The organism is Streptomyces sp. NPDC012827 (assembly GCF_042900905.1).
In the GTDB taxonomy this organism is placed as follows: domain Bacteria; phylum Actinomycetota; class Actinomycetes; order Streptomycetales; family Streptomycetaceae; genus Streptomyces; species Streptomyces gulbargensis.
The window spans coordinates 119348-177018 of sequence record NZ_JBIBBY010000009.1 but is presented as its reverse complement, the minus strand read 5'-3'; the positions used below and the strand labels follow the sequence as shown (position 1 = coordinate 177018).

General features: G+C 72.6%; 46 protein-coding genes and 1 pseudogene (2 of these 47 running past the window's edge). 12 read left to right on the top strand and 35 right to left on the bottom strand.

From position 1 onward, the window contains the following. Positions 1–925: the 3' portion of a phytase gene (locus ACFY60_RS20945; RefSeq protein WP_388612322.1), read on the top strand. Its footprint begins 386 nt before the window's first position; 925 of the gene's 1311 nt are visible here — the last part of the coding sequence; the start codon falls outside the window, past its left edge; it ends in the stop codon at positions 923–925. Between the two features lie 126 nt (positions 926–1051). Here the strand turns inward: ACFY60_RS20945 and ACFY60_RS20940 are convergent, their stop codons facing one another. Beyond that, complete coding sequence (locus ACFY60_RS20940; RefSeq protein ID WP_388612320.1) at positions 1052–2332, bottom strand: glycoside hydrolase family 6 protein; 1281 nt, start codon at positions 2330–2332, stop codon at positions 1052–1054. 91 nt (positions 2333–2423) lie between these two features. Further along, on the bottom strand, positions 2424–3389 hold the full coding sequence (locus ACFY60_RS20935) for a glycoside hydrolase family 6 protein (RefSeq protein ID WP_388612318.1): 966 nt from the start codon (positions 3387–3389) through the stop codon (positions 2424–2426). A gap of 298 nt (positions 3390–3687) precedes the next feature. Between ACFY60_RS20935 and ACFY60_RS20930 the strand changes: the two genes are divergently transcribed. Continuing rightward, a complete protein-coding gene (locus ACFY60_RS20930) occupies positions 3688–4701 on the top strand; it encodes a LacI family DNA-binding transcriptional regulator (protein WP_388612316.1) in 1014 nt (337 codons plus the stop codon). 203 nt (positions 4702–4904) lie between these two features. Here ACFY60_RS20930 and ACFY60_RS20925 read toward each other — a convergent pair whose 3' ends face one another. The 5 genes from ACFY60_RS20925 to ACFY60_RS20905 all read right to left on the bottom strand — a co-directional run bounded on the left by ACFY60_RS20925 (position 4905) and on the right by ACFY60_RS20905 (position 14548). Continuing rightward, complete coding sequence (locus ACFY60_RS20925) at positions 4905–7532, bottom strand: RICIN domain-containing protein (RefSeq protein WP_388612314.1); 2628 nt, start codon at positions 7530–7532, stop codon at positions 4905–4907. A gap of 39 nt (positions 7533–7571) precedes the next feature. Continuing rightward, positions 7572–9938 carry a non-reducing end alpha-L-arabinofuranosidase family hydrolase gene (locus tag ACFY60_RS20920; RefSeq protein WP_388612312.1) on the bottom strand — a complete coding sequence of 789 codons (2367 nt, stop codon included), beginning with the start codon at positions 9936–9938 and terminating at the stop codon, positions 7572–7574. A 350-nt stretch (positions 9939–10288) separates the two neighbouring features. Then, positions 10289–11863, bottom strand: coding sequence for a sigma-70 family RNA polymerase sigma factor (locus ACFY60_RS20915; RefSeq protein WP_388612311.1), 1575 nt, complete (start codon positions 11861–11863; stop codon positions 10289–10291). An 824-nt stretch (positions 11864–12687) separates the two neighbouring features. After that, positions 12688–13029, bottom strand: coding sequence for a beta/gamma crystallin domain-containing protein (locus tag ACFY60_RS20910; RefSeq protein WP_388612309.1), 342 nt, complete (start codon positions 13027–13029; stop codon positions 12688–12690). Between the two features lie 367 nt (positions 13030–13396). Then, positions 13397–14548 carry a serine hydrolase domain-containing protein gene (locus ACFY60_RS20905; protein WP_388612307.1) on the bottom strand — a complete coding sequence of 384 codons (1152 nt, stop codon included), beginning with the start codon at positions 14546–14548 and terminating at the stop codon, positions 13397–13399. Between the two features lie 576 nt (positions 14549–15124). On the opposite strand from ACFY60_RS20905, the gene ACFY60_RS20900 reads away from it, so the two are divergent. Next, positions 15125–18247 carry a BTAD domain-containing putative transcriptional regulator gene (locus ACFY60_RS20900; RefSeq protein ID WP_388612306.1) on the top strand — a complete coding sequence of 1041 codons (3123 nt, stop codon included), beginning with the start codon at positions 15125–15127 and terminating at the stop codon, positions 18245–18247. 333 nt (positions 18248–18580) lie between these two features. Here the strand turns inward: ACFY60_RS20900 and ACFY60_RS20895 are convergent, their stop codons facing one another. After that, on the bottom strand, positions 18581–19414 hold the full coding sequence (locus ACFY60_RS20895; protein WP_388612304.1) for an alpha/beta fold hydrolase: 834 nt from the start codon (positions 19412–19414) through the stop codon (positions 18581–18583). A 294-nt stretch (positions 19415–19708) separates the two neighbouring features. After that, a complete protein-coding gene (locus ACFY60_RS20890; protein ID WP_388612302.1) occupies positions 19709–20545 on the bottom strand; it encodes an alpha/beta fold hydrolase in 837 nt (278 codons plus the stop codon). 876 nt (positions 20546–21421) lie between these two features. Between ACFY60_RS20890 and ACFY60_RS20885 the strand changes: the two genes are divergently transcribed. Next, on the top strand, positions 21422–22003 hold the full coding sequence (locus tag ACFY60_RS20885; RefSeq protein ID WP_388612300.1) for a sigma-70 family RNA polymerase sigma factor: 582 nt from the start codon (positions 21422–21424) through the stop codon (positions 22001–22003). Between the two features lie 239 nt (positions 22004–22242). Here the strand turns inward: ACFY60_RS20885 and ACFY60_RS20880 are convergent, their stop codons facing one another. From ACFY60_RS20880 to ACFY60_RS20865, 4 genes and pseudogenes are all read right to left on the bottom strand, one after another. Beyond that, the gene (locus tag ACFY60_RS20880) at positions 22243–22716 is read right to left on the bottom strand and encodes a Dps family protein (RefSeq protein WP_388612298.1); all 474 of its coding nucleotides are present in this window, start codon (positions 22714–22716) and stop codon (positions 22243–22245) included. Positions 22717–23057: 341 nt separating this feature from the next. Further along, positions 23058–23276, bottom strand: a pseudogene (locus ACFY60_RS20875) (ATP-binding protein); the annotation flags it as partial. A 91-nt stretch (positions 23277–23367) separates the two neighbouring features. Further along, positions 23368–24696, bottom strand: a complete 1329-nt coding sequence (locus tag ACFY60_RS20870) for a class I SAM-dependent RNA methyltransferase (protein ID WP_388612296.1) — start codon at positions 24694–24696, stop codon at positions 23368–23370. A 59-nt stretch (positions 24697–24755) separates the two neighbouring features. Then, positions 24756–26807, bottom strand: a complete 2052-nt coding sequence (locus tag ACFY60_RS20865; protein WP_388612295.1) for an APC family permease — start codon at positions 26805–26807, stop codon at positions 24756–24758. Positions 26808–27041: 234 nt separating this feature from the next. Between ACFY60_RS20865 and ACFY60_RS20860 the strand changes: the two genes are divergently transcribed. Both ACFY60_RS20860 and ACFY60_RS20855 read left to right on the top strand, forming a co-directional pair. After that, on the top strand, positions 27042–27710 hold the full coding sequence (locus ACFY60_RS20860; RefSeq protein WP_309054590.1) for a TrkA family potassium uptake protein: 669 nt from the start codon (positions 27042–27044) through the stop codon (positions 27708–27710). Continuing rightward, a complete protein-coding gene (locus ACFY60_RS20855) occupies positions 27710–28387 on the top strand; it encodes a potassium channel family protein (RefSeq protein ID WP_388612293.1) in 678 nt (225 codons plus the stop codon). Before ACFY60_RS20860 ends, ACFY60_RS20855 begins: the two co-directional genes overlap by 1 nt. 168 nt (positions 28388–28555) lie before the next feature. On the opposite strand, the gene ACFY60_RS20850 is transcribed toward ACFY60_RS20855, so the two are convergent. The 7 genes from ACFY60_RS20850 to ACFY60_RS20820 all read right to left on the bottom strand — a co-directional run bounded on the left by ACFY60_RS20850 (position 28556) and on the right by ACFY60_RS20820 (position 35423). Next, positions 28556–29377 carry a DUF3159 domain-containing protein gene (locus ACFY60_RS20850; RefSeq protein WP_388612291.1) on the bottom strand — a complete coding sequence of 274 codons (822 nt, stop codon included), beginning with the start codon at positions 29375–29377 and terminating at the stop codon, positions 28556–28558. A gap of 3 nt (positions 29378–29380) precedes the next feature. Further along, positions 29381–29779, bottom strand: a complete 399-nt coding sequence (locus ACFY60_RS20845) for an OB-fold nucleic acid binding domain-containing protein (protein ID WP_388612290.1) — start codon at positions 29777–29779, stop codon at positions 29381–29383. A gap of 58 nt (positions 29780–29837) precedes the next feature. Continuing rightward, positions 29838–30524: a response regulator gene (locus ACFY60_RS20840; RefSeq protein ID WP_388612288.1), complete on the bottom strand. Its 687-nt coding sequence runs from the start codon at positions 30522–30524 to the stop codon at positions 29838–29840. Between the two features lie 130 nt (positions 30525–30654). Continuing rightward, on the bottom strand, positions 30655–33201 hold the full coding sequence (locus tag ACFY60_RS20835; RefSeq protein WP_388612286.1) for a DUF4118 domain-containing protein: 2547 nt from the start codon (positions 33199–33201) through the stop codon (positions 30655–30657). A gap of 356 nt (positions 33202–33557) precedes the next feature. Then, complete coding sequence (locus tag ACFY60_RS20830; RefSeq protein WP_388612284.1) at positions 33558–34325, bottom strand: DUF3710 domain-containing protein; 768 nt, start codon at positions 34323–34325, stop codon at positions 33558–33560. 1 nt (position 34326) lies between these two features. Then, positions 34327–34839: a dUTP diphosphatase gene (gene dut, locus ACFY60_RS20825; RefSeq protein ID WP_388612282.1), complete on the bottom strand. Its 513-nt coding sequence runs from the start codon at positions 34837–34839 to the stop codon at positions 34327–34329. Further along, positions 34839–35423, bottom strand: a complete 585-nt coding sequence (locus tag ACFY60_RS20820; RefSeq protein ID WP_309054681.1) for a PaaI family thioesterase — start codon at positions 35421–35423, stop codon at positions 34839–34841. Before ACFY60_RS20820 ends, dut begins: the two co-directional genes overlap by 1 nt. 58 nt (positions 35424–35481) lie before the next feature. Between ACFY60_RS20820 and ACFY60_RS20815 the strand changes: the two genes are divergently transcribed. Further along, positions 35482–36000, top strand: a complete 519-nt coding sequence (locus tag ACFY60_RS20815; RefSeq protein ID WP_388612280.1) for a DUF3093 domain-containing protein — start codon at positions 35482–35484, stop codon at positions 35998–36000. Between the two features lie 49 nt (positions 36001–36049). Here ACFY60_RS20815 and ACFY60_RS20810 read toward each other — a convergent pair whose 3' ends face one another. The 4 genes from ACFY60_RS20810 to ACFY60_RS20795 all read right to left on the bottom strand — a co-directional run bounded on the left by ACFY60_RS20810 (position 36050) and on the right by ACFY60_RS20795 (position 39702). Further along, entirely contained in the window at positions 36050–37102 is a 1053-nt protein-coding gene (locus ACFY60_RS20810) for a hypothetical protein (RefSeq protein WP_388612279.1), read from the bottom strand. Positions 37103–37114: 12 nt separating this feature from the next. Further along, positions 37115–37411 (bottom strand): DUF4193 domain-containing protein, encoded by a 297-nt coding sequence (locus tag ACFY60_RS20805; protein WP_003955561.1) that lies wholly within the window; start codon positions 37409–37411, stop codon positions 37115–37117. A 393-nt stretch (positions 37412–37804) separates the two neighbouring features. Then, entirely contained in the window at positions 37805–39043 is a 1239-nt protein-coding gene (locus ACFY60_RS20800) for a sensor histidine kinase (protein WP_388612277.1), read from the bottom strand. Positions 39044–39048: 5 nt separating this feature from the next. Beyond that, positions 39049–39702: a response regulator transcription factor gene (locus ACFY60_RS20795; RefSeq protein WP_030211224.1), complete on the bottom strand. Its 654-nt coding sequence runs from the start codon at positions 39700–39702 to the stop codon at positions 39049–39051. A 449-nt stretch (positions 39703–40151) separates the two neighbouring features. On the opposite strand from ACFY60_RS20795, the gene ACFY60_RS20790 reads away from it, so the two are divergent. Beyond that, entirely contained in the window at positions 40152–40322 is a 171-nt protein-coding gene (locus ACFY60_RS20790; RefSeq protein WP_309055153.1) for a hypothetical protein, read from the top strand. A gap of 96 nt (positions 40323–40418) precedes the next feature. Here ACFY60_RS20790 and ACFY60_RS20785 read toward each other — a convergent pair whose 3' ends face one another. Continuing rightward, positions 40419–41219, bottom strand: coding sequence for an inositol monophosphatase family protein (locus ACFY60_RS20785; protein WP_388612274.1), 801 nt, complete (start codon positions 41217–41219; stop codon positions 40419–40421). An 11-nt stretch (positions 41220–41230) separates the two neighbouring features. Continuing rightward, the gene (locus ACFY60_RS20780; RefSeq protein WP_388612272.1) at positions 41231–42358 is read right to left on the bottom strand and encodes a ferrochelatase; all 1128 of its coding nucleotides are present in this window, start codon (positions 42356–42358) and stop codon (positions 41231–41233) included. A gap of 228 nt (positions 42359–42586) precedes the next feature. On the opposite strand from ACFY60_RS20780, the gene ACFY60_RS20775 reads away from it, so the two are divergent. Next, on the top strand, positions 42587–43867 hold the full coding sequence (locus ACFY60_RS20775; RefSeq protein WP_388612270.1) for an MFS transporter: 1281 nt from the start codon (positions 42587–42589) through the stop codon (positions 43865–43867). Then, positions 43848–45146, top strand: a complete 1299-nt coding sequence (locus ACFY60_RS20770) for a D-arabinono-1,4-lactone oxidase (protein ID WP_388612269.1) — start codon at positions 43848–43850, stop codon at positions 45144–45146. Before ACFY60_RS20775 ends, ACFY60_RS20770 begins: the two co-directional genes overlap by 20 nt. A gap of 4 nt (positions 45147–45150) precedes the next feature. Here the strand turns inward: ACFY60_RS20770 and ACFY60_RS20765 are convergent, their stop codons facing one another. After that, positions 45151–46047, bottom strand: coding sequence for a hypothetical protein (locus ACFY60_RS20765; RefSeq protein ID WP_388612267.1), 897 nt, complete (start codon positions 46045–46047; stop codon positions 45151–45153). 641 nt (positions 46048–46688) lie between these two features. Between ACFY60_RS20765 and sepH the strand changes: the two genes are divergently transcribed. Then, entirely contained in the window at positions 46689–47711 is a 1023-nt protein-coding gene (gene sepH / locus ACFY60_RS20760; RefSeq protein ID WP_388612265.1) for a septation protein SepH, read from the top strand. Positions 47712–47771: 60 nt separating this feature from the next. On the opposite strand, the gene ACFY60_RS20755 is transcribed toward sepH, so the two are convergent. Beyond that, the gene (locus ACFY60_RS20755; protein ID WP_388612263.1) at positions 47772–48602 is read right to left on the bottom strand and encodes a sulfurtransferase; all 831 of its coding nucleotides are present in this window, start codon (positions 48600–48602) and stop codon (positions 47772–47774) included. Between the two features lie 170 nt (positions 48603–48772). Between ACFY60_RS20755 and ACFY60_RS20750 the strand changes: the two genes are divergently transcribed. Next, positions 48773–49549, top strand: a complete 777-nt coding sequence (locus ACFY60_RS20750) for a VOC family protein (RefSeq protein ID WP_388612261.1) — start codon at positions 48773–48775, stop codon at positions 49547–49549. Between the two features lie 36 nt (positions 49550–49585). On the opposite strand, the gene ACFY60_RS20745 is transcribed toward ACFY60_RS20750, so the two are convergent. The 7 genes from ACFY60_RS20745 to ACFY60_RS20715 all read right to left on the bottom strand — a co-directional run. Next, the gene (locus ACFY60_RS20745; RefSeq protein ID WP_388612259.1) at positions 49586–50953 is read right to left on the bottom strand and encodes a polysialyltransferase family glycosyltransferase; all 1368 of its coding nucleotides are present in this window, start codon (positions 50951–50953) and stop codon (positions 49586–49588) included. A 3-nt stretch (positions 50954–50956) separates the two neighbouring features. Further along, complete coding sequence (locus ACFY60_RS20740; RefSeq protein ID WP_309050897.1) at positions 50957–51922, bottom strand: glycosyltransferase family 2 protein; 966 nt, start codon at positions 51920–51922, stop codon at positions 50957–50959. Positions 51923–52060: 138 nt separating this feature from the next. Further along, positions 52061–54676 (bottom strand): YfhO family protein, encoded by a 2616-nt coding sequence (locus tag ACFY60_RS20735; protein ID WP_388612257.1) that lies wholly within the window; start codon positions 54674–54676, stop codon positions 52061–52063. Between the two features lie 195 nt (positions 54677–54871). Next, positions 54872–55522, bottom strand: coding sequence for a thymidine kinase (locus tag ACFY60_RS20730; RefSeq protein WP_388612256.1), 651 nt, complete (start codon positions 55520–55522; stop codon positions 54872–54874). A gap of 56 nt (positions 55523–55578) precedes the next feature. Continuing rightward, positions 55579–56787, bottom strand: coding sequence for an alkaline phosphatase family protein (locus ACFY60_RS20725; protein WP_388612254.1), 1209 nt, complete (start codon positions 56785–56787; stop codon positions 55579–55581). After that, the gene (locus ACFY60_RS20720; RefSeq protein ID WP_309050901.1) at positions 56787–57371 is read right to left on the bottom strand and encodes a DUF5998 family protein; all 585 of its coding nucleotides are present in this window, start codon (positions 57369–57371) and stop codon (positions 56787–56789) included. The genes ACFY60_RS20725 and ACFY60_RS20720 overlap by 1 nt, the downstream gene beginning before the upstream one ends. Before the next feature lie 133 nt (positions 57372–57504). Beyond that, on the bottom strand, positions 57505–57671 hold the 3' portion of the coding sequence (locus ACFY60_RS20715) for a GNAT family N-acetyltransferase (RefSeq protein ID WP_388612252.1). Its footprint extends 2866 nt past the window's final position; the window shows 167 of its 3033 coding nt (coding positions 2867–3033); its start codon lies beyond the right edge, outside the window — the gene reads right to left on this strand; it ends in the stop codon at positions 57505–57507.

Below are 57671 nucleotides of genomic sequence, written 5' to 3'. Positions count from 1 at the left end.
GCGGGCCGACCTGGCCGTGACCAGTGACCGCGGCCACGACCGGCTGCGCTTCTACCGCATCGACCGCGACCGCGCCGGCGGCCCGCTGACCGATGTCACCGACCCCGCCGCCCCGCCCGTGTTCTCCCAGGACCAGGCCGAGATCAACGACCAGCGGACCGCCTACGGCCTGGCGACCTGGACGGACCCGTCGACCGGCACGTCCTACGCCCTGGTCAGCCGCCGCGAGCGCACGAGCATCGCCCTCCTGGAACTGCTCCCGGCCGCGGACGGCAAGGTCACCTACCGCAAGATCCGCACCCTGGCCCTGCCGTCCTCCTTCCAGCTCCCCAACGGCACCTCGTGGTCCCCGTGCGGTGAGCCCGACGAGCTGCCGCAGGTCGAGGGCATGGTCGTCGACCCGGCCAACGGCATGCTCTACGCCGGCCAGGAGGACGTCGGCGTCTGGCGGATGCGCGCCGACCTCACCGGCACGCCGAAGCTGATCGACAAGGTCCGTGAGTACGGCGTCCCCGGCGTCTACGACGAGGAGACCGAGGAGTGCACGCCGGGCACCGACCCCGGCTACGGCGGCACGAAGATCTCCGCCGACGTCGAGGGCCTCACTCTGCTCACCGAGTCCGACGGTGACGGTTACATCCTCGCCTCCAGCCAGGGTGACGACACCTTCGCCGCCTACGACCGCGAGGTGGAGGACGCCAACGAGTACGAGGGCGGCTTCCGGGTCACCGCCGCGAACGACACCCTCGACGGCTCCGAGGAGTGCGACGGCGCCGCGGTGCTGAACGCCCCCCTCGGCTCCAAGTACCCCAACGGTCTCCTCGTCGTCCAGGACGGGCACGACGCCCCCGGCGACGGCGACCGCGACGCGACCAACTTCAAGTTCGTCGACCTCGGCAAGGTCATGGGCGCCCTCGACAACTGACCGCCCAGGTCCCCGGACGCCCCGTTCGCCGATCGCGCCGGGGCCGGATCCCGGCCCTTGTCGTCGAGCGTGGTGCGCGGCCGGCCGGGACGCGGCCGGCCGCCACCCGCGCAGCCGACCTGGAGGTCAGCGGTTGAAGGTCAGCCGCGGGGCCGCGTTGCGGGCGAGGGTGTGGGCCTGGTCCGGCCACCAGGTGCCCGCGGGCGGATCGACGATGCCGTACTCGGGGTCGATCGTGCCGCCGGTGTTGCGGGTGCAGCTGCCGTCGGACTCGCCGGGGATCTTGACCCACAGGTAGGCGTCGACGAGCGGGACGCCGGTGTTCGCGGTCGGGCGGGGGCCGAGGCCGCGACCGGGCGCGTTGCACCAGATCTCCGGGTCGCCGGTGTACTTGCCGGGCTCCGGGACCCAGGCTCCCAGACCGTTGCGGCTGGTGTCGATGACGAAGTGGTGCAGCGCGTCGTCCGGCGGGGTGCCCACGCTCCGGTCGAACCAGGCGTCGGTCCAGCGCCAGGTGGCGGGGTCGGCGGAGTCGACCGCGTTGCCGGGCGCGCCGTCGTTGGGCGCGGCGGGCGAATAGTACTGGGTGGCGCACCAGTCCGTGCGGCCGCGGGCGTGCTCGGGTCCTTCGGTGGCGAACCACATGCACTTCGCGATCCAGGTGCCGTAGCGCGCGTTGTGCTCGGTGGGGTGGGTGTTGGACACGTTGAGGGCGAAGCCGTCGCTGTCCCGCACGCCGGCGTCGAGCAGTCGCTGGGCCATCGTGCCGACGGGCCGCCACAGGACGTTGCCCGCGTCGAGGTACACCGCGGTGCGGGCCCTGGCCTTGAGGGTCCTCACCGCGTACGCCAGATCGGCGATGCGGGCAGCGGTGAGCTCGCCGGTCGGGTCCACGTCCCGCCCGCAGTCGCTGGGGAGGAGGGCCAGGCCGTCAGGCTCGACCACCACGACGGCCTCGCTGTCGCCGATGCCGGCGGCGAAGGCGTCGATCCACTGCCGGTAGGCGGCGGAGGACGGGGCACCACCGCTGGAGTACTGGCTGCAGTCCCGGCCCGGCACGTTGTAGGCGACGAGCACGGGGGTCCGGTTCACCGCCCGCGCCTCGCGGACGAGGCCGCTCACCTTGGCCCGCACCTCGTGGGGCGTGCCCTCGGTGAACCACTCGGCCTGCGGCCAGCTCGCGAGCTTCGCCATGTTGACCGCGTTCGTGAGGTCGCCGTTCCGCAGGTCGGTGAGCGCCTGGCGGGCGGCCTTGCTGTGCGGGTCCACGTAGAACTTCGTCGTGGGAGTGAGGGTGTCCCCGGTCGGTGCGGCCTGTGCCTGTCCCTGTGTCGCGGTGAGGGCGGCGCAGGCCGCGAGCGCCGCGAGGGCGGCGGTCGCACGGCGCCGTAGGCTGCGTGACTTCATGAAGGCTCCTGGTCGAGGCGTGGTGGGGGCGAGAAGGGCCCCTGTGGCCCGGTCGCGGTGCGGCGGACACCGGGCCGCAGGAGTCGGAAGGTCAGTGGCCGTAGATCATCTTGTAGGCGACCTCGGGGAGGAACTGCCCGGCCGTGGACCCGGTTCCGACGCCGCAGTTGCCGTCGGACTCGCCGGGAGCTTTGATCCACAGCAGCATCTCGGCGCCGCCTCCCAGCCGGGTGGGGGTGCCGATGCGGCGGCCGGCCGCGTTGCACCATTCGCCGTTGGAGCCGTTGCCGTTGCGGCTGGTGTCGACCACGAACGGCTTGGTGTAGCCGTAGCGGGCGGCCAGTTCGCTGTTGACGGCGTTTCCGTAGGCGGTGTTCTGGGCGGTGGTGTAGTAGTTCGAGACGTTGAGCGAGAAGCCGTGGGCCTGCCGGAGGCCCGCTTCGTGGAGGCGCTGGGCCATCGCCGCCGCGCTGATCCAGCCGGGGTTGCCCGCGTCGAGGTAGACCCAGGTGTTGGGTGCCTGGCGGTTGAACTCGGCGAGGGCGCCGCTGATCATGCCCTGGCGTTCGCGGATCTGAGTCTGCGTCAGGCACCCGTAGTCCGCGAGGGAGTCCGGTTCGAGGATGACCACGGCCGGGCGGTGGGCGATCCCGCCGGCGAACTGGGCGATCCAGGAGGCGTACGCGGCCGGGCTGGTGGCGCCGCCGCCGGAGTGTCCGCCGCAGGAGTCACGGAGATAGATGTTGTAGGCCACCAGGACGGGGAGTTTGTCCGCGTGGTCGGCCGCCCCCGCGTACGCTCCCGTGGCGGTGCCGATGGTGCCGCTCCAGGCGCCGAACCAGCGGGCCATGGGCGTGTTGGCGAGGGAGGCGTTGATCGCGGGCGCCCGGCCGTCACCGGGGTGGGCGGCGACCCACTGCTTCGCGCTGGAGTTCGGGTCCACGTAGAACCCGCTGGTCATGGTGGTCGGGTCCGCCGCGTGGGCGGACGGGGCGACGGTGAGCGCCAGCGGCAGCGCGAGGACGGCTGCCGCGAGGGCGCGGATGCTGCGGCGCATGACGGTACCTCGATTCCTGAGGGGGGAGCGCCGCACGCTCTCGTCCCGAGCGGGCGGCGCACTGAGGAAGTGCGGTGGTACGGCACCCCTGAGCGTGGAAGCGCTCCCACTGGAAGCGGTCCCAGAGCGCCTCTCGATGCCCCTGGGGTGTGGCCGGTATCGTGTGATGCCCCGTTCGTCCTGTCAAGCGACCGCGCTCGAACGGCCCTTCACATCACTACGGGAAGCCTTTACAGTCACGGAACTGGAAGCGCTTCCAGTTTTCCCCGTGTTCCGGTCGCGACAGGAGAGGCGGATCATGACCGAAGGCGTGTCACGCCGGCAGTCGACACTCGACGAGGTGGCCGAACTGGCCGGAGTCTCACGATCGGTGGCCTCCCGCGCGCTCAACAACGCCCCGCACGTCAGCCGCGTCAAGCGCGAGGCGGTCGAGCGGGCCGTCCGTCAGCTCGGTTACGTGCCCCATCCGACCGCCCGGGCACTGGCGACCCGTCAGACCGGTGCGGCCGCTCTGGTCGTCTCCGGGGAGGACCCCTCGATCTTCGCGGACCCGTTCTTCGCCCAGGTGATCGTGGGCGCCTCGGCCGCCCTGGAGGACGCCGACCTGCACCTCATGCTCTGCCTGGCCGCCTCCGACCGGGGGCGCAGACGCGTGGAGCGGCTGCTGAGGTCCAAAGGCGCCGACGGCGTGATGCTGATGGCGCTGCGCGAGGACGATCCGCTGGCCCGCATGGCCGAGGAGGCGGAGCTGCCCGTGGTGTTCGGCGGCCGACCGGTCGGCACGGATCCCCGCTGGTACGTGGACGTCGACAACGCCGGCGGAGCCCGCGCGGCCACCGAGTACCTGATCGCGTCCGGCCGGACCAGGATCGCCACGATCTGCGGACGCCTGGACACCGAGGTCGGGCGGGCCCGCTACCGCGGCTACCGGGACGCCATGCTGGCGGCGGGACTGGAGCCGTACCCCTCGGAGGGCGGCGACTTCACCGAGCCCAGCGGCGCCGCCGCCATGGCCGCGCTCCTCGCACACCACCCCGACCTGGACGGGGTGTTCGCCGCCGGTGACAACATGGCGGCCGGGGCGCTGCGCACGCTGCGCGAGGCCGGCCGCCTGGTCCCCTCCGACGTCGCCGTGGTCGGCTTCGACGACCTGGCCGTGTCCCGGATCGCCGACCCGCCGCTCACCACGGTGCACCAGCCCATAGAGGGTCTCGGCCGGGAGATGGCGCGGATGCTCGTCGCGCTCATCGACGGCCAGGACCCCACCCCGCTGATCCTCCCCACGCGCCTGGTCACCCGCGCCAGCGCCTGACGGACCGGCCGCGCCGCCCACCCCTGCCCTTGACGTGGGCGTACGGCCACCGAAGCGCTTCGGCGCCGTTCACGTCGGCCGCGCCACCGGGCTCGGAAGGCCGCCCTCCCACCGATGTGTCACACCGGCGGGAGGGCGGTCCTCCGCTCCTGGTGGCGCGTCAGCTCACGCGTGTGGGGCGGGTGTCCGCTCCGGCGACGGGGTCAGGACGGGTCGCCGTACTGGAGGCCGCGTCCGTTGGTGCCGACGTACACGCGGCCGAAGGTGTCGGGGTCACCGGTGATGACGCCGACACCGCCGATGCTGCCCCACTGGTGGGCGTCGTCGTTGACGCGGAGCCAGGTGGCGCCCCGGTCGGTGGAGCGGAAGACTCCGGTGACGTCCTTGACGGTGCCGATCAGGTACAGGGCCTGGTAGGAGGTGCCGGGGGCGGCCTTGCCGAAGCCGAGGGCGGAGGCGGACTTCACCGTGGTGAGCCGGGTGAAGGTGCGGCCGCCGTCGGTGGAGTGCAGCAGGCCCTGACCACCGCCGGCGATCCACAGGTCCCCCGCGACGCCGGGGACGGCCGTGAGCCGGCCGTCGGCGGGAAGACCGGTGGCACGGGCGGTGAAGGTCGCTCCGCCGTCGGTGCTGGCGTGGAGGGTGCCGCCGGACAGCGAGTAGAACGTCCTGGCCGAGGCGCGGTCGCCGACGACCACCGCTCCGGTGCCCAGGCCACCCACCCTCGACCAGCTCGTCCCCTTGTCGACCGAGCGGTACGGGGCCTGGCCGGCCTGGGTCCAGACGATGGCGGAGCCGTCCGCCGCCAGCGCGACACGGCCGTCCCGGGCGCCTGCCACCGGCTCCGTCCTGAAGCCCTTCCAGCTGTTGCCGCCGTCGGTGGAGTAGGCACCGTCCTGCGCGCCCCCACGGCCGACACGCACCATCACCGAGGGGTTGGCCTGGGCGAAATCGATGTCGGTGCTGTTGGTCATCGTCGGGTTGCCCAGCCGCCCGGCGGGCACCTTGGTCAGGTCGTCGTGGCGGAAACCGCCTTGGTCCCCCATGGCGGTGATGACGGTGGCACCGCCGGGCGGGGCGACGGCGTCCATCAGCGCCGTCTCCTCGAGGCCGCGCGCGGCCACGGACCAGTGGCTGGTGCGGCCGCTGTCGGTGGCGTCCGCGTCCTTGCTGCGCCAGATGCCGTTGCCGGTGCCGTACAGCACATGCCCGGAGTCGAAGGGGTCGACGGCCAGGGCCGTCATCCAGTGCCCGGTGTGGGTCCCGATGTACGGAGCGGCTGAGGCGTCCCGGACCGACCTGCCCGACAGTGCCTTCCAGGTCGTGCCGCCGTCGGTGGTGCGGTAGATCTCGTCCTCGGGCCACCAGCGGTCGAGGGTCGTGACCATCACCGTGGACGGCCTGCGCGGGTCGACGGCCAGGCCGGCGAAGCCGTAGCCGCCCCGCGAGGGGGAGATGTTCTTCCACGCCCCGCCCCGCGGCGTGTACTTCCACACCGAGCCCGCCGTCACGCCGTTGGGTCCGAGGGCGTCGGTGTACGTCAGGTACAGCGAGCCGTCTCCGGAGACCACGCCCCGCTGCGGCAGTTGGCCCGCCGGCTGCCCGGGGACGGCCTGCCAGGTGCGGCCGCCGTCGGTGGAGCGGTAGAGGGAGGTGGACCTGTCCGCGACGCCGACGTAGATCGTCCTGTCGCCGGCCGGACCGTACGTCACGAAGGAGACGCCCGCGCCGCTGCTCGCCCCGTCCTTGACGGGGAACGAGGAGACCTGCCGCCACGTCACACCGCTGTCGGTGCTGCGCCACAGCCCGTTCTTGCGGGTGCCGAGCAGCAGGGTGCGGCCGTCCGAGGGGTCGACGGCGAGCCGTTCGCCCGCCCCGCGGCCGTCCTCGTTGCCGCCCAGCTTGAACGGCAGGTCGGTGCGCCGGAAGGTGCGGCCCCGGTCGGTGGAGCGCAGGATCGCACCGTTGCCGGCCCAGTCGTTGGTGTAGGTGCCCGCCGCGAGGTAGAGCCGGTCGGGGTCGGCGGGGTCGGTGGCCAGCGCGTCGATGCCGAGCAGGTTCCAGTCCTTCTCGCCGAGCCAGTCGGTCAACGGGATCCACTGCTCGGCACCGGTGTCCCACCGGTAGGCGCCGCCCATGTCGGTCCGCGCGTACAGCAGGCCCTTCTCCCGCGGGTGGAACATCAAACCGGTGACGTATCCGCCGCCGACCACCTGGGCGTTCCGCCATGTGTAGGGGCCGGCCGCGGCCGACGCGGTACCGGCCACCTTCACCAGCTTCCACTGCTGGTTGGTGGTGCCCCTGCCCGGGTACTGAATGACCGCCGCGCCCTGGGCCGTGGAGCCTCCGGAGACGTCCAGGACCATGCCGCTGGCGCGGGAGGTGAAGGTGACGGCGTCGGTGCCGCTCACCGCGTCGATCCGCCACTCCTGGGACGGCGACGAGCTGTCGGTCTGCTGCTCGGCGGCGGCCGACCGGACGGTCGAACCGCCGGCTATGCCCAGCACTTTGCCGCTGTTGCGGTTCACCAGTTCGTGGAAGCCGTTCCCGGTGGGCCTGAGTCTCCACTGCTGGTTGGCGGTGTTCTGGTCGGTCCACTGCTGGATGCGCGTGCCGTCTGCGGTGGAGAAGGCGTTGACGTCGAGCGCCTTGCCGCTGCGTACGGAGACCAGCCGGTAGTAGGCGTTGGCGTCGACCGTCGCCGCCTGCGAGTCGTCCTGCACGAACAGGAGGTACGGCACGACGGTGGCGGGCACGCCGAGCAGCAGGGCGGTGGCGGTCCTGCGGCGGCGGTGACGTCCGCGGCGCCCGGCGTTCGTGGGGTTGTCCATGGGGGGTGTTTCTCCTTGTACGACTGTGGATCGGGCAGCTCAGCGCCGCAGGGTGAGGACACCGGGCCGGTACGGCAGCCGGTCGTAGGGTCCGCCCGCCTGCGGGGACTTGCCCTGGTAGAGGAACTGCAGGTTGCAGGGGTCGACGGTCATGGTCTGATCGGCGTTGACGCGGATCAGGTCCCCGTGGCTGATGTCGTCGGTCCAGGTGGCACCGCTGTTGGCCTTGCCCGCGAAGGGGGCGTTCTCGCTGACGGCTTGCGGGGTCCACGAGCCGCTCAGGCTGGTGGCCGTGAAGGAGCGGAAGTAGCGGTGTTCGTTCGCCCCCCGGGCCTCGACGATCATGAGGTACTGGTTCCGGCCCTGGACCTTGTAGACCTGCGGCGCCTCGAACAGGTTCTTCGCCGTGTCGCTCATGACCGTCGTGTACGACGAGCCGAAGTTGCCGGGGAAGTTCCCGATCGGCATGCTCGCCCGGTAGATCTTGCCGTTGTCCCCGGCGAAGAAGAGGTACATGTTCCGGTCGTCGGCGATCAGCGCCTGGTCGATCGGGCCGGTGGGGGAATCGGTGCGCGGGATGCTGCCGGTGAACAGCGGCTGCGGCGCGGACCAGCCGTTGGGATCGGTGGGGTCGTGGGACGTGCGGTAGCTGAAGGGTGAGGCCCCCCACTGGTACGCCAGCACCCAGATCTTCTTGGGCGCGAAGTAGAACAGCGTGGGCGCCACCGCGTTCCGGTTCATCCCGGTCTGCCCGGCCGCCCCCATGTCCGGCCAGTTCGTGAAGGGCCTGAACGCCATCGAGCCGTAGGAGGTGCCCGACGCGCTCGACGCGTAGACCAGGTGCTTGCCGCCCAGCGTCACATGGGTGAAGTCCTTCAGCGCGGCCCACCCGTGTGCCGGCTGCGCGAGGGGGCCGGTCGAACTCCACTTGTACGTCGAGGGAAGAGCACACGTACCGCCGTCCGTCCCGGACGGCGCGGTCCACCTCTGGTTGCCGACGGACGCGCAGGTGTACAGCTGGAGCCCGGTGCCGTTCGTGGTCGCCGCGCCGATGGCGTCCAGGCACAGGCCGGACTGGACGCCGGTGATCGTGCCGTCGGTGTTGACGTTCCACTGCTGGTTGGCGCCGCCGTTGCAGTCCCAGACGACCACCGCGGTGCCGTTGGTGACGCCCTTGCCCTTGGCGTCCAGGCACTTGTCCCCGTGGACCTTCAGCTGCCTGGCGGCGGTGTAGGTCCAGCGCTGGCCGGCCTGTCCCCCGCAGTCCCACAGCCGCGCGTGTGTGCCGTTGGCCGTGGTGGAGCCGGGGATGTCGAGGCAGCGGCCGGAGGCCACGCCCTTGATCGGTCCGACACGGCCGGCCGGGTCGACCGGGGGCGTACCCGAGCCCGACCGGAACGCGCGCACGACGGCGCCGTACGCGGGCTTGGGCGTGCCGTTGCCGTCGAACAGCAGGGGGTTCTCGCCGCCGCGCCAGGAGTCGCTGTCCCGGACGCCCCACACCGTGATGCCGGTGCACCGCGCCACGGACAGGCACGCGCCGACCGCGTCCGCGTAGTGGGTGGGCGACGCCTGGGCGATGTCCAGCTCGGTGATCTGGACGTCGACCCCGAGGGCGGCGAAGTTGGCCAGGGTGGTCCTGAAGCTCGCCGGCGGGCCGCCCGCCCCGAAGTGGCTCTGGAAGCCAACGCAGTCGATGGGCACACCGCGGGCCTTGAAGTCCTTGACCATGCGGTGAACGCCCTGGGTCTTGGCGTCCGCCCAGTTCTCGATGTTGTAGTCGTTGTAGCAGAGCTTGGCCGCGGGGTCGGCCGCCCGGGCGGTGCGGAACGCCTCCTCGATGAAGCCGTTGCCGAGCACCTTCTGGAAGACCGAGTCGCGGAGCCGGCCGCTGCCGCCGTCGGCGAAGGCCTCGTTGACGACGTCCCAGGCGTAGATCTTGCCCTTGTAGTGAGTCATCTGCGTGGTGATGTGACGGTTCATCACGCTGCGCAGCGTGCCCGCGTCGCGGATGGCGCCGACCCAGGAGGGCAGCTGCGCATGCCAGACCGTGGTGTGGCCGCGCACGCGCTGGCCACGAGCCAGGGCGCGGTCGACGATCCGGTCCGCGGGGCCGAACCGGAAGGTGCCGCGGGACGGTTCGACGGCGTCCCACTTCATCTCGTTCTCCGGGGTGATCATGTGGAACTCCCGGTCCGCGATCGCGGTGTACGCCGGGTCACCGAGCCTGCCGGAGGCCACAGCGGTGCCGAAGTACCGGCCCGAGGAGGCCGCCTCGGCCCCCAGGCCGCCCGCGGCGTCGGCGGAGTCGGGGACGAGCGTCACGACGCCGGCCACCAGCGCCGTGGCCGCCAGTCCCGTCATCAGTGTCCGGTGACGCCGGCGGAGCCGGTGCAGGCCCTTCATGCTTCACCTCGGAAGTGGCGGGTCGTCCCGGGTTCACGGGTGTGTCGTGTCATGGGTGTGACTTTCTTCAGGGGGACAGGCGTAGGGGGAAGCCGGGAAGCCCGCTTCACCGGAACGTCGCGGTGAGGCGGGAAGGGCACCCCTGAAGTGGAGGCTTGAGCAGGCGCGGTCCCGTAACGGAAAAGTCGCGCCGTCGGGACGATCGCTCCGTGATGCATCCCGCAGATGGAAAGCGTTATGCCGGGCCCCGCGAACCGGTCGCCCCCCTGAGAAGGCGCGGCACGGGCCGTACCGCCGGATCACCCGCCGTCATGGAGACGGTCCGGTGCCCGCTGGTCGGGGAACGGTTCTCAGGCGGAGGGTTCGCGCACGAGGAAGGAAGCCTGGCCGGCGAAGGCCCGAGTGCCGTCGGAGCCGTCGAGCCAGATGCCGCCGTCGCGGTGGCGGACGACCGAGCCGGGATAGTTGTGCGCGTGCAGGGTCACCGACCCGGCGACCGCCCCGGGACGCGGGCAGAAGGTGGCGTCCTCCCGGAACAGTTCGCTGCCGTCGTCGGCGCTCAGCCGCAACCGCAGGTAATGGTGGCGAAGATACCGGCCGTCGGCGGCGCGCAAGGTGACGCACCGTGTGTCGGCCAGCCCCCTGACGACCGTGAAGGTGACCCGTCGCCGTGCCCGCTCACCGTCCGACGCGGGGACCGGGCCGAGCGCCGCGAAGTCACCGTCGTACGTGACGAACAGGCCGGGCCGATCCACGGACTCCAGCGACCGCGCGCCCAGCGGAACGGTGCCCGCGCCGGCGGACGGAGCCACCGGCGACGGTGCGGCCGGCGGGGCCGGCGTGACCGGCGGGGTCGTGGGCGACGGGGCCGGCGTGGGGGTGGCGCTCGGGGAAGCGGCGGTCGTAGGAGTGGCGACGACGCCGGGCACCCGGGTTTCCTCCTGGGGCCACACCGCGTAGGTGACGGTCCCGGCGACGAGCACCGCGCCGGCGGCGAGGCCCACCAGCGGATGGGCGGTCACCGCGTGGAGTTTGCCGAGCAGCGCGCCGTGCGGACCGCCTCCCCCCGTCGCCGTGCCGGCGGCGACATGTGCCGTGGCCAGCCCGGCGGCGCTCGCCGACGTACCCGACAACAGACCCTTGGCGGTCAGCGCCGCGACAAGTGCGGCCGGGACGGCCAGCGGCGCGAGGCCCAGGGGCAGCAGCTCGGCCGGAACCCGTTCCGTCGTCGTCGCCGTGCAGACGGGGCAGTCGCGGGTGTGCCGCGCGATCCGCTTGCGCCACACGGACGTGGGCGCACCGTCCCAGCCGGCGACGGTCTCGCTCAGCCGCGGACAGCGCGGGTCCGCCTCCAGCGCGGCGACGATCGTCCGGCTCAGGTCCAACTGCTCGCGCATGCGCTGCACGCGCACTCCGGCGTGGGCGACACCGAGCCCCATCGCGTCGGCGATGTCCTGACGGCTCAGCAGGCCGGCGCACTCCTGCCACCACAGCGACAGCAGCACCCGATGATCCGGGTCGAGCCACCGGCCGGCTTCGACCACCTGACGGCGTTCGTCCGACATGCGCAGACGCAGGATCGTCACGTCCTCGACCGCGCCGCCGGCGTTCGGCACGCGGAGCGCCTCGTCGATGACCGTGGTCCGCTCGGCGAGAGTCCGCTGCCGGTGCCAGTGGGTGTTGATCTGGCGGAGCGTGATGGACACCAGCCAGGACCGGAAGCTCTCCGGGGCGCGCAGGGCCGGCAGGTCGCGCACCACGCGTATCAGGGTCTCCTGGACGACGTCGTCGACGTCGGCATGTCCGCTCAGCGCCCGTCCGACGATGTTGTAGACCAGCGGGAGGTAGGCGGCGACCAGCTTCTCCCGCGCGCGATCGTCCCCGGCCTGCGCCGCGACGACCAGCTCCGCGTGATCCGCGTCCATGAGCCCCATCCCCACCTCTTCAAGAGAACAAACCGCCGAGTACGGCGCCACACCCTAACGCCGACAAGGCACGCGCCCCGAGGCGGAGGGCCGCACGAGGAAGAAGCGGACGCCGTCGATCCCGGTCGCCAGCCCACCGGCGGGGGCCGGCCACCCGGCGCGTCGACTTCCTTCATGCGCCGATGGCTAGCGGGAGGGCCGGGCACTCCCAGGCCCCGAGCACAGCCTTGTGAGCGTCCGGCTTCAGGTGCTCGTAGCGCTGTGTGGGCCAGAGGCTCTCGTGGCCGCGAAGGTGCTGGATTTCGTCCGGGAGATTCTCTTTTGGACGAGCCACGAGGCGCAGGTGTGTGGCGCATGGAGTGGGGCGGATGGTGCGGGACGGGGAGCTGCTCCCCGTCGGTGTCGAAATAGTGGGTGTTCTCGATGCCCGACCACCAGGCAGATCCACGGGCTGCAGGCGTACATCGGGGCCTGTGCGCCAGCCACGCTCGCCGGTCCGATCCCCAGGACGCGCGTCCGCTGCTGCCCGCAGTAGGGCCAGCAGACGCCATCGACCCGGTCCACCCCTCCGACGACGGCACCGAGTACGACGGCACCGCCACCGTCCACGGGCGGGACTGCGTGATGCCGTCCGACACCACGGCCGGTGAGGCGGCCCGGTTCCTTCTCTGGCTGCGGGACACCTACCTGCCCGGCCCCGACCTCGTCCGCTTCAGCTGCGGCCCGGTCGCGCCCCGGTCACCCCGACGCGTCGAGTTCCAGAGCCGAGTGCCTGCGCCCTCACCGACGGGGATCCGCCGTCAGCTGATTCACGGCTGCGGGGGCTACCAGATCCTGATCTTCGTGATCTTGTGGATGGGCTCACCAGGGACGTTGCCGAAATGCCACTTGTCAATGGTGGCGCTGGTCACCGGCGCGCCCAGCCTCGGCACGTACTCCAGCGTGACCTTGTTGTCTCCGGTCCAGATCCGGTCCACGCCATAGATCGCCACGCTCTGCACGCCCGCGTTGGCGAAGCAGAGTGAGCCGCCTGCGTTGTGAAGCGACAGGAGGCCCAATCCGTTGCAATCGGTGCGGTTGATGGCGTACGCCGATGAAGCAGGCAGTACAACGGCCAGGGCTCCGGCCGCCGCGACTACCCCGAGGCGTGTGATGAAGCGCTTCACTAGTGAGTTGTTCCTTCCCTTCTGGTGCGATCCCGCCGGGGGCCACGGCCCACGGCGGCATCGCAGGGACGCACGCGCGTCCAACCAGCGCAACGCGAGGAACGGCGGTCCGGTTCACCACGTGAGCGCCTTACTTCTGACACGGCCGCGGTCGCGGCGGAGCGCCGGAACCAAGCGCGCCCCGCCGGCCGGGGGCCGCCTGCCCACTCCAGCCCGAGGGTCATAAGCGTCTCGGGGCCCGCCCCGCAAGCCCCCGCGCGGCATGCGGCGTGAGAGCCGTCAACCGGCATCCGGTGGGCCTGACAGCGCGACTGAACGAGGTTCGCCGACCTTCGGCACAGTCGCGGCACCTCTCCAGTCCTTGAAGTCAGCAGGCGGTGGAGTCCAGGACTTCGTAGACAGTCCTGATGTAGTCGTGGGTGCGCTCCGATCCGAGGATTCCGTCGCCCAGCAGGTTCATCGTGTACGAGAACGTGACGCGCCGGTCGAGGTCCATCATGACGATCGAGCCGCCCCGGCCGACCCAGAAGCAGACTCTTCCGGTGGGCATGTGCGGCATGGTCCTCGCATCGGCGAGCGCGAAACCCATGCCCCAGCGCACGGGAACGCCCAGGAACAGGTCGACCCCGTCCGCCTGTACGTCGAGGACCTTCTCCGCCGTCTCCTCGGAAATGAGCCGCAGGCCGTTCACCTGGCCTCGTCGAGAGATCACGGAGAGGGCGCGGGCCATGCCTCGTGCGTTGCCGTGGCCGTTGACCGCGCCGAGTTCGGCACGGCGCCACCGAGGAGTGTCGACGTGCTCGTCCCTGGCGGGGCTTCCGAGCAAGGTCTTGGTGAAGATCCCCTCGGGATCGAGGCCCGCGGGTATTCCGGAGAGCTGTGACGGGGGCACCAGTTCGGCGATGCGCGGCCAGTCGGCCTGCCGCGCGCCGATCTGGACGTCGGCCTGCGCCGGTTTGGCGATCTCCGTGTCGACGAACTCGGTCAGGGTGCGGCCGCTGACTCGCCGGACGAGCTCTCCCACGAGCTGTCCCTGGGTCTGCACGTGATAGCCGGAGGCGCTGCCCGGTTCCCACCAGGGCGCCTGCGCGGCCAGCCGGGCGCTGGCGGTAGGCCGGTCGTACAGATCGTCCATGGTGAACGGCTGCTGCCAGCCGGAGAGCCCCGAGGTGTGTGCCAGGACGTGCCGCACCTCGACGTCCTGCTTGCCCTGAGCGGCGAATTCGGGCCAGTAGTGCGCGACCGGGCGGTAGAGATCCAGTGCCCCTCTGTCGACGAGGACGAGGGCCGCCAGACTGCTCAGGGTCTTGGTGGTCGACCACAGGTTGACCAACGTGTCCTGGTGCCACGGGACGGCCCGCGCTTCGTCGGCGTGCCCGCCCCACAGGTCGACTTCCATGACTCCGTCGACGTCCACGGCGATCGACGCCCCCAGCTCCTCGCCGGACTCCAGGTGCGCTGCCAGCGCCGCTCGGACCGGTTCGAACCGGGCGGTGCTCGTTCCTTCGACAGGGACCATGTCTTCTCTCCACTCCTGACGACGACCGTTCGCTCACCGAACGGAGCGGATGTCGTGCCGGTTCACGCGTTGCCGCAGGTGAAGGGGTGTCTGCTCGGACGCACCCTGGCGGGACCTGGCCTGTGGAGATCACCTGCACCGGCCACGTGGCGCGGAGGCCCGTGGTTCAGCAGGCCGGAATCCGCGACGCCTTCGCGGGATGGCCGTTCCGGCGCCCGGCCAGGGATGGACCTGTTGCGGATCGCCCCAGCCTGTACGGCACTCCGCAGGCCGGGCCCGGCTGGACGAGGAAGGCATCCAGCGCATGGCCGCCTCCGAAGCCTTTGAAGGGATCATGCCGATCGGGGTCCTGCTAATGTCCCGTGTGGTACGCGGGAAGGGGACGACGGGGTCCTCGCCGCTCCGATCACCTGAGCAGCCCCCACCTCGGCGGTCGGGTCACCGCGACGGGATCACGTGGTCCGGTTTTCGTCACAGCGGGAGCGGGTCGCCCCCCGCGGCCACGGGGCATGGTCATGTACGTGCTTCCGACGGTGGCGTCGGCGAGCGGGATTCTGGATGAGTACGGTGGCAGGCGTGGGACAGGATCTCGACTTCGGACTGCTGGGTCCGCTGGTGGTACGGCGGGCGGGGGCGGTACTCGATCCGGGCCGGCGCCGACAACGGCTGCTGCTGGTCCGCCTGCTGCTCGACGACGGCCGGGCGGTCGCTCCGCAGACGCTGTGCGACGAACTGTGGCCGCAACAGCCGGGCCGGACACCGGACGCAGCGATGGGCTCCCTGCACGCCCACGTCAGCAAGGTGCGCGCGGTCCTGGAACCCCGGCACCTGCGCCGGAAGGGCACCTACGAGGTGCTGGTCACCGAACCCCTGGGCTACGCCCTGCGGGTGCCGCCGGAAAGCCGTGACACCGTACGCTTCGAGCGGGCCGTCGCCCGGGCACACCGGTTCATGGACCTAGGGCGTCCCGAACGCGTCGTGGACGAGGCGCGAACAGCCCTGGAGATGTGGCGCGGCCCCGCGTTCGCCGACGCCGCACACCACCTGTTCGCCGTCAACGAAGCTGCGCGCCTGGAAGAACTGCGCCAGTCCACCCGTGAGATCCGGGCCACTGCCCTGCTCCTGCAAGGACGGGTCGTCGAGGCCCTGGACGCGGCACAGGAGATGACCGCGGAGCACCCCCTGCGGGAAACCGGCTGGGCCCTGCTGCTGCGCGCCTTGTACCTGGCAGGCCGGCACCCCGAGGCACTTCAGCGCTACGCGGACCTGCGCCGGCACCTCGCCGAGGAGCTCGGCCTCGAACCCGGCCCGACCCTGCGCGCGCTGCACCACGGCATCCTCCACCACGACCTGCCGCCCCTCCGCCCAGCCGATGAGCCGAACAGGTTCGGCACGGCATCCGTATCCGGAGCGAGTACCGGCGACGGGCGCGATCCGCTCGGGCCGAACACGTCCGGGACGCCGGAGGAGGACGGAGCGGCCACGTCCGCGGGCCCGGCCGACGAAGGGCCGACCGGCGCCGGTGATCGGCCCGATGCGCGTCGCGACCCGGCCGCGGATGTCGAGGGAATTATGCCCACGCCCCGGATGCGTCCTGCACAACTGCCGCGTAGTCTGACGGTGTTCGCGGGACGCGAGGCCGAGGGCGCGTGGCTGTCGGCCGCGAGTGGTGTGCCTGCCCGGTCCGGAACGACAGCTGCCTCCGCCGTCGTCATCAGTGGGGCTCCCGGGGTCGGCAAGACCACCTTTGCCGTCCACCACGCCCACCGCATAGCCTCCTCTTTCCCCGACGGACAGCTTTTCGTCGACCTGTGCGGTTTCCACCCCCACGCGCCCGCCGTCGAACCCGGCCACGCTCTGCGCGGCTTCCTGACCGCCCTCGGCGTTCCCGCCCAGCGCATCCCGGAGGACACCCCGGGCCGCAGCACGCTCTTCCGCAGCCTCCTCGCCGACCGGCAGGTCCTCGTCGTCCTGGACAACGCCCGCGACGAGCGACAAGTGCGCCCTCTGCTGCCCGGCGGAGGGGGCTGCCTCACGCTGGTCACCAGCCGCAACCAGCTTCCCGGGCTGATCACCACCGACGGCGCCCGGCCCCTTGCCCTCCCTCTGCCCTCGCAGGCGGAGGCCCACCAAGCCCTCGAACGACGCCTGGGTACCGAACGAGTGGCCGCCGAGCCCGCCGCGACGGCCGACATCATCCGTCTGTGCGGACGGCTTCCCCTGGCCATGGCGGTGGTCGCCGCCCGCGCCGAACTCGATCCGTCCTTCCCCCTTCACGCCATCGTCGACGACCTCCGGGACACCGATGGCCTGGATGCGTTCAGCGGCTTCGACTCCACCACCGACGTACGCGCCGTCTTCTCCTGGTCCTACCGGTCCCTGGACGAACCCACAGCCCGGCTCCTGCGCCTCCTGGCCCTGCACCCCGGCCCCCACATCACCGCCCCCGCCGCCGCCAGCCTCACCGGTCTGCCCCTCGCCCGAACCCGCCGCGCCCTCGCCGGCCTGGTCGGCTCCTGCCTCGTGGAACAGCCGCTGCCCGGCCGTTACGGCCTGCACGACCTGCTGCGCGGCTACGCCACCGAACTCGCCCACGCCCACGACACCGTCCAGGAACGCCATCACGCCACCCTCCGGGTCCTGGACCACTACATGTTCACGGCCCACGACGCGAACCAGCTCCTCAAACAGGACACGCCGCCCGACCTCGACCTCGGTGCGCCCGGCCCGGGCGTCACCCCGGAGAGCCTCACCACCGTCGGGCAGGCGACCCGATGGCTGACCGCCGAACACCGGGTGCTGACCGGCCTGCTCCACACCGCCGTCGACCAGAAGCTGGACCACCACACCACCGGCCTTGCCTGGTCCCTCAAGGAGCATCTCAACCGCCAGGAATTCTGGCCCGAGGCCATCACCGCGCTGACCCCCGCCCTCGACGTGGCCCGGCGCCGGAACAACCTTCTCGAAGAAGGCCGTTGCCTGCGCCACCTCGGCCACATCCACGCCTATCTCGGCCACCAGGAGCAAGCCCTTCACCATCTGCGACGCGCCACCACGATCTTCGAAGAGCTCGACGCGACCGGCGAACAGGCCCGAGCCCACTACGTCAGGGCGTGCGCGCTGTTCCTGTTCGGCCGGATTCAGGAGGCCGTGACGTTCTCCGAACGGGGACTGGAGCTGTCCCGGAAGACAGGTGAGGAGTTGTGGCTGGCCGAGTGCCTCGTCGAGCTCGGCTGGTTCCACTCCAACCTCGGGAACCTCGAGAAGAGCCTCTCGTACAGCGAGGAGGGCATCGCCTTGTTCCGGCGCCTGGGCGCGCCGTGGCAGCTGGCCCAGGCCTGGGACATCCTGGGTTACACCCTCCGTATGCTCGGCCGTCACGAGGAATCGGTGGCCACCTACCAGCGGGCGACACGGGCGTTCGAGGAGCTGGGCGACCACAGGAACGCCGTCGGCTCACTGATGCGGCTGGGCGACACCCGGCTGGCGCTGGGTGACCGGGAAGGCGCGCGGGCGGACTGGGTCCACGCCCTCGAAAGGGCCGACGCGCGCGCCATGTCCCACAGTGCCCAGCAGGTCCGCGACCGGCTCACCGCCCTGGACAGGGGGGTGGACCCCGCACCCGCCGTGCCGGAGAGAGCGGCCGCGTGTCACGGTCATGAGCTTCCGACTCCGAGAAGCGGCCGTCCCGCGGCTTAGGCTTCTTCCATCGCCCCGAAGAGTTGCGGCTGCCGAGCGGCCCGTCCGGGGCGACGTCCGGCCTCACACCGGAGGCCGGACCGGGACGCCTTCGAGGCGAGCCCGAACGCGGCGACGAGGGCGGGCTCCGGCCGTCCGCCCGGCTCTTTCGCTGCCCGGACGGCGAGGGAGCGTCCGGAAGCGCGGTCATCGCCGCCGGCACGGTGGTCACCGTGGTGCGTCCTTCTTCTCCGGCTGCGGTGGGCGGCGAAGACGGCGCCCCGTCACCGTTCGACGGTGACGGGGCACGTGCGGGTCGCCTTCCGGCCCGTGGGAGACCGCCGGCCTCCGGGGCTACTTGGCGAGGAAGGCGAGGAGGGCGTCGGTGACCTCCTGGGCGTGGGTCCACAGCAGGCCGTGCGGGGCACCCTCGACGACGACGTAGTCGGCCTGCGGGAGCGCCTTGTGGAAGAGCTCGCCGGTTGCTTCGATGGGCAGGATGCGGTCGGCGGTGCCGTGCAGGATCAGTGCTGGCACGTCTATCTTCCGGATGTCGGAACGGAAGTCGGTGGTCCACGTGGAGACGCAGGCCAGCGAGGCGTACCAGGAGGCTCCGGCGGCCACGTTCCAGCTGTTGCGGACGGCCTCCTCGCTGATCCGGGTGCCGAGGTTCTCGTCCAGATTGTAGAAGTCCTGGTAGAACGCGCTGAAGTAGGCGTACCGGTCGGCGGTGACGGCCTGCTTGATGCCCTCGAAGACGCTCCCGTCGACACCTTCGGGGTTGTCGTCGGTCTTGAGCAGGAACGGCTCCAGTGAGGCGAGGAAGGCGGCCTTGGCGACCCGCGCCGAGCCGTAGGTGCCGAGGTAGCGGCCGACTTCGCCGGTGCCCATGGAGAACCCGACGAGAACGGCGTCGTGGAGGTCGAGGGTCTCCATGACGGTGTTCAGGTCGGCGGCGAAGGTGTCGTAGTCGTAGCCGGTGGTGGGCTGGCCGGAGCGGCCGAATCCGCGCCGGTCGTAGGTGATGACACGGTGGCCGGCATCCAGCAGGGCCGCAGCCTGCTTCTCCCAGGAGTGGCCGTCGAGCGGGTAGCCGTGAATGAGCACGACCGGCTGCCCGGCACCGTGGTCCTCGTAGTAGAGGTCGATGGTGGTGGAGTTCTCCTGGCCGACGGTGATGAACGGCATGGTTGGTGCTGCCTCTCGTTGCGGGTTGTGGCGCGGGATGGTGGTGCGCGGTCGGTGCAGGCCGCGACCTCGGTCGACCGGCGTCGCGTCTGCCATACCGGAAACGGGGACGGGGTGGGCGCGGTTCACATCTGGACGAAGGGGATTACTGACGCGGCCGGAATGCAAGGGGGCATCAGCGACCTCTTGGCGTCGGTCCGCAACGGACCCCGCGACGCGCGCTTCCGACCGGGCGCTCCGCCGGCGGAAGCGCCCGGTCGGAACGACTCCCGTGACCGGACCGGCAGGTCCCGGTCAACGGACCGTACGAGCCGCCTTCTCCACGATGCGGGCGACGGCGTCGGGACGCGAGACGGACACCGCGTGCGAGGCGTCGATCTCGGTCGTACGGGCGTGCGCCCGGGCCGACATGAAGCGCTGGGCCGCCACGGGGATGTTCTGGTCCTCGGTGGTGACCAGCGACCAGGAGGGAATCGTCCTCCAGGCGGCACGGGTGGAGTTCTCCTCCAGCGCGGCGGCGGCGATCGGACGCTGCCCGGTGGCCATGAGCCTCGCCTTGTCCACGGGGACGTCGGCGGCGAACTGCTGGTGGAACTTGTCCGGCTTGATGAAGACGTCGGCGCCCGAGGCTCCGTCGGGAAGCGTGTAGTTCACCGGAGCGATGACCTGGCCGAGGGTGCTGCCGGGAAACTTGTTCGTCAGACCCAGCGAGTTCTCGCCCGTGTCGGGCAGGAACGCGGCGATGTAGACAAGCGCCTTGACCTTCTCCTCCAGGCCCGAGGCGGCCTGGCTGATGACGGTGCCTCCGTAGGAATGGCCGACCAGGACAACCGGGCCGTCGATGTGCTCGACGACGCTGCGCAGGTAGGCGGCATCGGTGGCCGGACCGCGCAGGGGGTTGGCGGCGGCCACCACCGGGTAGCCGGCCCGCTGCAGTCGCTCGACGACCCCGTCCCAGCTGGAGGCGTCGGCGAACGCCCCGTGCTCCAGCACGATCGTCGGCCGGACCGGCTGGCGGGGCGCCGCGCCGGCCGTGCCGGGCAGGGTGATCGTCGTGACGGAGAGGCCCACGGCCGCGACGCCGAGCAGGGTGACCAGACGGGCGGGTCTGGCCGGTCGGTTGATACGCATCTTCGATGTCCTTCTGTGTGCGGGCCGTAGCCCTGAGAGGACGGGGCCGGCAAGACGAACCGGCTCCGGCGGGAAATGGGGCACGACGTCACATTGCGATCAACTGAGTCGTGCGCGGTGAAATTGGCGTGTGACTTCGTTCTGTCTGAGCGAACGGTGGTGGCTCCGGAGCCTGGCCCGCCCTGCCGACTGCCGCCACAACAGCCGACAGGGCTGATGTCCGGTCAGGGCTTTCCTACGGCCGGACGTCACTGCTTCCTACGAACAATCCCGCACTGCGGTTCACCGACGGTGGCGTCCTCGGCTCCGGCCCCCTCCGGGTCCCGGACCACTGCATTCGACGGCCGACGAAGCCGGCTTGTCCTGTTCGAGCAGGGGTCACCACCCGGCCTCGGCCTCGGTTCCCGGCACGGGCGTCGTCCCGGAAGACGTCCACCACCGTCGAACAGGCACGCCTGTGGTTCGCCGACAGGCACCGGGTACTGGCCGGACAGCTGCGGACCGCCGTCGGCCGTCCCTCCACCCCCACCGGCCTCGCGTGGTCGCCGAAGGAGCACCCGCACGCCAGGAGTGGAGCCCGAGGCGATCTCCTCGCCGGCCCTCGCCCCTGGAAGTGGCACAGCGCCAGGCCACCGCCCCCTGCCAGGAAGCACTGGGCGTGAGGCCCAGTGCTCGGACAGCGTGGGCCGTGCCCCACATCGACCCGACCGGTACGAGGAGGCGGCGGGCGAGCCGAGAGCCGGCGTCATGGAGCGACGAGCAGCGCGACAAGGAGACGACAAGGTTCCGCAAAGGGGTCCCGCCGAGTGTGGAGCCACTCCCCCGCGCAAGCGGGAGAGCACGCCACGGAACACTCGAACAGAATTGGCACCACCCATGAACGGGACCATGAAGGCGGGGACGGCCACCCTCGCTCCGAGTCGGCCACACCTCCGGCACGTCGCTTCGGAGACCGACCACGACGCCTTCGTACGAGACGTCTACGAGCAATACGGTCCTCTGCTCGTCCGGTACGCCGCCCGACTGCTGGACGGCGACTGGCACAGAGCGGAGGACATCCTCCAGGAGACCGCGGCGCGCGCCTGGAAACACGCCCCGTTCCTGAGCACCCGCAGTGAACACATCCGACCGTGGCTTTTCACCGTGGTCAGGAACCTGGTGATCGACCATCATCGGGCACGGCAGATCCGGCCACTGGATCTGATGGCCGTCGAGGACCTGACCACCTCCTGGGACGCCACGGAGTCCACGATCACCTCCCATGCAGTGCTGGAGGCGCTGCGGGAGCTGAAGGAGCAGCACCGGACCGTCATCCGTCTCATGTACTACCTGGAATGCAGCGTGGCCCAGGCGGCCGAGCACCTCGGCATCCCGCCCGGCACCGTCAAGAGCCGTGCCTTCTACGCCGCGCGGGCCATGCGCAAGGCTTTGGAGAGGCAAGGCGTGCTCGGCACATAGCTCGTGTTCCGGCTGCGGCAGGGGGGCGTCGGTACCCGTGCGAGGGACTGACCGGTGGTGGCCGACCGGGTCGCGGCCACGCTCCTCCAGCTCGGCCTCCGGGGCTGGCGCGGCATTCTGCCCGCCGGTCGGCGTGGACCTCTCCTCCCACCCGGGCTGCCCACGAGGTGTGCGCCCCCTCCGGTGGCGCCGCAGTCGACGACCGGCGGTCACCCCGTCCGACAGCACGCGCGACCTTGTCAGGCGCGGTTCTCCGCCTGGAACATCCAGGACTGCTTCTCCAGTTCGGCGGTCAGTCCGATGAGCAGATCCTGGCTCACGGCGTCCACCGGACCGGTCGCCTCGATGCGTTCCCGCACCCTCCCGATGACCGCGGAGAACGCCTGCACCAGCGCGTCGACGGCGTTGCCGTCCTTCGTCCAGCCCGACGGGAAGGCGGGCAAGCCGCTGGTACCCGCGATGGTGCCCGCTCGTCCGTCCGGACTCACTCCCAGCGCAGCCGCGCGTTCGGCCACCGTGTCCGCGTGATCGCGTGCGATCGCGGCGACCTCGTCGAGCTGGACGTGCACTGATCGGAAACGGGGACCGTACAGGTTCCAGTGGGCCTGCTTGGCCACCAGGGACAGATCGAGCAGGTCGACCAGGGTCGCCTGGAGGGCCGCGCCGGCGATCTCGCGATCGCCCTCCGGCAGTGGGCTGTTGATCATCGTCATGGGTCTGCGGTCCTTTGGAGTGGCGTCGGCATCATGAGAAGGAGGCCGACAGGTTGCCGTCTGGATGAACACCGGCCATCACGCGCACCCGCTGGGAGCGCCGACGGCCTCGGCCCTGTGTACGGCCGCGGACCCTGAAGGGTTCAGCCCCTGCACGTTCGTCCTGTGCCTCAGACGTGCGTCGAGACACCGCGCCACACGCACGTAACGCCGTCAAGTAATCGGCGAAAGGCCGGTCCAGCACCCTACTGAGCAGGCTCCGGAACCGCCACGCACTCCACGTCGGGCCATGGGGAACATGGAGGTCCACAGCAGGTCAAAGAAAACCGCAGGTCGGCTCGTCAGCTCTTGACGGCCTGTGGGATCTGCAGGGCGGCCCGGGCGGGCGTGAGGTGCGGTGTCGACGATCTCGGCCTCGGCGTGCGGCCGCGTGTGGGCCGGGTCGGTGTACGGCTCAAGGTACGGAGACGGCATGGGGAGTCGGGGCCAGGAACAGTGTCGCCCGCGATGCGTCCGCGGAGGGTGTCCTGGTCGGCATGGACGTGCTGCGCAAGGCCGGAGGGTCGCACTGCGTCGCCCGTGCGCCACGTGTGTCAGGTATCGCACCCAACGCACGTGACGCCCATGACGCACGCTCAGGAAAACGCCAGGTCAGCGGCCCTTTGCGGCAGGCTCCAGGATCGCCACGCACTCCACGTGGTGCGTCATCGGAAACAGGTCGAACGCCCGCAGCGTGCGGACGCGGTAGCCGTTGTCCGCGAAGTAGGCGAGGTCGCGGGCGAGGGCGGCGGGGTCGCAGGCGACGTAGGCGATGCGGCGGGCGCCGAGGGTGGCGAGGTGGTGGACGGTGGACCTGCCGGCGCCGGCGCGCGGGGGGTCCAGGACGATGAGGTCGACGTCGGTGATGCCCGTGCGCGGGAGGACCGCTTCGACCTTGCCCTGTTCGATGCGGACCCGGGGGTAGTCGGCCAGGTTGTGGCGGGCGTCCTCGACGGCGCGCTTGCCGGACTCGATGCCGAGGATCGCGCCCTTGTCGCCGACGCGGTCCGCGAGGGCGCCCGCGAAGAGGCCGACGCCGCAGTAGAGGTCGAGGGCGGTCTCGCCCTTGCGGGGCATGAGGCCCTGCATGACGGCGAGGACGAGGGTCTGGGCGGCCTTCGGGTGGACCTGCCAGAAGCCGCCGTCGCCGACGCGGTAGGTGCGGTCGTCGGCGCGCTCGCGGACGAAGGCGCGGCCGTGGACGCGGTGGACGGCCTTGTCCCGCTCGCCGATACGCATCACGGAGACCGGCTTGTCGAGCTCGACGAGAGGCAGGCGGGCGCCGGGGCGGGGGGTGAGGATGACCTGGCGGTCGCCCGAGCCGGAGGCGGCGATGGCCTCGATCGAGGCCATGCCCTCCCAGGTGCGGGCCTCGATGCCGAGCTCCGACACACCCTCGGCGGCGATCATGCAGTGGTCGATGACCTGGACGTCGTGCGAGCGGTGCTTGCGCAGGCCGGCGTGGCCCTCGGCGTCGACGGCGTACTGGACGCGGGTGCGCCACTGCGGGACCTCGCCCGGGGGCAGCTTGTCGCCCTCGGCGGGCATGACGGTGCCGTCCCAGCCGGCCTCCTCGGGGGTCAGGCCGGCGAGCCGCTCGAGCTGCTCGGCGATGACCTCGCCCTTGAGGCGGCGCTGGGCGCCGGGCTTGGCGTGCTGCCAGTCGCAGCCTCCGCACTTGCCCGGGCCCGCGAACGGGCAGGGCGCCTCGACGCGGTCCTTCGAGGCCTCCAGGATCTCGACGGCGTCGGCGCGCAGGAAGCGCGAGGTCTCGTCGCCCTCGGTGACGCGGACGCGGACCTTCTCGCCGGGGAGGGTGTGGCGGACGAAGAGGACGCGGCCCTCCTCGGTGCGGGCGATGCAGTGGCCGCCGTGGGCCACCGGGCCGACCTCGACCTCGTACTCCTGGCCGATCAGCGACGGGACGGGGGCGTTCTGCATGACCGGGGACTCCAGGGGAAGAAGAAGGTGGGCTGCCGTACGGACGGCAGCCCACCAGTCTAGTTGCTCTTTCCCGCCGGTTCCTTCGCCCGTTTTTCGACGGGCCCGCGGCGGACGGAGCCCGGCGCGTTCCACTCCTGGCGCTTGCGGGCCCGGCGCTTCGCGGCCTCGGAGGAGCGGAGCTGGTACGGGACCGAGGTCACCATCACGCCCGGTGTGAACAGCAGCCGGCCCTTGAGGCGCAGGGCGCTCTGGTTGTGCAGCACGTGCTCGTACCAGTGGCCCACGACGTACTCCGGGATGTACACGGAGACGGCGTCCCGCGGGCTCTCGTGCCGCAGGTTCTTCACGTACTCGATGACGGGCCGGGTGATCTCGCGGTACGGGGAGTCGAGGATCTTCAGCGGCACGTTGATGCCGCGCCGCTCCCACTCCTCCTTGAGCGCCTTGGTCTCGGCCGGGTCCACGTTCACGGTCAGCGCCTCCAGCTCGCCGGCGTGCATGAGCTTGGCGTAGGCGAGGGCGCGCAGGGTGGGCTTGTGGAGCTTGGAGACGAGGACGATCGAGCGGACCCGGGAGGGGCGCACGTACTCGTCGGGGCGTTCCTCGGCGGCGGCGATCTCGGCGGCCACGGAGTCGTAGTGCCGGCGGATCGCGGTCATCGTCACGTAGAAGATCACCATGCCGAGGAGGGCGACCCAGGCGCCGTGGGTGAACTTGGTGGCGAGGACGACCACGAGGACGAGGCCGGTGAAGAAGGCGCCGAAGGCGTTGATCGCACGCGAGCGGATCATCCGCCGGCGCTTGGCCGGGTCCCGCTCGGCCTTCAGGTGCCGGTTCCAGTGCCGGACCATGCCGATCTGGCTGAGGGTGAAGGAGACGAAGACGCCGACGATGTAGAGCTGGATCAGCCGTGTCGAGTCGGCGCCGTAGATCCAGACGAGGAGCGCGGCGGCGCCGGCCAGGAGCACGATGCCGTTGGAGAAGGCGAGCCGGTCGCCGCGGGTGTGCAGCTGGCGCGGCAGGTAGCGGTCCTGGGCGAGGATCGAGCCGAGGAGCGGGAAGCCGTTGTACGCCGTGTTGGCGGCCAGGAAGAGGACGAGGGCGGTCGCGGCGGCGAGGACGACGAAGAGGAAGGTCTCGTCGCCGAAGACGGCGGCGGCGACCTGCGAGATCACCGGGTCCTGCACGTACTCGGGGCCGACGGGCACCCCGTCGCGCAGCAGGTCCTGGGCGGGCTTCTCGGCCATGCGCACGTCGGTGGCCATGGCCAGGAAGATGATGCCGCAGAACATGGTGACGGCGAGGCCGCCCATGAGGGCGAGGGTGGTGGCGGCGTTCCTCGACTTCGGCTTGCGGAAGGCCGGGACGCCGTTGGAGATGGCCTCGACGCCGGTGAGGGCCGCGCAGCCGGAGGAGAAGGCGCGCAGCAGCAGGAAGACCAGGGCGAAACCGGCCAGGCCCTGGTGCTCGGGCTTGATCTCGAAGGCGGCGGTGGGGGCCTTCATGGTGTCGCCGAGGACGATGCCCCGGTACGCGCCCCAGGCGATCATGAGGAAGACGCCGGCGACGAAGACATACGTCGGGATGGCGAAGAGGGTGCCCGACTCCTTGACGCCGCGCAGGTTCATCAGCGTCAGGAGCACGATCACGGCGACGGCCGAGGCCACCTTGTGCTCGACGATGAAGGGCACGGCGGAGCCGAGGTTCTCGATGCCCGAGGAGATCGAGACGGCGACGGTGAGGACGTAGTCGACGAGCAGCGCGCTCGCGACGGTCAGGCCGGCCTTGGGCCCCAGGTTGGTGTTGGCGACCTCGTAGTCGCCGCCGCCGCTCGGGTACGCGTGCACGTTCTGCCGGTACGAGGCGACGACCGTGAACATCAGGACGACGACCGCGAGCGCGATCCAGGGGCTGAAGTGGTACGCCGACAGGCCCGCGATGGAGAGGACCAGCAGCACCTCGCCTGGTGCGTACGCCACCGAGGACAGCGGGTCGGAGGCGAAGACGGGGAGGGCGACCCGCTTGGGAAGGAGGGTTTCTCCCAGCCTGTCGCTGCGCAGGGCCCGCCCGATCAGGATGCGTTTGGGCACGTCGGTCAGTTTGGACACGGAGAGGATCGTAAGCGTTCGAAAAGGGCCATGTGCATCGGCACCCCCGATGCGCACCGAATCTCCCTGACTACCACCTCGGATGCGGTCCCGGCCATCGTTGCCGCTTAAGCTCGGACCGGGCAACCCGGCAAGGGCGTTGCCCGCCGTGGCCCGGGCGATCGGGCGAGGAAAGTTGTGAGCAGGGTGTTTTCGCAGGTCAGCAGGGCGATCAGGAGTGCGGGGTAAGGGGACGTGCACATCGTCATCATGGGCTGCGGGCGAGTGGGAGCCGCTCTCGCGCAGACGCTCGAACAGCAGGGCCACACCGTCGCGGTGGTGGACCAGGACCCGACGGCTTTCCGCCGTCTGGGCTCGGGCTTCGGCGGCCGGCGCGTCACCGGTGTCGGCTTCGACCAGGACACCCTGCGTGAGGCGGGCATCGAGGAGGCCGGCGCCTTCGCCGCGGTGAGCAGCGGCGACAACTCCAACATCATCGCCGCCCGGGTGGCCCGCGAGATGTTCGGCGTCGAGAACGTCGCCGCGCGCATCTACGACCCGCGCCGTGCCGAGGTCTACCAGCGTCTGGGCATCCCGACGGTGGCCACGGTCCGCTGGACCGCCGACCAGATGCTGCGCCGGCTGCTGCCCTCGGGCGCGGAGCCGCTGTGGCGGGACCCGAGCGGCGGTGTCCAGCTCGCCGAGGTGCACACCTCCCCCGCCTGGATCGGCCACAAGATCAGCACGCTGCAGGAGGAGACCGGCGTCCGTGTCGCGTTCCTCACCCGGCTGGGCGAAGCGGTCCTGCCGACTTCCCAGACGGTGCTCCAGGAAGGTGATCTGGTGCACGTGATGATGCGTACGGAGGACATCGCGAAGGTCGAGGCGGTCTTCGCCGAGGGTCCCGAGGAGGGCGGTCACTGATGCGTGTCGCAATTGCGGGCGCGGGCGCGGTGGGCCGTTCCATCGCCGGCGAGCTGCTCGAGAACGGGCACGAGGTGCTGCTGGTCGACAAGGCGCCGACCGCCATCTCGGTGGAGCGGGTGCCGCAGGCCGAGTGGCTGCTCGCCGACGCCTGCGAGATCACCTCGCTCGACGAGGCCGCGTTGCAGCGCTGCAACGTGGTGATCGCGGCGACCGGCGACGACAAGGTGAACCTGGTCGTGTCGCTGCTCGCCAAGACGGAGTACGGCGTGCCGCGGGTCGTCGCCCGCGTCAACAACCCGAAGAACGAGTGGCTGTTCACCGAGGCCTGGGGGGTGGACGTCGCGGTGTCGACGCCGCGCCTGATGTCGGCCCTGGTGGAGGAGGCGGTGAGCGTCGGCGACCTGGTCCGGCTGCTCCGTTTCAGCCACGGCGACGCCAACCTGGTGGAGCTCACGCTGCCGCCGGAGTCGGCCATCGCGGGGACGGCGGTGGGTGACGTGGCCTGGCCCCAGGACACCTCCCTCGTCACCATCATCCGCGGCTCGCGGGTTCTCACCCCGAGCGCGGAGGAGACGCTGGAGGCGGGCGACGAGCTGCTGTTCGTGGCCGCCCAGGCGCGCGAGGAGCAGCTGGAGGATCTGCTGTCCGTCCGCCGGGAGCTCACCGAGGACTGAGGCGGGCGGGGGGCATGCCGCCGGGGCCGTACGACCGCCGGTCCCCCGCGGCCCGGCGCCGTACCACCGCCCGTGCCCCCCCAGCTCACGCGAAAGGGCCCGGACCCCGTCGTCACCGACCGGGTCCGGGCCCTTCCCGCGTGTGCGGGTACGGCGGCGTGGTGGCCGTCAGGCCTCGGGGCCGTCCCCGGTGCCGGGGCGCGGCGCCGCCGCGGCGGCCTTGCGCTCCTTCTCGGCGCGCTCCTCCGCCTCCATCTCGGCGAAGACGTCGATGGGCGGCGGAGCCTTCGCCAGGAAGACCCAGGTCAGGTAGACGGCGAGCAGGAACGGCGGGATCTTCAGGGCGACCGACACCCAGCCGAACTTGGTGGGGTCGGCCCACCAGTACAGGGGGAAGAGGATCGCGCACTTGCCGAGGAGGATCAGGCCCCAGGCCCAGCTGGCCTTCGCGTAGGCCTTCTTCCGTCCGGGGTTACGGGTGCGCCAGGAGAGGTTCTCCTTGAAGACCGGGCCGAGGATGAGGCCGATCAGCGGGACGCCGGCGAGGGTGGTGACGATGTACGCCAGGGCGAGACCCAGGGTGTACAGCATGCCCGGCAGGTAGAAGTCCTTCGCGTTGCCCGTCATCATCGCGAAGACGACACCGAAGGCGACGCCGAAGACGCCGCTGAAGGCGTGCTTGACGGTGTCGCGGCGGATCAGCCGGACGGCGACGAGGACCAGCGAGACGGCCAGGGCGGCGACGGCCGAGACGTGCAGGTTCTTGTTGACCGTGAAGATCGTGACGAACAGCAGGCCGGGCAGCACCGTCTCGATCATGCCCCGCAGGCCGCCGAAGGCCTCGAACAGGGCGGCCTCGGTCACCGCCTTGTCGGCCTGCGCGGACTGGTCCACCGATCCGGCGGGGCCCGTCGGTCCCGTCCGGCCGGTGGGGTCCGTCGGGCCGAGCGGGCCCGTCGGGTCGGCCGTCGGCTTGTCGAGAGACGTCACCGGCTACTCCTGTCCGAGCGGTCGGAGCTCGTATTTGGGGTTGAAGAGGACGCGCCGGCCGTGGCTCAGGGAGATCCGGCCGGAGGCGATCAGCCTGCGGCCGGGCTCGATGCCCACGATGGACCGCCGGCCCAGCCACACGACGTCCAGCGGTGCCGTGCCGTCGAACAGCTCGGCCTCCAGCGCGGGTACACCGGCCCGCGGACGCAGCGTCACCGTGCGCAAGGTACCAGTCACCTTGACTATCTGGCGGTCGGAGCACTTGGCGATGGCCGTGCACCCCGACGCCTGGGCGTCCTCCTGGAGCTCCTCCGTCTCCAGGTCCTCCGGCGAGGAGGACAGCCGGTCGAGCATCCGGCGGAACCGCCCGGCCGGCTTCTCTGTACGCGGTGCAGCACTCATACAGAAAGCGTACCGGCCACCACCGTCACGGGACCCGGCCCGTCGGGCCGCGTTCGCTTCAGCGTTCGAAGCGGTATCCCATGCCCGGTTCGGTGACGAAGTGGCGCGGGTGCGAGGGGTCGCTCTCCAGCTTCCGCCGCAGCTGCGCCATGTACACGCGCAGGTAGTTGGTCTCGGTGCCGTACGAGGGCCCCCAGACCTCCTGCAGGAGCTGCTTCTGGCTGACGAGCCGGCCGCTGTTGCGGACGAGGACCTCCAGGAGGTGCCATTCGGTGGGGGTCAGCCGGACGTCCCGGCCGTCCCGGTGGACCTTCTTGGCGGCGAGGTCGACGGTGAAGCCGTCGGTCTCCACCACGACGATCCCGTCGTCGGCGCCGCCGACCGGTTCCGCGCGCCGGACGGCGGCCCGCAGCCGGGCGAGGAGCTCGTCCATGCCGAAGGGCTTGGTGACGTAGTCGTCGGCGCCCGCGTCGAGGGCCTCCACCTTCTCGTCGGAGGTCTGCCGCGCGGAGAGGACGAGGATCGGGACGCGGGTCCAGCCGCGCAGGCCGCGGATGACCTCGACCCCGTCCATGTCGGGCAGGCCGAGGTCGAGGACGACCACGTCGGGGTGGCGTTCGGCGGCGAGCCGGAGCGCGGTGGCGCCGTCGGGCGCCGCGTCGACCTCGTACTTCCGCGCCCGGAGGTTGATCACCAGGGCGCGGACGATCTGCGGCTCGTCGTCGACCACGAGGACCCGGGTCATGGCTGGGGGCCTTCCTTCTGCTGCGTTGCCGTGGGAGTGGCGGGGCGGGCGGTACGGGGGCGGGCGGTGGTACGGCGTCGGCGGTACGGCCCTGGGGCCGGCGCCCGGCTCCGGGACCGCGCCTCGCGGCTCAGGTCACCGCCCGCTCCGGGAGGCCGGTGACCGGCGGCGGGGCTCCGCGCGGCGCGGCCCTGAGGGTGAGGACCATGGTGAGGCCGCCGCCCGGGGTGTCCTCGGCGCCGAGCGTGCCGCCCATGGCCTCCACGAAGCCGCGTGCCACGGCGAGCCCGAGGCCGACGCCCGCCCCGCGCGGGGCGTCGCCGAAGCGCTGGAAGGGCTCGAAGATGCCGTCCTTGCCCGCGTCGGGCACGCCGGGGCCGCGGTCGACGACCCGCAGCTCGACCCGCTGCCCGATCGTGCTGGCGGCGACGGCCACCGGCACGCCCTCGGGGCTGTACTTCACGGCGTTCTCGACGATGTTGGCGACCGCGCGCTCCAGGAGGCCCTTGTCGACCTCGACCATGGGGAGCGATTCGGGGATGTCGAGCTCGGCGCTGCCGTCGGGAACCCCGCCGAGGGCCATCGGGACCACCTCGTCCAGGTCCACGGCCCGGATGAGGGGCGTGACGGTGCCGGTCTGGAGCCGGGACATGTCGAGCAGGTTCCCGACGAGGTGGTCGAGGCGGTCGGCGCCGGCCTCGATGCCGGCGAGGAGTTCGGCCCGGTCCTCGTCGGACCACTCGACGTCGTCGGAGCGCAGGGAGGTGACGGAGGCCTTGATGCTCGCGAGCGGGGTGCGCAGGTCGTGGCTGACGGCGGCCAGGAGCGAGGTGCGGATCTTGTTGCCCTCGGCGAGTTTGCGGGCCTCCTCCGCCTCGCCGACGAGCCGCTGCCGGTCGAGCACGACGGCCGCCTGGGCGGCGAAGGCGCCGAGTACCCGGCGGTCCTCGGCCGGCAGCACCCGCCCGCTCAGGGCCAGGGCGAGGCGGTCGCCCACCGGCATGTCGACGTCCGCGTCCTCGGGCCGTACCGCGGGATGGGGTCCGACGCTGGCGGCGCAGGTCCACGGGCCGGTGCCCTCGGCCCGCTCCAGGAGGGCGGCCGACTCCATGGAGAAGGTCTCGCGGACCCGCTCCAGGAGGGCCTCCAGACTGGTCTCGCCGCGCAGCACGCTGCCGGCGAGGTAGGAGAGGACCTCGGACTCGGCGCGCAGCCGGGCCGCCTGGTGGGTGCGACGGGCGGCCAGGTCGACCACGGAGGCGACGGCCATCGCGACGCCGAAGAAGACGGCGATGGCGACGATGTTCTTGGGGTCGGCGACGGTCAGCCGGTGGACGGGCGGGGTGAAGAACCAGTTGAGGAGGAGGGAGCCGACGGCGGCCGAGGCGAGGGCCGGCGGGAGTCCGCCGAGCAGGGCGGAGGCCACGGTGAGGGCCAGGAAGAGGAGCATGTCGTTGGCGAGCCCGAGGTCCGCGTCGACATGGGTGAGGAGCAGGGCGAGCCCGACCGGTCCGGCGACGCCGGCGAGCCAGCCTCCGAGGATGCGGGAACGGCCGAGGCGGGCGCCGTGGGCGACGGGCAGCCCGCGCCCCTTGGCGACCTCGCTGTGGGTCACGATGTGGACGTCCAGGTCGGGGCCGGACTCCCGCGCCACGGTCTGTCCGACGCCGGGCCCGAGGACGTACTGCCAGGTGCGGCGTCTGCTGGAGCCGAGGACGATCTGGGTGGCGTTGACGCCGCGCGCGAACTCCAGCAGCGCGGAGGGTATGTCGTCCCCGATGACGTGGTGGAAGGTGCCGCCGAGGTCCTCGACGAGGGTGCGCTGGACGGCCAGTTCCTTCGGGGAGGCCGCGGTGAGGCCGTCGCTGCGGGCGATGTAGACGGCCAGGACCTCGCCGCCGGCGCCCTTCTCGGCCAGGCGGGTGGCGCGGCGTATCAGGGTGCGGCCTTCGGGGCCGCCGGTGAGGCCGACGACGATGCGCTCGCGGGCCTGCCAGGTCGAGCGGATGTTGTGCTCGCCCCGGTAGCGCTGGAGGTACTCGTCGACGCGGTCCGCCGTCCACAGCAGGGCCAGTTCGCGCAGGGCGGTGAGGTTGCCGGGGCGGAAGTAGTTGGAGAGGGCGGCGTCGACCTTGTCGGGGGTGTAGACGTTGCCGTGAGCCATGCGGCGGCGCAGGGCCTCGGGCGACATGTCGACCAGCTCGATCTGGTCGGCCCGGCGGACGATCTCGTCGGGGACGGTCTCCCGCTGCCGTACGCCGGTGATCGACTCGACCACGTCGCCGAGGGACTCCAGGTGCTGGATGTTGACGGTCGAGACGACGTCGATGCCGGCCGCCAGCAGTTCGGCCACGTCCTGCCAGCGCTTGGGGTTGCGGGAGCCGGGGACGTTGGTGTGGGCGAGTTCGTCCACCAGGGCGACGGCGGGCCGGCGGGCGAGGACGGCGTCGACGTCCATCTCGGGGAAGGTGGTCCCCCGGTACTCGATCTCGCGGCGCGGCAGCTGCTCCAGGCCGTGGAGCAGCACTTCCGTACGCGGGCGCCCGTGGTGCTCCACGAACGCCACCACGCAGTCGGTGCCGCGCTCCACCCGGCGGTGGCCCTCGGAGAGCATCGCGTACGTCTTGCCGACGCCCGGTGCGGCGCCGAGGTAGATCCGAAGCTTGCCGCGTGCCATGCCCCGACCCTACGTCCAGCCAATCGGACATTCCGCACCCGGGGAGGGCCCGCGGTCACGTCTTGACGTGATCCTGATGCGGGGCGGCCGGCGGCCGGCCCCTCCGGTCGGCAGCGGTCGGTTCGCCGCCGAGGGGACGCGGCCGTCGCCGGGTCGGGGAGGGTGGTCGTGCCGTGGCCGGAGGCCCTTCGAGCGCCACGCACGCGCCGCACGCGATGCCGGGGAGGCGCCGCGCGGGGCGCGGACGGCGGCGTCCGTGCCCCGGAACACAGCCGCAGGGCCGCCTCCCCGCGGCGTGTGCGCGTACGGAAGCGGCCCTGCGGCGAGGCGGGCCCGGTCGGAGCCGGGCCCGCGTGTCAGCGGACCTCGGTGATCTCCGGGCCGCGCTGGAGCTGGCCCATGCCGCCGGAGAAGCGGGAGCCCTCCTGCTCCTCCTGCTGCACGCCGTCCGGCACCATCTGGGCGTCGTTGGGCAGCTTCAGGACGATCGGGTCGCGGGGTGCCATCGGGCCGTCGCCGCGCACGACGACGGTGTCCCGGACGATCTGCTCCAGGAGGCCGGCGGCCTCGGGCTGCACCGCGCCCTGGCCGGAGATCACTCCGCGCAGGAACCAGCGGGGGCCGTCGACACCGACGAAGCGGACCAGCTGCACGCCCCGGTTGCCGTCGGGCAGCTGGACGGGGACCTGCGCGCGCAGCTCCCAGCCGAGCGGGCCCTCGACCTCCTCGATGGCACCGCCCTGCTGGACGATGCCGGTGGCGATCTCCTCGCGGACCTCGCCCCAGATGCCTTCCTTCTTCGGTGCGGCGAAGGCCTGCAGCTGTACGGCGCTGTCGCGCAGCACGACCGTGGCCGCGACGATCGCGTCGCCCGCGACCTCCACCCGCAGCTCCATGCCCTCGACACCGGGCACGAAGATTCCGCCGAGGTCCACGCGGCCCTCCTCGGGCCTGGCGACCTCGGAGATGTCCCAGGGACCGTCGGGCCGGGGCGCCGGCGGCAGGTTCACCCTGCGGGGCGCCTCGGCGCCCGCCGTGTCCTCGCCGTCCACCGCGTCGACGACCTGCTCGGCCTCGCCCGCCGCGTCGGCAGCGGCACCGCTTTTCTTGCGACGTCCGAACACGTCACTGTCCTTCCCGGTCGGATACGACCGAAGCGTATCGATTCCCACCCGTTGTGCCGTCCACGGCGGCATGACCGCCGGTGGACCCGAAGCCCCCCTCGGCCCGCGCGGAGCCGGGCAGCTCCGCCACCTCGTGGAAGCGGACCCGCTCGACCTGCTGGACGACCAGCTGGGCGATCCGGTCGAACCGTTCGAACCGGACGCTTTCGCGCGGGTCCAGGTTGACCACGATCACCTTGATCTCTCCACGGTACCCGGCATCCACCGTCCCCGGGGCATTCACGAGCGCGACGCCGCAGCGGGCGGCGAGTCCGGAACGGGGGTGCACGAAGGCGGCGTACCCGTCCGGCAGCGCGAGGGAAACCCCGGTGGGCAGGACGGCGCGTTCGCCGGGGGCGAGGACGGCGGCCTCGGTGGTCACGAGGTCGGCGCCGGCGTCGCCGGGGTGGCCGTAGGAGGGGATCGGGACGTCCGGGTCCACGCGGCGGATGAGGACGTCGACAGGGTTGCGCATCAGGGGTTCACCTCGAAGGCGCGGGCGCGCCGGACCTGGTCGGGGTCGGACATGGCGGCCCGGATCTCCTCCGGGCGGCCGTTGTCGATGAAGTGGTCGACCTTGACCTCGATGAAGAGGGCGTCGGCGCGGACGGCGACGGGGCCGTCGGGCCCGCCGATCCGGCCGGTGGCGGTCGAGTAGATCTTGCGGCCGTGGACGGCGGTGACCTCGGCGTCCAGGTGGAGCACGGTCCCGACGGGAACGGGCCGGACGAAGTCGGTCTCCAGCCGGCCGGTCACGGCGATGACCCGCAGCAGCCAGTTCAGGGAGCCGAGGGTCTCGTCGAGCGCGGTGGCGAGGACGCCGCCGTGCGCGAGCCCGGGGGCGCCCTGGTGGTCGGCGGTCACGGTGAACTCGGCGGTGACCGTGACACCCTCTCCCGCCCGGGCGTCCAGGTGCAGGCCGTGGGGCTGTCCGCCGCCGCACCCGAAGCAGTGCGCGTAGTGGGAGCCGAGCGGCTCGCCGGGGGCCGGCGCGTCGGCGTGGCGTACCGGCGCCACGGCGTCGGCCGGTGGGGTGAGGGCGGCAGATGTTGCGGTCACAGGCGCAGACCTTACCCGCGCGGCCGGGCGGGGGGCGCGCCGTGCCAAGCTTGGAGACATGCAGCAGCCTTCCGTGCCGTCCCCGGCGTCCTCGTCCCCGTCCCCCGCGGCGCCGGTGCCGCCCGCCGCGCCGCGTTTCGACGAGCGGCTGACCGCGCCCCGCTCGTGGTGGGTGATCGCGGGCCTGCTGGGCCTCTCCGGGGGCCTGGTGATGTTCCCGCTGGGTACGGTGCCGACGCTGGGCGGTGTGATCGCGGCGGCGGTGCTGGCCGGTGTGGCGGTCTCCTCGTACGGCTCCGCGCGGATCCGGGTGGTGGCCGGTTCGCTGGTGGCGGGCGACGCCCGGATCCCGGTCGCCGCGCTGGGGGCGGCCGAGGTACTGGACGCGGAGGAGGCGCGCGCCTGGCGCACGCACAAGGCCGACCCGCGCGCCTTCATGCTGATGCGCAGCTACGTGCCCCGGGCGGTGCGGGTCGAGGTGACGGACCCGGCGGATCCGACGCCGTACGTCTACCTGTCGAGCCGTGAGCCGGAGGCGCTGGTCGCCGCGCTGGACGCGGCGCGCGCCGAAGGCTGAGCCCTCGTACGGGCCCTCCGTTCCGCCGGGGGCCTCACAGGGGCGCGGCTCAGAAGCCGAGCTCCTTGGGGTTCTCGGGCTGGTCGAGCGCGGGCAGCTCCGGCAGGTCCTCCCAGGGGACCTGGCGGGCCCGCAGGTCCTTGCGGACGTGGGCGGCGAGCTTCTTGGTGTCGCGCCGGTTCATGACCGCTCCGACGGCCGCGCCCACCATGAAGGGGGCGAGGTTGGGCAGATTGCGCACCATGCGCTTCATGATCTGCTGGCGCAGTTCGCGCTTGAGCTGTCCGCCGAGTGCGGCGTTGACGGTGGTGGGCTTGGTCGGGTCGATGCCCCGCTCCTCCGCCCAGGCGGTCAGATAGGCGACCGAGCGCTGGGTGAGGCGGCCGGGGGGCCGCAGTCCGTACACCTCGTGCAGCTCGGCGATGAGTTTGAGTTCGACGGCGGCGACGCCGGTGATCTCCGCGGCGAGCTCGGCCGGCATGGCCGGGGGTACGGGCAGCATGGCGGCGGCTCCGACGCCCGCGCCGACGGTGGAGCTCGCGTTGGCGGCGCCCGCGACGAGCTTGTCGGCGATCTCCTCCGGGCCCAGGCCCGGGAACTGCCGGCGCAGGGTCTCCAGGTCGCGGACGGGAATCCGCGGGGCCAGGTCGATCAGCCGGTCGGCCAGGAGGCCGATGCCGGCCTTCGCGCCCTCTCCGCCTCGTCTGACGCCGTGCCGCACGCTTTCGGTGACGCCGCGCCGGACGGCGTCGATCCGCGACGACTCGGTCCTGAGTCGGTCGAGTCGCCCGCGCGCCGGGTCGGCCGGGCCTCCGGCGTCCGGTCGCCCGTCGCGCGCGGCGGCGGCCGGTACGCCCGGGGATGTGGTGTCCCGCTCCGCGGGAAGCGGTGCGGTACCCGGCTGCGGGGTCTCGGCGGCCGCTTCGAGCGAGGCCGAGGGGCCTCGCTCGTCGTCAGGTGCGCCGGGGGAGGGCAGGGGGGCGGTGCGCTCGGCTTCGGAGGCCTCGTGGGCGTCCTCCGCCGGGCCCGGGCCGCCCTTGTACGTCTTCGGCCTGCCGGGGAGCCGTAGACGCCGCTTCCGGGACGGTGTGTCGCCTGCCACGGTCGAGCGTTCTCAGTCGCAGTCGCGGCAGATGGGCTGACCGTTCTTCTCCCGCGCCAGCTGGCTGCGGTGGTGCACGAGGAAGCAGCTCATGCAGGTGAACTCGTCAGCCTGCTTGGGCAGGACCCGGACGGCCAGCTCCTCGTTCGAGAGGTCGGCGCCCGGCAGCTCCAGGCCCTCGGCGGCCTCGAACTCGTCGACGTCGACGGTCGAGGTCGACTTGTCGTTGCGGCGGGCCTTCAGTTCTTCAAGGCTGTCCGAGTCGACGTCGTCGTCGGTCTTGCGTGGGGTGTCGTAATCCGTTGCCATGTCGCTCTCCCCCTCTGGGTGGTTGCGGGTGTCTCCAGCGCACGTAACGCGTGAGAGGTCGGACTTGTGCCCGACCTGAGGCGGAGATTTTGCCTCACATCAAGGTCTGTTACTCAATCGACACCCGTCCCGCCCTCTCACGAGTGAGGGGGTTGGGGTGGCGAACCGGACCGTACACGGTCCTCGGGGCGCCGCTCGCACGCGCCACCCCGTGTACTTCCCGTCATCCGAAGCCCGGGAAACCCGGATTTTTCCCGGTTTTCCGGTGGAATCCTCGATCACGGAGCGTGCGACCGACCACCCTTCGCCCTGTGATCGATCACACACGCGCGTCTCAGCATCAGAGCTCGGGAATTCCGCGCAAAGCGAACGGAACCGGTCGCGCGCACTGTGTCACATCGGCAGGGTGACTCGCATCACGAGACCGCCGCCCTCGCGGGGCTCCGCGATGATACGGCCGCCGTGGGCGCGGGCCACGGACCGGGCGATCGACAGGCCGAGACCGACGCCCTTGTCGCTGCCGGTGCGCTCCTGGCGGAGCCGGCGGAAGGGCTCGAAGAGGTTGTCGATCTCGTACGCGGGGACCACGGGGCCCGTGTTCGAGACGACGAGGACCGCCTGGCCGTGGGCCGTCTCGGTGGTGACCTCGACCCATCCGCCCTCGGGCACGTTGTACCGCACGGCGTTCTGGAGCAGGTTCAGGGCGATCCGTTCCAGCAGGACGCCGTTGCCCTGGACGACGGCCTGGGCGCGTTCGCCGCGGATCTCGACCCCCTTCGCGACGGCCTCGGCGTGCGTCTGGTCGATCGCGCGGGAGGCGACCTCGGCGAGGTCGACGGCCTTGCGGTCGATGATCTGGTTGTCGCTCCGGGCGAGCAGCAGCAGGCCCTCCACGAGCTGCTCGCTGCGCTCGTTGGTGGCGAGGAGGGTCTTGCCGAGCTGCTGGAGCGCCACGGGGGCCTCCGGGTCGGAGATGTGGATCTCCAGGAGGGTGCGGTTGATGGCGAGCGGCGTACGGAGTTCGTGCGAGGCGTTGGCGACGAACCGCTGCTGGGCGCTGAAGGCCCGTTCCAGGCGCTCCAGCATCTCGTCGAAGGTGTCGGCGAGCTCCTTCAGCTCGTCGTCGGGGCCGTCGAGCTCGATCCGCCGGGCCAGGTCGGAGCCGGCCACCTGGCGGGCGGTCCGGGTGATCCGGCCGAGCGGTGAGAGGACCCGGCCGGCCATGGCGTAGCCGAAGGCGAAGGCGATGATGCTCAGGCCGAGGAGGGCGAAGAGGGAGCGGCGCAGTAGGTCGTCCAGGGCCCGGTCGGTCTGGTGGCGCAGGCAGATGGAGACGGCGTCGTTGAACTGGTCGCCGGTGCCCGTGTCGGGCAGCACGCACCAGGAGGTGGTGGGCTGCACCTCGCCCTTGACGATTTTGAACGGGAGCTGGGCCGCGCTGTCGCTCAGTGCCTGCGCGGTGAAGAGGTAGATGATCGACAGCAGCAGGATGCCGGCGATCAGGAACATGCCGCCGTAGAGCAGCGTGAGCCGTATGCGGATGGTCGGGCGCAGCAGGGGGCGGACGGGGTCCCGGGGGTCCCAGGTCGGCTTGGGCGGCGCCTGGGGGTGGGGCGCGGGGGTGGTTCCCATGGGCGTCAGATCCGGTAGCCGGAGCCGGGGACGGTGACGATCACGGGGGGTTCGCCCAGCTTGCGGCGCAGGGTCATGACCGTGACCCGGACGACGTTGGTGAACGGGTCGGTGTTCTCGTCCCAGGCCTTCTCCAGGAGCTGTTCGGCGGAGACCACGGCGCCCTCGCTGCGCATGAGGACCTCCAGGACGGCGAACTCCTTGGGGGCCAGCTGGACCTCGCGGCCGTCGCGGAAGACCTCGCGGCGGTTGGGGTCGAGCTTGATGCCGGCGCGCTCCAGGACGGGCGGGAGCGGCACGGTGGTGCGGCGGCCGAGGGCGCGGACGCGGGCGGTCAGCTCGGTGAAGGCGAAGGGCTTGGGGAGGTAGTCGTCGGCGCCCAGCTCCAGGCCCTCGACGCGGTCGCTGACGTCGCCGGAGGCGGTGAGCATCAGCACGCGGGTGGGCATGCCGAGCTCGACGATCCTGCGGCAGACGTCGTCGCCGTGGACGAGGGGCAGGTCGCGGTCGAGGACGACGACGTCGTAGTCGTTGACGCCGACGCGTTCCAGGGCGGCCGCGCCGTCGTACACGACGTCGACGGCCATGGCCTCCCGGCGCAGTCCGGTGGCCACGGCATCGGCGAGCAGCTGCTCGTCCTCGACGACGAGTACGCGCACGTCGTGATCCTTCCTTCGGGTCCTGGTCCGAGGCGGGGACCAGGGGTGGTTCTGAACGGTCCCGCGGGGGGCCGGGGACTGACTGTGCGTGTCCATCCTGCCCCGTTCGCGCGTAAACCGGCTGTAAGGCGGGGTGCGGACGGGGAGGGTCCGGGCGGGCGGAGAACGGGGAGGACGCGGGCCGGCGGGGCGGCGGCGTCGGAGGGCGAGGGTCCGGTGAACGGGCGGTGGCGCTCCGGGGCGCGCTCGGTGGCCGCGAAGAATTCGCTTGATTCGCGGGTCAGTTGAGGTTTCTCTGAGGAAGCGGCTGGGGAGGAGGTGTGCACACCCCGCGATCACAGCTGAAGGTGGCACGTCGTCCGCCACTCTCTGTCCCCCAGAGCTCACAGCGTGTGATCCACCCCACCGGCACACCCCGTGCCACCGGACCCATGACGAGGGGGCGCACGATGGACGCTTTCACCGCAGGACTGCTGCACCGGATCAGGACCACGCAGTCGGACCTCACGCGGGCCCGCGAGACGGGCGACGACTTCCTCGCGGACGTCGAGCAGGCGGAGCTGGACGACCTGCACCGCCTGGCCGCCGAGCACGGCGTGGAGGTCGCCCCGGGCGTCTGACGCCCACGGACCCGTGCGAGGGCCCCGGAGCCACCACCGGCTCCGGGGCCCTCGCGCGTCCGGCTCCCGCCTTCCGCGCGGACGGCTCCGGGGCGCTCAGTCGCGCCAGGCCCCGTGCTCCTCCAGCAGCTCCTGGAGAGGGCCGAAGAGGCCCGGAGGGGCCGCCACGACCAGCTCCCCCGACTCGGGCTCACCCGGCCGCCCGCCGGTCAGCGCGCCGGCCTCGCGGGCGATCAGGGCGCCCGCCGCGAGGTCCCAGGGGTTCAGCCCTCGCTCGTAGTACGCGTCGACGCGGCCGGCGGCGACGTCGCAGAGGTCGATCGCCGCCGAGCCGCCGCGCCGGATGTCGCGCACGCGCGGGATCACGTGCCGGACGACCTCCGCCTGGCGGGCGCGGCGCTCCGGGAGGTACCCGAAGCCGGTGGCGACGAGGGCCTGGCCGAGTTCGGGCGCGGGGCGGACGGCGAGGGGCCGCTCGCCGCAGCGGGCGCCGCCGCCCAGCACCGCGTGGTAGGTCTCGCCGCGCATCGGTGCCTCGACGACGCCGACGACGGTCTCGCCGTCCCGCTCGGCGGCGATGGAGACACCCCACGAGGGCAGGCCGTAGAGGTAGTTCACGGTGCCGTCGAGCGGGTCGATCACCCAGCGGACGCCGCTGGTGCCGGCGGTGGCGGCGCCCTCCTCGCCGAGCAGGCCGTCCTGCGGCCGGTGCTCGGCGAGGAAGCCGGTGATCAGCTTCTCGGCGGCGATGTCCATCTCGGTGACCACGTCGACCGGGCTGGACTTGGTCCGGGCGACGGCCAGGTCCGCAGGCCGGCCGTCGCGCAGCAGCGCGCCGGCCGTGCGGGCGGCCTCCAGGGCCAGCTCGTGCAGTTCGGTGAGCAGGGGGTCGGTCACAGGGTGGCTCCTCAGGCGTAGGGACTGTCGGCGCCGGCCGCGGCCGGCCGCTCCGCCCGGGCCGGGCAGCAGCCGACGGGGCACAGGTCGTGGGAGGCCCCGAGGGTGCCGAGGGCGCAGCGCTCCACCCGCAGGCCGCGTTCGGTCGCGGCCCGCTCCAGGACGAGGTCGCGGACGGCGGCGGCGAAGCGGGGGTCGGCGCCGACGGTCGCCGAGCGGCGGACCGGCAGCCCGAGTTCCTTCGCCTTGGCGGTGGCCTCGGTGTCGAGGTCGTACAGGACCTCCATGTGGTCGGAGACGAAGCCGATGGGGACCATGACGGCGGCGGGCGCCCCGGCGGCGTGCACCTCCTCCAGGTGGTCGCAGATGTCGGGCTCCAGCCACGGGATGTGGGGGGCGCCGCTGCGGGACTGGTAGACGAGCCGCCAGGGGTGCGAGACGCCGGTCTCCGCGCGGACGGCGTCGACGACGAGGCGGGCGACGTCGAGGTGCTGCTTCACGTAGGCCCCGCCGTCGCCGTGCTCCGTGACCGGACCGGAGGTGTCGGCGGCGGAGTCGGGGATGGAGTGGGTGGTGAAGGCCAGGTGGGCCCCGGCCCGTACGGATTCGTCCAGTTCCGCGAGGGAGGCGAGGACGCCCTCGACCATCGGGCGGACGAAGCCGGGGTGGTTGAAGTAGTGGCGCAGCTTGTCGACCCGGGGCAGCGGGAGCCCCTCCGCCTCCAGGGTGGCCAGCGCGTCGGCGAGGTTCTCGCGGTACTGGCGGCAGCCCGAGTAGGAGGCGTACGCGCTGGTGGCGAGGACGGCGATGCGGCGGCGGCCGTCGGTGACCATCTCGCGGAGGGTGTCGGCGAGGTACGGCGCCCAGTTCCGGTTCCCCCAGTAGACCGGCAGGTCGAGCCCGGCCTGCGCGAAGTCCGCCCGCAGCGCGTCGAGCAGCGCGCGATTCTGGTCGTTGATCGGGCTCACGCCGCCGAAGAGGAAGTAGTGCTGCCCCACCTCCTTGAGCCGTTCCTTGGGGATGCCGCGGCCACGGGTCACGTTCTCCAGGAACGGGACCACGTCGTCCGGGCCCTCGGGGCCGCCGAACGAGAGCAGGAGCAGGGCGTCGTACGGGGCGGGATCGTGCTGATCGGACATGGCACCGATCCTCCCACCCGCCACCGACACCCGGTGGTGCGGCCCGGCCGGAACCGGCCGCCCGTCCCGCGCCGGCCGCCCGCCCCCGACCGCGCCCCGGCCGGGCGGGCCCGGTCGGGGGAAAGGGGGATGCCGCATCAAATTCAACACCGTAGGCTTTAGCTGTTAATTACACGTGTCGACTCGTCGCGCCGCCCCGCGCCGCAGCACGAGGATCCGGAGCCCCCCTTGCCCAGTCCCTACCGCGCGATCTTCTCGGCGCCCGGCACCGCGTCGTTCACGGTGGCCGGATTCTTCGGCCGGATGCCGCTGTCCATGATGGGCATCGGCATCGTGACCATGATCTCCCAGGTTACGGGCCGGTACGGGCTCGCGGGCGCCCTGTCGGCGACCCTCGCGATGTCCGCGGCCGTCCTCGGTCCCCAGGTGTCCCGGATGGTCGACCGGTACGGCCAGCGCCGGGTGCTGCGGCCCGTCACGCTGATCTCCCTCGCCGCCGCCACCGGCCTGCTCCTCTGCGTCCAGCAGCAGGCCCCCGACTGGACCTTCTTCGTCTTCACCGCCGTGATCGGCTGCGTGCCCAGCGTCGGGGCGATGACGCGGGCCCGGTGGGCGGAGATCTACCGCGGTGACGGGCGCAGCCTCCACACGGCGTACTCCTGGGAGTCGATCGTCGACGAGGTCTGCTTCATCTTCGGCCCGATCGTCTCCATCGGCCTGTCCACCACCTTGTTCCCCGAGGCGGGACCGCTGCTCGCCGGCGTGTTCCTCGCGGTGGGCGTCTTCTGGCTGACCGCGCAGCGCGCCACCGAGCCGAGCCCGCATCCGCACCGGGACGACCGGGGCGGTTCGGCGCTCCGCTCCCCCGGACTCCAGGTCCTGGCCCTGGCCTTCGTCGCGACCGGCGCCATCTTCGGCTCGGTGGACGTGGTGACCGTCGCCTTCGCCGAGGAGCAGGGCCACAAGGCCGCCGCCAGCCTGGTGCTCGCCGTCTACGCGCTGGGCTCCTGCCTGGCGGGCGCCGTCTTCGGACTGCTCCACCTCAAGGGCGAGCCGTCCCGCCGGTGGCTCCTGGGCATCTGCGCGATGGCCGTGAGTATGATCCCCCTCCTACTGGCCGGGAACCTGCCGTTGCTGGCCGTGGCGCTCTTTGTCGCGGGCCTGTCCATCGCACCGACGATGGTGACCACGATGGCCCTCGTCGAAGCGCACGTACCGCGCACCAAGCTGACCGAGGGCATGACCTGGACGGGTACCGGGCTCGCGATCGGCGTGGCGCTCGGCTCCTCGGCCGCCGGCTGGGTGGTCGACGCGTCGGGGGCGGAGGCGGGGTACGTGGTGCCCGTCGTCTCGGGCGCGCTCGCGGTCGTGGTGGGTCTCCTCGGACACCGCCGGCTCAGCAGGCCGGCGCCGAACCGGGAGGGGCAGCGTGAGCGGGACGACGACAGCGGGACGGACGGGGCCGACGGGGGCGCGGAGGCCCGGGACGGTGAGCGCCCCGTGGCGTAACTGGGCGGGGAACGTCTCCTCCCGCCCGGTGCGGGAGGAGAGCCCGGCCTCGGCCGAGGAGCTCGCCGAGGTGGTGCGCCGGGCCGCCGAGGACGGGCTGCGGGTGAAGACGGTCGGCACCGGCCACTCGTTCACCGCCATCGCGGCCACCGACGGGGTCCTGGTCCGGCCCGGGCTGCTCACCGGCATCCGGCGCGTCGACCGCGAGTCGATGACGGTGACGGTCGAGTCCGGCACCCCGCTCAAGCGGCTCAACGTGGCCCTGGCCCGTGAGGGCCTGTCGCTCACGAACATGGGCGACATCATGGAGCAGACCGTCGCCGGGGCCGTCTCCACCGGCACCCACGGCACCGGCCGCGACTCCGCGTCGATCGCCGCGCAGATCCGCGGGCTCGAACTCGTCACGGCCGACGGCCGGCTGCTCACCTGCTCGGAGAAGGAGAACCCCGAGATCTTCGCCGCCGCCCGGATCGGGCTCGGCGCGCTCGGCGTGATCACGGCGATCACCTTCGCCGTGGAGCCGGTCTTCCTGCTCACCGCGCGCGAGGAGCCGATGAGCTTCGACCGGGTCACCGCCGAGTTCGACGCCCTGCACGCGGAGAACGAGCACTTCGAGTTCTACTGGTTCCCCCACACGGACAACTGCAACACCAAGCGCAACAACCGCAGCGCCGGTCCCGCGGCTCCGCTCGGCAGGGTCGGCGGCTGGATCGAGGACGAGCTGCTCTCCAACGGGGTCTTCCAGCTGGCCTGCTCCCTCGGCAGGGCGGTGCCGCCGGTGATCCCCGCCCTCGCCAGGGTCTCCAGCCGGGCGCTGTCGGCCCGGACGTACACCGACATCCCGTACAAGGTCTTCACCTCGCCGCGCCGGGTGCGCTTCGTGGAGATGGAGTACGCGCTCCCGCGCGAGGCGGCGGTCCCGGCGCTGCGCGAGCTGAAGGCGATGCTGGAGCGGTCGCCGCTCAAGGTGAGCTTCCCCGTCGAGGTGCGCACGGCGCCGGCGGACGACATCGCCCTCTCCACGGCCTCGGGCCGCGAGACGGTCTACATCGCGGTCCATCTCTACAAGGGGACGCCCCACCGCGGGTACTTCACCGCGGTGGAGCGCATCATGACGGCCCACGGGGGGCGCCCGCACTGGGGCAAGATCCACACCCGTGACGCCGCCTACCTGGCCGGGGTGTATCCGCGCTTCGCCGAGTTCACGGCGCTGCGCGACCGCCTCGACCCGGACCGCCGCTTCGGCAACGACCACCTGCGCCGGGTGCTCGGCGACTGACCCGTCAGCCGGTCGCCCCGGGCGCGGGCTGCGGCGGGAGCGTCCGCCCCGGGGACTCGGGGACGGGGGCCCCGGTCGGGGCCGTCGGCGCGGTCGGCTCGGCGGGCCCCGTCGGGGCCGTGCTCGGCGCCGGGCCGGAGGGCTCGGGGTCCGGGGCCGGGTCCGTGCCCGTGGGGCCGCCGGGGGAACCGGTCGGGCCGGTGGAGCCGCCCGGTGTCGGCTCCGGCGCGGGCGTCCCCGTGCCCGCACCCGTACCGGGGGTGGAGGTGCCCCGGCCGTCCGGGGCGGACGGGGTGTCCCCGCCCGGTGCGGCGCCGCCGTCCGGCTTGCCGTCACCGTCGCGTGCCGGGCCGGAGGGGGCGGGGGGCGGGGTCCCGTCGTGGCCGGGGGTGCCCCGGCCGCCGTCCCCGCCGCCGCGGACGACGGAGCCGAAGGTGGTCCGCCCCTTCGTCCCGCCGAAGTCCTCCCCCGAGACGAGTTCGTACGCCGTGATGCCGCCCATCGTGACGCCGAAGACCAGGGCCGCGGCGAGGGCCGGACGCTTCCAGCCCCGCATCCGGGTGCCGTGGGTGGTCGCCCGGCCGAACGCGCCGTCGGCGGGCGGGCCGCCCGGCGCGACGGTGCCGAGCATCAGGGTGTGCTCGTCGGTCCGTTCCGGCCGCGCCGGGCGCCGGCCGCCGGCGGCGCGGCGGCCGAGCTGACGGGGCTTCGGCTTGACGGCGGCCGTCGCGCCGCGCACCTGCTCGCCGGTGCGCTTGAGGAGGTGCTGGAAGACCGGTCCGCCGCAGGTGGCGATGACGCTGATCACGCCGGCGCCGACGATCGTGCCGTACACCCCGAGGGTGGAGGCGAGTTTGGCCGCGATGACGGCGGCCAGGGCGCTGCCCGACACCTGAGCCACACTCAGGTCGATCCTGGCCCGGCCGCCCTGCTCGTGATCCTGTCCGGTTTCCCGCGCCTCCCCGGCTTCCGCCCGCTTCACCGGCCCTCCCGTTCCACCCCTCTCGTCGGTCTCCTGCGGCCCTTCCGGCGCGGCCCTCGGCCTGTGATCCATCTCCGACCTCTGCTTGCTCATCTGTTCCACCATGCACCCAGAGGGGACAAATGGGCGAAGCGATTAGTTCCGTTTCTGGTGGTTCTGTGAACAGGGACACGCGGTCCGGGACATCACGGACACTCAACTCGTGTGGACCCCGAGAAGTTGGGCGGCGCGGCGGTCCACCCAGGTGGCCCGAATGGAGTACATTGACGATCCCTGGGTACGGACGCTCTCACGGGTGCCCGGAATCACGGGGAGGGGGCCGAACCCGGCACTCGAAACCGGCGGCGCCGCGGCACCGCACGGAAGCCCGCTGCACAGCGTGACCGCCAGTCACTCCGCGTAGCGATCCGGTTACCGTGCCATAACGGCGTTCCAGGGTCCACGCCCGACACGCCGGGCAACTCGGCAAGGTAGTGGCAGGCTGCACCCGGGCAGGCCACACTCGACTAGCGGAAGCAGCGACGCACGTGACGTCGGCAGGCACCACCCGGGAGGTCCCCATGCCCGAACTGCGTGTCGTGGCCGTCTCCAACGACGGCACACGACTGGTGCTGAAGGCTGCTGACAGCACGGAGTACACGCTTCCGATCGACGAGCGGCTGCGCGCCGCCGTGCGCAACGACCGCGCGCGCCTCGGCCAGATCGAGATCGAGGTGGAGAGCCACCTCCGCCCCCGCGACATCCAGGCGCGGATACGTGCCGGTGCCTCCGCGGAGGAGGTCGCCCAGCTCGCGGGCATCCCCGTCGACCGCGTACGCCGTTTCGAGGGCCCCGTCCTGGCGGAGCGCGCCTTCATGGCCGAGCGGGCCCGCAAGACGCCCGTCCGCCGGCCCGGTGAGAACAGCGGTCCGCAGCTCGGCGAGGCCGTGCAGGAACGGCTGCTGCTCCGCGGTGCCGAGAAGGACACCGTGCAGTGGGACTCGTGGCGCCGGGACGACGGCACCTGGGAGGTGCTGCTGGTCTACCGGGTCGCCGGTGAGGTCCACACCGCCAGCTGGACCTACGACCCTCCGCGCCGGCTCGTCCAGGCCGTGGACGACGAGGCCCGGGCGCTGATCGGCGAGACCGACGACACCCTCGCCGCCGCGCCGGAGCCGAGCTTCCCCTTCGTGCCGCGCATCGCACGCCTGCCCCGGGACAGGCCGCTGGACCGTGCCCTGGACCGGCAGATCGAACGGCCGGTGCCGGTCGCCGCCGAACCGGAGGAGGAGCGGGACTCGCTCACCAGCCTCCTGGAGGCCGTACCGAGCTTCCGGGGCGACATGGTCGTGCCCGAACCAACGGAGACGGAGCCCTCGGAGGAGGTGGAGGCGGAGGAGCCCCCGGCTCCCGCCGCGTCCGCCGGGGCGGGGTCGGCGTACGCCGATGTGCTCATGCCGCGTGCCGTCTCGGGCCACCGCGACCGGCTGCACGGCGCGACCGACCGCCAGGCCGAGGCGGACGGCGTCCGCCCGGGCCGCCGCGCGGCGGTCCCCAGCTGGGACGAGATCGTCTTCGGCACGCGCCGCAAGAAACAGGACTGACCGGCCGTCCCCGGTCGGCCCCGCGCCGCGACCCGGCGCGGGGCCGACGGGGCGGCCGCCCTACCGCGGGTCCGGGCCCGTGGCCACCGGGCGGGTCGGGTCCGAGGACCATTCCGACCAGGAGCCCGCGTAGAGCGCCGCCGGGATGCCCGCGATCTCCAGGGCGAGGACCTCGTGGGCGCCGGAGACGCCGGAGCCGCAGTAGACGCCGACCGGCGTGCTCCCGGCCGCGGCGCCCAGGGCGGTGAACCGCGCCCGCAGGGCGTCGGGGTCCAGGAAGCGGCCGTCCCCGGCCACGTTCTCCGTCGTCGGGGCGGAGACCGCCCCGGGAATGTGGCCGCCCACCCGGTCGATGGGCTCCACGTCGCCGCGGTACCGCTCCCCCGCCCGGGCGTCCAGGAGCAGCCCCGAGCGGGCCAGCGCCGCCGCCTCGTCGGCGTCGAGCAGACCGAGCGCGCCCGGCTTCGGCCGGAAGTCGCCCGGCCGCGGGGCGGGGGTCTCCCGGGACAGTTCACCCGTCCAGGCGGCGAGCCCGCCGTCGAGGACCCGCACGTCCGGGTGACCCGCCCAGCGCAGCAGCCACCAGGCGCGGGCCGCGCCCCAGCCGAGCCCGCCGTCGTAGACGACGACCGGCCGCCCCGCCGACACACCCGCGCGCCGCATCGCGGCCCCGAAGGCCTCCACGTCGGGCAGCGGGTGGCGGCCGCCGGTGCCGGGCGGGCCGGCGAGGTCCGTGTCCAGGTCGACGTACACCGCGCCGGGGAGGTGGCCGGCCTCGTACTCGGGCCGCCCGGGCGGGCCCCCGAGCGTCCACCGGACGTCGAGGAGCACAGGCGGACGCGCACCGGCCGACTCGCTGAGGAGTTCGCTTGCGGAGATGATGGGAGTCATGGGTGCCATCCTCGCGCAGCGGGGCCGCTGCGGAGGAGGAACCCGGCGTCCTTCCCACCGGACCTGCCGCCGGTTCGCGCCGACGGCGCGGGCGGGGCGCGCCGCGCGCCGTCCGGTGCGGCCACCGGTACGGCAGTACGGCCACGACCAGGTCCGAGGAGAGAGCGACGATGACCGAGGCGACGCGGCGCCCACCCGGTACACCCTGCTGGGTGAGCCTGATGGTGCACGGGCTTGACTCCACGCTCGAGTTCTACCGCGCGCTGTTCGGGTGGGAGTTCGTTCCCGGGCCGCAGCAGCTCGGACCGTACGTGCGGGCCCTCCTGGACGGCAAGGAGGTGGCCGGCGTCGGCCAGCTGCCTCCCGACCGGCACCTGCCCATCGCCTGGACCACCTATCTCGCGACCGACGACGCCGACGACACGGCCGAGGCCATCCGCGCCTGCGGCGGCACGGTCGCCGTGGGGCCGCTGGACGCCGCCGACGCGGGCCGGCTCGTCATCTGCTCCGACCCGGCCGGCGCGGTGTTCGGGGTGTGGCAGGCGGAGGCGCACCACGGCACGGCGGCGGCGGGACCACCGGGAACCCCGGTGTGGAACGAGCTGCTGACGTACGAGACCTCCTCGGTCGGCAAGTTCTACCGGTCGGTCTTCGGGTACGAGGTCGAGCCGGCCGCCACCGCCGACTTCGACTACGCCACGCTCCACCTGGCCGGCCGGCCGGTCGCCTCCCTGCACGGGGTCGGCAACGCGCTGCCCCGGGACCGGGGCGCGCACTGGATGACGTACTTCGAGGTGGCCGACACCGACGAGGCCGCCCGGCTGGTCACGGAGCTGGGCGGGCACGTGCTCCGGCCGCCGAGGGACGGCACGGCGGGGCGGCTCGCCCTGGTGACCGACCCCGAGGGCGCGGTCTTCACCCTCGTGCGGTCGGCCGGCGGGAACTGAGACACCGGGCCCGTCGGGCGGACGCCCGCTCCCCCGTCAGCCGCGCCGGGAGCGGACGAGGCCGCGCCGCGGAGGCGGTCCCGGTGCCCGGGGCGGGGCCGGCGGTACCGGGTCCCCGCCGGGCAGGCCGAGCTGCGTCAGCCGTACGGCGTCGAAATGGGGGGCGATGCCGGGGTCCGCGAGGTGCGCGGCGAGGTACCGTTCGGCCTCGGCCCGCAGTCCCGGATGGCTCTTGGGCCGCATGCAGTAGCCGACGGCACGGACGAGCGGCGCCAGTGACTCCGGCGCGCGGCCGGGTACGGCGGGCTCCTGCGGGCCCTCCAGGTCGGCGAGGAGCCGGTCGACGAGGGTGAGTGGGACGCGGTTGCTGTTCTCGTACGGGCTGAGGCGTTCGAGCAGCTCGGCGGTGCCCACCCGGGCGACGGGGATCCCGTGGTACACGGCGGCGGTGAGCAGCGCGGTGGAGAAGCAGCCCACGACGAGCCGGGGCCGGCAGCGCGCGAAGAAGGTCTCGGCGAGCAGCGGCCCGCCGAGCACGGTGAGCCGGACCCCGGCCTCCTCGGCCGCCTCGTGGAGGACCTGGGAGTAGCGGACGGGTGCGCTCGGGTGGGGCTTGAAGACGAGGGAGCGGTGGCCGGCCGCGGCGGCCCCCCGCAGCATGCGGACGTGGAGCGCCTCTTCCTCCTCCACGGTGAGGAGGGACAGGGCGGCCAGGTACTGGCCGAGCAGCAGGGCGGTGGGCGCGGCCGCCGCGGCGCGCTCGATCTCCGGGTCGCCGTCCGCCTCCCGCGCGATCTCGGCGAGGACGGCGCGGAAGGCCTCGTCGGGGACCAGTTCCGAGCCGACGCCGTACTCGGTGAGCAGCAGCGGGCGCAGGCCCGGGACCAGGTCGAGGTGGAGGACCCGCCGGACGCGGCAGGCGACGGACTGGGCGAGGTCGTTGCGGGTCGGGCCGTAGCTCATCAGGCCGTCGGCGTAGACGTGGACGGAGCTCTCGGGGAAGGTTCCGGCGAGCGCCTTGGCCGGGTTGACCTGGATGGACTCCACGACCAGTTCGACGGGCGCGGTGCCGAGGTCCCAGGCGGTGCGCAGGACGCGCTGCCAGAGCGGGGCCTCCTCGGGCCGGGGGGCCCAGGTGGCGGGGTGGTACGGGTGGATGGTCTCGTTCCAGTCGAGGGTGCCGTCGAAGCGGGCGGCGATCCGCTCGTACCCGGTCATGTCCTCCAGGCGCAGCGCGGTCTCGGGGATCTCGGCGTTGCGGGAGATGAGCAGGAGGCGGCGGGCGTCCTCGCGGGGGCCGAACTGTCCGGCGTCGAGCGCGGCCGCGACGGTGGCCGCCCCGTAGAGCGTGGACACCTGGAAGATCTGGACCCGGCGGGGGTCTCCGGTGGGGTCGGGAGCCATGGGTCAGGCGGTCCTTCCGGTGTCGCGCAGGCTCCGGAGGAGGGTGCTGCGGGGGGTGTCCATGGTGGCGAGGGTCTCGTCGAGGACCTGCTGGGGCATGCGGTGCAGGGCGTCCGCGACGTCGGCGCGCAGCCGCCGGGCGACCTCGGGCTCGTACCGGCCGGCCTTGTTCACGTGGAAGGCGATCATGGCGCAGTAGGTGCGGACGGCCTTGGGCAGGAAGCGGTCGGCGTCCCGGTCCCGGGAGACCTCGTCGAGCAGGAGGTCGTAGGAGGGGATGAAATCCAGCTGCCGGTTGTCGGTGATCTGGGTGAGGGAGGTGGTGACGCCGCGCCGGTAGAAGACGCCGTGCAGGGAAAGCGCCGCGAACGTGCGGGCGGTGAGATGGAGCCGCCAGATCCAGAGGCGGTCCTCGGCCGTGCGCAGAGAGGTCTCGAAACGTGAGGCGCCGTCCCGGAAGAGTGATCCCCGGTAGATTCCGAAGGGGACGAAGGGATAGTCGACCATGGTCACCATGCTGGCCGGGGAAATGCCGTCCCGGGGGTCCATGACGGTGTCGCGGACCTTGGCCGGGGCGTATTTCACATGCCTTTTGCGGCCTTCCGCGAGGACGTGGTCGGTCCGGGCGAAATCACAGCCGAGCCGGTCCATGCCGGCCACGGCGGCGGCCAGGTGGCCGGGGGCGTACCAGTCGTCGCCGTCGAGGAAGGTGAGGTATTCACCGCGTGCCGCGTCGATTCCGGTGTTCCGGGCCTGGGCGACGCCGAGGTTCGTCTCGTGCCGGATGACCGTGGCGTTCGGGACGCGGTCGCGCCAGCGGTCGAGGATTTCCGGGGTGTCGTCCGTCGAGCAGTCGTCGACCAGCAGGAACTCGAATTCCGGGTCCGCGTTGCGGGCGAGACTGCGCAGGGTGTCGGGAGCATAGGCCCCGACATTGTGGAAGGGGACGACGACGGACAGTTTTGGCACGCGGATTCCCCACACTGAAATCGAACGATCAAACGCCGGTACGGCGGGCAGAGTAATCGGGTTGTTTTCCCGGGGAACGATCCCCGCGTGCACTGCGGGTGAACTCTTGTCGTCCCCGGCGGAAACCGGAACCCGGGGTCACCTCCTCCGGGCCCGTGCGTGGAGGACGGCGGTCAGCGCCAGGGCGAGCAGAGCCGCCGCGCCGACCCCTGTGCCGAGGCGGAGGCCCGGGGGCCGGAAGGAACAGGTGACCGTGGTCGCCCGGCCGTCGAGCGGGACGGCGACGAGGCCCCGGTGGTCGCGGGCGGGTGCGAGCCCGGCATCACCGGCGGCGCAGTGCCAGCCGGAGATGCGGGGGGCCGCGAGCACGGCGATGCCGGTACTGCCCCGCGGAAGCTCCGCGGTGACGGAGTGTCCGGTGGCGTGCACCCGGGTGGCGCCGGTGGCGGTCAACTGCCGTACGGCGGCGTCCAGACGCTCCCGCACCAGGCACCCGACCGCCTGCGCGGGCAGCCGTACCTTCTCGCCCGTCCTCCTGTCGGCCTTGGCCTTCGGGTCGGGACGCAGGGCGATCCGTACGGCACCGGAGGCCGGGACCGCGCCGAGGGGCCGCATCGGGGCGCGGACGGCGGGCGGCCTGCCGTCGAAGTCCACGGGCCCGTCCCCGCCGTCGAGGGCGGCCGTGCCGTGGAACTCGGGGGCCCAGAACCACACTTCCGAGCCGGCCGGGCAGCGGGCCGTGAGGGTGCGGCCGGTGCGCCGGACGGCCGGCAGCTCGTACACCGGGGACCCGAGGAGCAGTTCCTGGTTGCGGAAGGCGGAGTCGCCTGGGGCCGTGGCGGCCGGGCGCGGGGCGGGGCGGACCGTCACCAGCGGGGGCACCGGGGTCGTGGTCGCGGTGATCGCGGCCATGGGCGGCCGGTCCTGGCGCAGCGGGCCGGCGGGCCGTGAACGCATCCGGGTCCCGATGGAGAAGAGGGCGTCGGTCACCGGGTTGTCGAGCGTGACCGGGTGCCGGCCCTTCGCGTAGAAGCCGAAGCCCAGGCCGGCGAGAGTGGCGGACGTGGTGGCGGAGGTGAGGCTGCTGTAGACGTCGGCGCCCTGCCCGCCGACGAGGAGGGTGTCGTTGCCGCCGGGCACCTCGCCCGGGTCGGTGCGGTACCGGGGCCAGGCGTCCGCGCGGGCCACCTCGGCGGCCATCTCCGCGTGCCAGGGGCCGAGCGGCGGGGCCCAGGAGACCTCACTCCGCTGCTGCTCCTCGATCCGCTTGCCGGTCACGGCGGTCTCGCCCGTCTGGGCGGCGAGGAGCAGGAGCACGGCCAGGGCGGGCACCAGGGAGCGACTCGCCGATCCTGCCGGGCTCGCGACGCCCGGCGCGCGCCCTCGGCCGGCGAGGAGGGCGAGGAGCGCGGCGCCGAGAGCCGCGAGGAGGGTCGCGGCGAGGACCGGGAAGGTCCACCGGTCGATGTCGGCGCTCCCCCGGCCCGCCCACGCCAGGGCGCCGAACAGCGCGCCGCCCGTGAGGAGCGCCACCGGGCGGGGCACGCCCCCGGCCACCGACAGCCAGGCCGCGATGACCAGCAGGCCGCACAGGACGAAGGTCTGGCGGTACGGGATGCCGTTGGGCGAGGCGCCCGCGTGCCAGAGCAGATGGGTGGGCTCCCACTGGAGGGAGAGGGTGACGAGGAGGACGGCGGCCGTCCAGCCGGCCCGGACGCGCGGGGTGACGGCCCGCTGGAAGGGCAGGGCCAGGGCGAGGAGGAGGGCGGGCGTGCCGATGAACAGGGCGGGGGTCGCCACGCTCGCCGTGGCCGGCAGGAAACGGGCGAACAGGTCGGTCCAGGCGGCGGGCGCGAACGTGGTCGCCGGGGTGGGGTCGGCGCCCTTCGTCGCGAGGAAGACGACCGTGACCAGGGGCGCGGCCAGCCCGACGCCGATGAGGACGCTCCGGGCCGCCCGCAGCAGCCCGGCGAGCCGCTCCCGGGCGGCGGGGCCGTCCGGGTCGGTGGTGAGGAGACGGACGGCGAGAACGACGGCGGCGCCGACGGTGGCCATGTAGGCGGTGTAGAAGTTCGCGATCCACGCGAGGGCGACGACGAGCGGACCGAGAACGGGCCGGCACCCGGTCCTGGCCCACTCCCCCACCAGGCAGAGCAGGGGGAAGGCGACGAGGCCGTCGAGCCACATCGGCACCGAGGCGCCGTAGTTGAAGGTCCACCCGGAGAGGGCGTAGGCGGTGCCCAGGAGGGCGGCGACCGGCCAGGGGCCCGGGCGCAGGCGCGGGAGCAGCGCGGTGGCCGCGGCGCCGGCGGCCATGATCTTGAGGGCGGTGACGACGTAGAGCGCGGTCTCGATCCGGTCCGCCGGGAAGACGACGACGAGCAGGTCGAAGGGGCTGCTCAGGTAGGTGCCGATGTCGCCGAGGAAATGGGAGCCGAAGCCGGAGTTCCAGTTGAGGAAGGCGTCACCGTGGCTCTCCCCGAGGAGCACCTTCCGCCAGTAGGCGTGGTACGGCAGGTACTGCTGGCCCAGGTCGACGATGTTCCTGGTGACCGGCCCGAACGGGGCGGTGCGGGAGAGGGCGGTGGCGAGGCAGAACAGCACGCCGCTCAGCAGGGCGGCGGCCACGGGGCCCCGCAGCGGGCCGCTCGCCCGGCCCCGGGCCGTCACCGCGCCGCGCGCCGCGTCCTCCCGCACCCCGCCCGGCTCACCGTCGTCGTCCTCGTCGGGCACGGTCGGGGCGGCGGAACGCACACGTCCTCCAGGGTCGTACGGCACGGGTGACGCCCGGAGGCGGGTCGTCACGGGCCGCCGCCCATTACCCCCGATCCGGGCGACCCGCAACCGATCGCCGGGCCGTCATCCGGTGACCCCCGAGTGAACTCCCGGTGCGGGTACGGGCCGTGCGGTCCCTGGTACCCGCCCCCGGCTTCACCGCTCCGGCGGCCGTCAGGAGGGCGTGACGGGGAGGACGTCCGGGGAGAGCGCGCCCGCGCGGGCCGAGGCGCTCGTCATCCGCTTGCGGTGGTGGCGGCGGCAGAGCACCTCGTAACCGACTTCCTCCCTGGGCCGGTTCACATCGCCGACGACGACCTGTTCGCCCTCCACGACCATCTCGCCGCCGACCGTGCGGGCGTTGTGGGTGGCGCGGGCGCCGCACCAGCACAGGGCCTCGACCTGGAGCTGCTCGATGCGGTCCGCCAGTTCGATGAGCCGCTGCGAGCCGGGGAAGAGCTTGGTCCGGAAGTCGGTGGTGATGCCGAAGGCGAAGACGTCGAGCCCGAGGTCGTCCACGATCCGGGCGAGCTGGTCGATCTGCTCCGGGGCGAGGAACTGCGCCTCGTCCACGATCACGTAGTCGGCCTTGCCGCCCTTGGAGAGTTCACCGACCAGGTAGGCGTAGAGGTCCATGCCCTGGCCCGCCTCGACCGCCTCCGTCACCAGGCCGAGCCGCGAGGACAGCTTGCCCTCGCCGGCCCGGTCGTCCCGGGTGAAGATCACGCCCTGCAGTCCGCGGGCGGACCGGTTGTGTCCGATCTGGAGAGCCAGTGTGCTCTTTCCGCAGTCCATCGTTCCGGAGAAGAACACCAGCTCGGGCATGACGGGTCGGGACCTTTCAGGTCGTCGGGATCAGGTGGGAGGGCGGGGCGGGCTGCTCAGGAACGGACTTCGAGGAGCGGGACGAACTGCTCGGCGGGGGTCATCGAGCCGTGCATGCCGACCATCGCCGACTCGTGGGGCTCGCTGACCGAGGCGGTGATCGCCACGTCGTCCAGCGCCGCGGCGGCGACCACGTCACCGATGCGGCCGTGGACGCGCTCGTCGATCTCGTCGCCGAACCAGCCGAGGGCGATCGCCTCGTCCCGGCTCGCCACCCAGAACTGCTCGCCGAGGACCTCGCGCCAGCAGGTGAGGACGTCCGCCTCGGCGCCGGGCACGGCGTAGACGTGGCGGGCACGTCCCTCGCCGCCGAGGAGGGCGACGCCGGCGCTCAGCTCCCAGTCCTCGTCGAAGTCGATGCGGTGGTCGTCCCCCTCGGGGATGTCGACCATGCCGTGGTCGGCGGTGACGTAGAGGGCGGAGCGCGGCGGCAGCTGCTCGGCCAGCCGCTGGACCAGCCGGTCCACGAACATCAGCTGGCCGCGCCAGGCGTCGGAGTCGATGCCGAAGCGGTGTCCCGCGCCGTCGAGCTCGCTGTAGTAGGTGTAGACGAGGGAACGGTCGCCGCCCGCCAGCTGCTCGGCCGCGCAGTCCATGCGGTCCTCGCCGGAGAGCTGCCCGTGAAACGTTCCGCCGCTCAGCGCGATCTTGGTGAGCGGGGTGTCGGAGAAGATGGGCGAGGAGACCTGGGCGGTGTGCACGCCCGCCTCGTGGGCGAGGCGGAAGATCGTGGGGTACGGCTGCCAGACGTGCGGCGCGGTCCACGGCTTCCAGCGGAGCTGGTTCATCAGCTGGCCGCTCTCGGGGTTGCGGACGGTGTAGCCGGCCAGCCCGTGCGTGCCGGGATAGCGACCGGTGCCGACGGAGGCCAGGGAGGCCGCGGTGGTGGCGGGGAACCCGGCGGTGACCGGGCGGCCGGTGCCGCCGCGCGAGGAGCCGAGGAGCGAGGTGAGGTACGGGGCCTCGTCCGGGTGGGCCCTGAGCTGCTCCCAGCCGAGCCCGTCGATCAGGAAGACGCAGTTCCGGTCGGCCGGGGTCAGCTCCTGGATGCGGGGCGCGAAGCCGGACACGCCCTGGCCGGCGACGAGCGTGGGCAGCAGGTCGCCGAGGGAACCGGAGGCGTACTCCGGTACGGGCGCGGTCTCCGGCGCGAGCGGGACCGGGTCGTCGGGCCAGCCGTGGGAGGGGGCCGTGGGCTGCACCATCAGCGGGCGGCCACGGTGGCTTCGGAGAGCGCCTGGGCGAAGGCGAGCGTCTGCCGGACGGTGTCCGGGCCGTCGCCGGCGTCGCTCACCCGGAGGCTGAGGTCGTCGGCGGTGGAGTTGCCGGTGTAGCCGTGGTCGGCGTCGCAGTTGGGGTCGCCGCAGGCGGCGGGCTCCAGGTCGATGCGGGAGACGGCTCCCCAGCCGATGGTGAGGACCACCTCGCGGGGCAGGGTGCCGGGGGTGTACGACTCCGGGTTGGCGACGACCCGGCTGACCACGACCGACGAGATCCGGTCGAGCTTCACGGACTCGGTGGAGGTCGTGGCGTAGGGGGTCGGGGAGCTGTTGTCGGCGGCCTGCTCGTCGGTGTGGCTGACGATGAAGCGGCTCGGCGTCAGGACGAGGACGGTGACGTGGCGCCGGACCTCGTTGGAGTCGAAGGTGGTCTCCTGGTGCACCACGTACGACGCGACGGCCTCGCCGCCGACGGCGGCCTCCACCGCCTCGGCCACGAGGGCCGGGTAATAGCCGCTGCGCTCGATCGCCGCGCGCAGCCCCTGGGTCGTCGTACCGGTCTTCGCCATGGACTCCATCCTAATCCGTGGGCAGGGGCCTCTCGGCCGGTTGCGCGGGCGGTGGGGCCGTTCGCGCGGGCGGACGCTGTGACATCCGACTCCCCGCCGGGGGCGGCGGCCGGGACGGGCGGGGCGCCGGCGCTCAGTAGCTCGGCAGGCTGCGGGGGCCGAGGTCCGTACGCGGCGGGGGCGGGGCGAGGCGGACGGTGGCGCCGAGGACGGAGAGCCCGCGGGGGGCCACGACGACCGGCTCCAGGGAGACCGCGACCACCTCGGGGTGGTCGTCGACCAGCCGGGACACGCGCAGGA

Excerpts from the sequence above, each read along its gene's own strand:
- ACFY60_RS20940 (WP_388612320.1), bottom strand. The coding sequence starts at position 2,332 with ATGAAGTCACGCAGCCTACGGCGCCGTGCGACCGCCGCCCTCGCGGCG.
- ACFY60_RS20935 (WP_388612318.1), bottom strand. The coding sequence starts at position 3,389 with ATGCGCCGCAGCATCCGCGCCCTCGCGGCAGCCGTCCTCGCGCTGCCG.
- ACFY60_RS20930 (WP_388612316.1), top strand. The coding sequence starts at position 3,688 with ATGACCGAAGGCGTGTCACGCCGGCAGTCGACACTCGACGAGGTGGCC.
- ACFY60_RS20925 (WP_388612314.1), bottom strand. The coding sequence starts at position 7,532 with ATGGACAACCCCACGAACGCCGGGCGCCGCGGACGTCACCGCCGCCGC.
- ACFY60_RS20920 (WP_388612312.1), bottom strand. The coding sequence starts at position 9,938 with ATGAAGGGCCTGCACCGGCTCCGCCGGCGTCACCGGACACTGATGACG.
- ACFY60_RS20915 (WP_388612311.1), bottom strand. The coding sequence starts at position 11,863 with ATGGACGCGGATCACGCGGAGCTGGTCGTCGCGGCGCAGGCCGGGGAC.
- ACFY60_RS20905 (WP_388612307.1), bottom strand. The coding sequence starts at position 14,548 with ATGGTCCCTGTCGAAGGAACGAGCACCGCCCGGTTCGAACCGGTCCGA.
- ACFY60_RS20895 (WP_388612304.1), bottom strand. The coding sequence starts at position 19,414 with ATGCCGTTCATCACCGTCGGCCAGGAGAACTCCACCACCATCGACCTC.
- ACFY60_RS20890 (WP_388612302.1), bottom strand. The coding sequence starts at position 20,545 with ATGCGTATCAACCGACCGGCCAGACCCGCCCGTCTGGTCACCCTGCTC.
- ACFY60_RS20885 (WP_388612300.1), top strand. The coding sequence starts at position 21,422 with ATGAACGGGACCATGAAGGCGGGGACGGCCACCCTCGCTCCGAGTCGG.
- ACFY60_RS20880 (WP_388612298.1), bottom strand. The coding sequence starts at position 22,716 with ATGACGATGATCAACAGCCCACTGCCGGAGGGCGATCGCGAGATCGCC.
- ACFY60_RS20870 (WP_388612296.1), bottom strand. The coding sequence starts at position 24,696 with ATGCAGAACGCCCCCGTCCCGTCGCTGATCGGCCAGGAGTACGAGGTC.
- ACFY60_RS20855 (WP_388612293.1), top strand. The coding sequence starts at position 27,710 with ATGCGTGTCGCAATTGCGGGCGCGGGCGCGGTGGGCCGTTCCATCGCC.
- ACFY60_RS20845 (WP_388612290.1), bottom strand. The coding sequence starts at position 29,779 with ATGAGTGCTGCACCGCGTACAGAGAAGCCGGCCGGGCGGTTCCGCCGG.
- ACFY60_RS20840 (WP_388612288.1), bottom strand. The coding sequence starts at position 30,524 with ATGACCCGGGTCCTCGTGGTCGACGACGAGCCGCAGATCGTCCGCGCC.
- ACFY60_RS20835 (WP_388612286.1), bottom strand. The coding sequence starts at position 33,201 with ATGGCACGCGGCAAGCTTCGGATCTACCTCGGCGCCGCACCGGGCGTC.
- dut (WP_388612282.1), bottom strand. The coding sequence starts at position 34,839 with ATGCGCAACCCTGTCGACGTCCTCATCCGCCGCGTGGACCCGGACGTC.
- ACFY60_RS20815 (WP_388612280.1), top strand. The coding sequence starts at position 35,482 with ATGCAGCAGCCTTCCGTGCCGTCCCCGGCGTCCTCGTCCCCGTCCCCC.
- ACFY60_RS20805 (WP_003955561.1), bottom strand. The coding sequence starts at position 37,411 with ATGGCAACGGATTACGACACCCCACGCAAGACCGACGACGACGTCGAC.
- ACFY60_RS20800 (WP_388612277.1), bottom strand. The coding sequence starts at position 39,043 with ATGGGAACCACCCCCGCGCCCCACCCCCAGGCGCCGCCCAAGCCGACC.
- ACFY60_RS20790 (WP_309055153.1), top strand. The coding sequence starts at position 40,152 with ATGGACGCTTTCACCGCAGGACTGCTGCACCGGATCAGGACCACGCAG.
- ACFY60_RS20780 (WP_388612272.1), bottom strand. The coding sequence starts at position 42,358 with ATGTCCGATCAGCACGATCCCGCCCCGTACGACGCCCTGCTCCTGCTC.
- sepH (WP_388612265.1), top strand. The coding sequence starts at position 46,689 with ATGCCCGAACTGCGTGTCGTGGCCGTCTCCAACGACGGCACACGACTG.
- ACFY60_RS20755 (WP_388612263.1), bottom strand. The coding sequence starts at position 48,602 with ATGACTCCCATCATCTCCGCAAGCGAACTCCTCAGCGAGTCGGCCGGT.
- ACFY60_RS20750 (WP_388612261.1), top strand. The coding sequence starts at position 48,773 with ATGACCGAGGCGACGCGGCGCCCACCCGGTACACCCTGCTGGGTGAGC.
- ACFY60_RS20745 (WP_388612259.1), bottom strand. The coding sequence starts at position 50,953 with ATGGCTCCCGACCCCACCGGAGACCCCCGCCGGGTCCAGATCTTCCAG.
- ACFY60_RS20730 (WP_388612256.1), bottom strand. The coding sequence starts at position 55,522 with ATGCCCGAGCTGGTGTTCTTCTCCGGAACGATGGACTGCGGAAAGAGC.
- ACFY60_RS20725 (WP_388612254.1), bottom strand. The coding sequence starts at position 56,787 with ATGGTGCAGCCCACGGCCCCCTCCCACGGCTGGCCCGACGACCCGGTC.
- ACFY60_RS20720 (WP_309050901.1), bottom strand. The coding sequence starts at position 57,371 with ATGGCGAAGACCGGTACGACGACCCAGGGGCTGCGCGCGGCGATCGAG.